A 42749-nucleotide genomic window follows, 5' to 3' on the forward strand; every position below is an offset into this window, starting at 1 on the left:
GCGGCGGCGGCCTCGCGCTCGGCCTTGGCGGCGGCGATCGCGGCGGCGCGCGCCGCCTTTTCCGCCGCCAGCCGGGCCGCCGCCGCCGCTTCGCGCGCCGCCTTTTCCGCCTCGCGCGCCGCCTTCTCGGCCGCCGCCTTCTCCGCCGCCTCGGTCACCCGGCGCTGGCGTTCCTGTTCAAGCCGGGCCATCAGGTCGCGCAGATCGTCGGCCTGGGCGGCGAGGTCGCGCATCCGCGCCTCGGCGGCGCTGCGCTGGGCCTCGGTGTCGCGCTGGATCTGGCTCTTGCGCTCGACCAGATCCTCCAGCCGGTGGCGTTCCTGTTCGAGCTGGCCGGTGGTGGCGGCGATCCGCGCCTTCTTCTCGCCGATCGCCTCGCGCAGTTTGGTGACGGCGGCGATCTCGCCGCGCAGGTCGGCGGCGGAATGTTCGATCTGCGGCACCGCCGCCCGCAGCAGGATCGCCGAGCGCACCGTGTCGGCCGGGCTCTGCGGCTGGGCGATCAGCGCCTCGGTCGGCCGCCATGCCAGCCGCATCAGCGCGGTCAGCACCCCGACCTGCTGGCGGGCGCGGCGTTGCAGCGCCTCGGCGTCGGCCGCCTCGCGCCGGCCCAGTTCGTCGAGCTGGGCCTCCAACTCGGACAGGCGGTCCTCGCTTTCCTGGGCGGCGCGGGCGGCCTTGACCATCTCGCCCCGCACCCGCGCCGTCTCGGCGGCGAGGTCGGCGGCCCGGCTGCGGATCTCGTCATGCAGCGCGCGCGAGCGGACCAGCTCGCCCTCGACCTCGCGCAGCCGCCGGCCGGGATCGTCCGCCGGCGCGGGCGCGGCCGCCGCCGCCCCGGACAGGAGCAGCAGCGCCGTCAGCGTCCAGAGCGGCTCAGGCCGCCACAAGCAGCGAATGCCCGGTCATCTCGGGCGGCTGGGGCAGACCGAGCAGGGCCAGCAGGGTGGGGGCGACGTCGGCGAGGCGGCCATCGGCCAGCCCGCCGATCCCGCCCGGCGGCGCCACCAGCACCGCCGGCACCGGCCCGGTGGTGTGGGCGGTGTGCGGCTGGCCGGTGACCGGATCGGTCATCATCTCGGCATTGCCATGGTCGGCGGTGACCAGCAGGGTGCCGCCGGCGGCGAGGATCGCCGTCTCCAGCCGGCCGAGGCAGGCATCGACGGTTTCCACCGCCGCCACCGCCGCCGGCAGGATGCCGGTATGGCCGACCATGTCGCCATTGGCGAAATTGATCACGATCAGGTCGAAGCCGCCGCCCTCGATCGCCGCCACCGCGCGATCGGCCACCTCGACCGCCGACATCGCCGGCTGGAGGTCGTAGGTGGCGACCTTGGGGCTGGGGACCAGGATCCGCTCCTCGCCCGGGAACACCTGCTCGCGCCCGCCGTTGAAGAAGAAGGTGACGTGGGCGTATTTCTCGGTCTCGGCCAGCCGCAGCTGGCGCAGCCCGGCCGCCGACACCACCTCGCCCAGGATGCCCGACAGCGATTCCGGCGGGAACAGCGGGGTGAGGAAGGCGTTCAGCTCGGTCGAATATTCGACCATGCCGAGCCGGGCCGACCACGCCACCTGACGGGCGCGGGCAAAGCCGTCGAAGGCCGGATCGACCAGGGTGGCGAGGATCTCGCGGGCGCGGTCGGAGCGGAAATTGCCCATCAGCAGGGCGTCGCCGTCCTGCATCCCCGCATAATCGCCGATCACCGTCGGCAGCACGAATTCGTCGGTCTTGCCGGCGGCGTAGGAGGCCTCGACCGCCGCCAGGGCATCGGGCGCGCTCTGGCCCTCGGCCTCGACCAGCGCCGCCCAGGCCAGCGACACCCGCTCCCAGCGCTTGTCGCGGTCCATCGCGTAATAGCGGCCGGAGACGGTGGCGACCCGCACCGGCAGCCCGGCCACCGCGTCGAGGAAACGGGCGAGATAGCCGGGCGCGCTCGAGGGCGGGGTGTCGCGGCCGTCGAGGAAGGCATGCACCGCCACCGGCACCCCTGCCGCCGCCACGGCGCGGGCCAGCGCGGCGAGATGGTCCTGGTGGGAATGGACCCCGCCCGGGCTCAGCAGGCCGAGCAGGTGGCAGGTGCCGCCGTTGGCCTTGAGCCCGGCGATCATCGCCGCCAGCGCCGGATTGGCGGCGAGCGAGCCGTCGGCCACCGCCGCGTCGATCCGGGGCAGATCCTGCATCACCACCCGGCCGGCGCCCAGATTCATGTGGCCGACCTCGGAATTGCCCATCTGCCCGTCCGGCAGCCCGACCTCCAGCCCCGAGCTGTTGAGCAGGGCATGGGGATAGGCGTCCAGCAGGCGGTGCCAGTGCGGCGCGCGGGCCTGGGCGATGGCGTTGGCGGTGGGATCCTCGCGCCAGCCCCAGCCGTCGAGGATGCAGAGGACGACCGGGCGGGGACGGGACGAAGCAGCGGAAGACATGGACGGAGCCTATGAATCGTGACGGGCAGCGGACGATGCGCACACTATACGTAATCCACCGCCGCCGCCAGATCCAGGGCGGGTCCGCCGCCGCGCCCCGCCCGGCGGACGGCTTGGGCGACGGCGGCGGCTGTGCTACAACCCGGCCGCATTACGTCACCCCTGTGCAGAGGAACCGCGATGCCGTCCTTCGACGTCGTTTCCAAGACCGATCTGGCCGAGATCGACAACGCCCTGGCCGGAGTCACCCGCGAAATCGCCCAGCGGTTCGACTTCAAGGGCGCCCGCTGCTCGGTCGAGCGCGCCGACAAGACCATCACCGTGCTGGCCGATGACGACGCCAAGCTGAAGCAGATGCATGAACTGCTGAAGGTCCATTTCACCCGCCGCAAGGTCGATCCGCTGGTGATGGAATTCAAGACGGTCGAGAAGGCCGCCGGCAATTCGGTCCGCCAGCAGATCGACATCAAGGAAGGGATCGACAAGGATCTGGCCAAGCTGCTGGTCAAGACCATCAAGGACAGCAAGATCAAGGTCCAGGCCGCGATCCAGGGCGAGGAACTGCGCGTCACCGGCAAGAAGCGCGACGAGTTGCAGGAGACCATCGCCCTGCTGCGCAAGCTGGAGGCCGACCGCCCGCTTCAGTTCGTCAATTTCCGCGACTGACACGGCGGCCCCCCGCCCCTCCCGCTGAAAACAGGAGAGGTCTGGAGGCGCCCGCCTCCAGGCGGGGTCCGGGGCGGCAACCCCGGGCGCGCCGTCGGGATCACCCGGCCGGCAGGTCGAGGGCGCGGTCGATCGCCGAGCGCAGCCGGTCGGAGTCCGGCGCGGTGATGCTGGAAAACCAGTCGAGCAGCCGGCCGTCGCGGGTGATCAGCAGCTTGTGGAAGTTCCAGCGCGGCACCCCGAGCGGGCCGGTGCGCTCGGCCGCCCACAGATAGAACGGATGGGCCTTGGGCCCCGACACCGCCTGCTTGGCCAGCAGCGGGAAATCGACCCCGTAATTGACCGCGCAGAACGAGGCGATCTCGGCCTCGGCGCCCGGCTCCTGGCCGCCGAAATCGTTCGACGGCACCCCCAGCACCACCAGCCCGCGCTCGCGGAATTCCCGCCACAGCGCCTCCAGCCCGGCATATTGCGGGGTGAAGCCGCATTTCGAGGCGGTGTTGACCACCAGCACCACCTTGCCCCGCAGGCTGTCGGGATCGATCGCGCCGCCGTTCAGCGCCGGCAGCGGCAGCGCGCCCCAGTCGATCCGGAGCGGGGCGGGATGGTCGGGGGCCGCGCCGGGGCGGCCGACCACGGCGGACAGCAGGCTTTTCAGCGAATCGAACAGCGGCATCGGGGGACTCTCCAGGCCAGCACCTCACGTCTGACAGGTTGGCGCGGCACGGTCGGCTGGCAAGGGGGGCGGACGGCGGCCGATGGCGCGCAAAAGGATAAGAGGGGACGAAGGCGGCGCGCGAGGGTTTCCTCGGCGCGACAGCGGCGGCGATCCGGGCTACACTCCCCGTCCCTGGCCGGAGCGCCGCGCCCGGCCGCGCGCCCCCGCCGGAGAGCCCGATGCCCGCCGATCCCTTTTCCCCGGCCCTGCCCCGCACCGCCCTGGTCACCGGCGCGGCGCGGCGGATCGGCCGCGCCCTCGCCCTCGACCTCGCCCGGGCCGGCTTCGCCGTCGCGGTCCACCATGCCCGCTCGGCCGAGGCGGCCGAGGCGGTGGTGGCCGAGATCAAAGCCGGCGGCGGCCGGGCGGTGGCGCTGGCCGCCGACCTCGCCCGCGAGGACCAGCTCGCCGCGCTGCTCGATCGGGCCGCCGCCCGGCTCGGCCCGGTCGGGGTGCTGGTCAACAACGCCTCGACCTTCGAACGCGACGGCGCGCTCGATGCCAGCCGCGCCTCGTGGGACCTGCACATGGAGGTCAACCTGCGCGCCCCGTTCGTGCTGACCCAGGCGCTGGCCCGCGCCCTGCCCGACGGCGCCGAGGGGGTGGTGGTCAACCTGATCGACCAGCGAGTGTGGAACCTCACCCCGCATTTCGTCACCTATACCCTCAGCAAGGCCGGGCTGTGGACCCTGACCCGCACCCTGGCCCTGGCGCTGGCGCCGCGGATCCGGGTGGTGGCGGTCGGCCCCGGCCCCACCCTGCCGAGCGAACGCCAGAGCGCCGAGGCCTTTGCCGCCCAGACCGCGGCGATGCCGCTCGGCCACGGCACCAGCCCGGACGAAATCTGCGCGGCGGTGCGCTTCCTGCTCGCCAGTCCGGCCCTGACCGGGCAGATGATCGCCCTCGATGGGGGCCAGCATCTCGGCTGGGGGGTCGCCGGCGACGCCTTCGCGGAATGAGGGCGGCGGACTTTTGCACAGGCGGCGGCAAGGGGCGGATTCGCCATGTTTTTGTCGCATTGTCGTGGGAAATGACGCGAAATCCGGCGCGCCGCGCCGTCGCGCCAGGATAAGTCCCTGAAATAAAACGAGATCGCCGCAATGCCCAGATATCGGGCAAACCGGTGAATCCCAGGGAGTCCCTGGCTTGCGCCCGGCCATCCCGGGGTTGCCAACAGACTTGTCCACAGCTTTCGTGGATATGTCGGCCGGCCCCGGCAAAAAGCCCACGCCGATCAACCCTCTATCCCCCACCCCGCCGGCCGCCCGTCCCCCCGCCCCCACCGCCGCCGGTTGTACACAGCCCGCCGCGCCGGCCCGCGCCCGCCGCCGCCGCGCCCGCCGCGGGGACCGCCACGCCGCCCGCGCCGGGTCAAAGGCGGGAAACGCCTGGAAAAATCCGTCGCCACCCCCGCTGCCCAGCAAACGGGCATTTCCCACGCCGGCCAGCGAGTCCGCGCCTGCCCCCAGCCTTTGCCGTCCTTGCCAACAGACTTATCCACCACGATGGTGGATATCCCCGCGCCCGGGCGGTGGCCCCGCTCGGCGCCGCTCCGGGCACGCTCGCCCCGCCGGGCCGGCGCGCCCGCCAGTTGTGCACAGGGCGTGATCAGCACCGCCGCCGCCCTCCCCCCCGGCGAAAGGCGCGAAAAACCTGGAATTCAGCCCCCGCTTCCGTGCTAAGATGTTGAAAAACAACAGCTAGACGATTCTGCTCAGCCTTTGGGCAAAACGCTGAATCGCAGGAAGATCCTTGGTGGCGCCGCACGATCCCCATCTTCTCAACAGCCTTATCCACAGGAATCGTGGATATCCCGCTCCGCAAGAGGAAATCGCCCTCCCCAACCAAAGCGATAACATGGACCCCGATTCCGACGCCTCACGGGCGGAGGGGCCGCTCGCCGCCGGGGTGGCGGCGATCCGCCGCTTCCTCGACACCCTGGGCAGCGGCCCCGGGGTCTACCGCATGCTCGACCGCCGGGGCGCGGTTCTGTATGTCGGCAAGGCCAAGAACCTCAGGAAGCGGGTGGTGGCCTACACCCACCCCGACCGCCAGACCCTGCGCATCCAGCGGATGATCTCGGAAACGGTGGCGATGGAGGTGGTGACCACCCGCAGCGAGGTCGAGGCGCTGCTGCTCGAAAGCACCCTGATCAAGTCGCTCGGGCCGCGCTACAACATCCTGCTGAAGGACGACAAGAGCTTCCCCCACATCCTGATCACCGCCGACCATGACTGGCCGCAGGTGATCAAGCATCGCGGCGCCCGCACCCGCCCCGGCCAGTATTTCGGCCCGTTCGCCTCGGCCGCCGCGGTCAATCACAGCCTCGCCGCGCTGCAACGGGCCTTCCTGCTGCGGTCCTGCACCGACGCGGTGTTCGCCAGCCGCACCCGCCCCTGCCTGCTGTACCAGATCAAGCGATGCAGCGCCCCCTGCGCCGGCCGGATCAGCCCCGAGGCCTATGCGGCGCTGGTCGAGGGCGCCCGCGCCTTCCTGTCCGGCCACAGCCAGCGCATCCGCCACGAGCTCGCGGCGCGGATGGAGGCGGCGAGCGAAGCGCTGGACTTCGAGGAGGCGGCGGTGCTGCGCGACCGGCTGCGGGCGCTGGCGCGGGTCCAGGCCAATCCCGACAGCGCCGCCGAGGGGCTGGAGGAGGCCGACGTGATCGCGCTCCACCAGGAGGGCGGCGCCAGTTCGGTCCAGGTGGTGTTCTACCGGGCCGGCTGCCATTGCGGCAACCGCGCCTATTTCCCCCAGCATGGCCGCGACGAGGAGGCCCCGGCGGTGCTGGCCGCCTTCCTCGGCCAGTTCTACGCCGACCGGCCGCCGCCGCCCGAGATCCTGCTCAACCTCGCCCCGGCTGAACCGGCGATCGTCGCCGAGGCGTTGAGCGAGAAGGCCGGGCGCAAGGTCCGGCTCCAGGTGCCGCAGCGCGGCGACCGTACCCGGCTGGTCGGGCATGCCGCCGACAATGCCCGCGACGCCCTGGCCCGCCGCCTCGCCGAGAGCGGGGCGTGGCAGAAGCTGCTGGCCGGGGTCGGCGACCTGTTCGGCCTCGATGCCCCGCCCCGGCGGATCGAGGTCTACGACAACAGCCACATCCAGGGCAGCGACGCGGTGGGGGCGATGATCGTCGCCGGCCCCGAGGGATTGCTGAAATCGGCCTGGCGCAAATACACCATCCGCTCGGCCGGCCTGACCCCGGGCGACGATTTCGCGATGATGCGCGAGGTGCTGACCCGCCGGCTGTCGCGGGCCCAGCGCGAGGATCCCGACCGCGCGCTCGGCCACTGGCCCGATCTGATCCTGATCGACGGCGGCGCCGGCCAGCTCGCCAGCGTCCAGGCGGTGCTCGACGAGCTCGGCATCGACGACCTCGCCATCGTCGGCATCGCCAAGGGGCCCGACCGCGACGCCGGGCGGGAGCGTTTCTTCCTGCCCGGGCGCGAACCGTTCGGCCTGCCGCCGCGCGATCCGGTGCTGTATTTCCTCCAGCGGCTGCGCGACGAGGCCCACCGCTTCGCGATCGGCACCCACCGCGCCCGCCGCAGCCAGGGGCTGACCCGCTCGACGCTCGACGACGTCCCCGGGATCGGCGCCAAGCGCAAGAAGGCGCTGCTGACCCATTTCGGTTCGCCCCGCGCGGTGGCCGAGGCCGGCCTGGAGGAACTGGCGGCGGTCGAGGGGATCAGCCACGCCCTGGCCCGCTCCCTGCACGCCTTCTTCCATCCCGAGGACGGGGGGTGACCCCGGCCGGGCGGAGGGGGTCGGGAATTTTCCGCCCTGGTGGTCGTGACAGGGGGAAACAACCGGGCTAGTATCCCCGCGCTGTGTGGCAGGCCGGTTCCGGCGGGGCTGCGGGCGAGACGGACATGGACCGATGGTGACCACCCTTCCCAATCTACTGACCCTGTCGCGCATCCTGGTGATCCCGGTGATCGTCGCGCTGTTCTACGTCGATGGCTCGGGCGCCCGCTGGGTCGCCTGCGCGCTGTTCGTCGCCGCCGCGATCACCGACTGGTTCGACGGCTACGTCGCCCGGTCGCGCAATCAGGTGTCGGCCTTCGGCCGCTTCCTCGACCCGATCGCCGACAAGCTGCTGGTGGTGTCGGTGCTGTTCCTGCTGGTGGCGTTCCACCGCGTCGATGATCTGTCGATCCTGTCGGGGCTGGTGATCGTGCTGCGCGAGATCATGGTGTCGGGCCTGCGCGAGTTCCTGGCCGAGGTCCGGGTCGGCCTGCCGGTCAGCCGGCTGGCCAAATGGAAGACCGGGATCCAGATGGTGGCGATCCCGGTGCTGCTGGTCGGCGACGCCCTGCCGGTGCTGCCGACCCAGGCGATCGGCGAGATCGGCCTGTCGGTCGCGGCGGTGCTGACCCTGGTCACCGGCTGGGACTATCTCCAGTCCGGGCTGCGCCATCTCGCCGGCGACCGCCCCTGACCGCCCGGCTTCGGCCCTTTTGACCCTTGCCGCGCGGGCGGGTCTCGGTGCATCCTGCGGGCGCTCCGGGCGCGGCCCCGACCAGACGGGGCCCTGGCCGCGACGATTCCGGTTTGCCCAAATGGCCGCGCGGCCGGTCGCGCGGCGGTGATGTAAGGCCCGACATGATCAGATCCAGACACGCGGTTCGCCTCGCCGTTCCTGCCGCCTTGCTGACCAGCCTGCTGCTGTCGGCCTGCGACAGCGCCCAGGCGGTCTATCCGACCCGGGAAAAGGGCGACAGCGCGCCCCGCATGTCCAACGAGAAACAGGAATCGATCTTCGGTCCCGAGGGCCTGTTCGGCAAGACCAAGGACAACAACGGCGGCGGCGCCGGCATCGGCGTCAACGCCTTCCTGTGGCGGGCCTCGCTCGACACCATCGCCTTCATGCCGATCACCTCGGCCGACGCCTTCGGCGGCACCATCATCACCGACTGGTACCAGCTGCCCGAGACCCCCAACGAGCGCTACAAGGTCAACGTGTTCATCCTCGACCGCACGCTGCGCGCCGACGGGGTCAAGGTGGCGCTGTTCAAGCAGGGGCGCGACGCCTCCGGCGCCTGGGTCGATGTCCGCATCGATCCGCGCATGGCCGCCGACCTTGAAAACGCGATCCTGACCCGGGCCCGCCAGCTCCGCCTGGCCTCCCAGGAATAGTTCCCCCTCGAACCCGAAGAAAGACAGACGACGAAATGTCGCGCCCCGACCGCACGAGTACCGACCGCTACAACGTCAAGGAAACCGAGGCCCACTGGCAAAAGGTGTGGGAGGAGCGCGACTGCTTCGCCGCCCCGCCCCCTTCTGATCGGCCGAAATACTACGTCCTTGAGATGTTCCCCTATCCGTCGGGGCGGATTCACATGGGGCACGTCCGCAATTACACCCTGGGCGACGTGGTGGCCCGGGTCAAGCGGGCGCGCGGCTACGACGTGCTGCATCCGATGGGCTGGGACGCCTTCGGCCTGCCGGCGGAGAACGCGGCGATCCAGCACGGCGTCCACCCCGCCCAATGGACCCGCGACAACATCGCGGCGATGCGCACCCAGCTGAAATCGATGGGCCTGTCCTACGACTGGACCCGCGAGGTCGCCACCTGCGAGCCGGAATACTACCGCCACGAACAGAAGATGTTCCTGGATTTCCTCAAGGCCGGGCTGGTCTACCGCAAGGAATCCTGGGTCAACTGGGATCCGGTCGAGCATACCGTGCTGGCCAACGAGCAGGTGATCGACGGCCGCGGCTGGCGCTCGGGCGCGCTGGTGGAAAAGCGCCTGCTGTCGCAATGGTTCCTCAAGATCACCGCCTTTGCCCAGGACCTGCTCGATTCGCTCGGCACGCTGGAACGCTGGCCCGAGCGGGTGCGGCTGATGCAGGAGAACTGGATCGGCCGCTCCGAGGGCGCCCGGCTGACCTTCCAGGTCGAGGGCCGCACCGACGGGATCGAGATCTTCACCACCCGGCCCGACACCCTGTTCGGCGCCCGCTTCGTCGCCATCGCCGCCAACCATCCGCTGGCGGCCGAGCTGGCGCGCGACAATCCGGCCCTGGCCGCGTTCATCGCCGAGTGCAACCGGATGGGCACCTCGGAAGCGGCGATCGAGACCGCCGAGAAGAAGGGCTTCGACACCGGCCTCAAGGCGCGGCATCCGTTCGAGCCCGGCCGCACCCTGCCGATCCACGTCGCCAATTTCGTGCTGATGGAATACGGCACCGGGGCGATCTTCGGCTGTCCCGCCCATGACCAGCGCGACCTCGACTTCGCCACCAAATACGGCCTCGGCTACGCCCAGGTGGTCGAGCCGGCCACCGAGCGCGAAGCGGCGGCGGCCCAGATCGCCGCCGGCACCGCTTTTACCGGCGACGGCGTGCTGATCAATTCCGGCTTCCTCGACGGCCTGGCGGTCGAAGAGGCCAAGAAAGCGGCGATCGCCCGGATCGAACAGCTCGGCATCGGTGCCGGCACCGTCAGCTACCGCCTGCGCGACTGGGGCGTGTCGCGCCAGCGTTACTGGGGCTGCCCGATTCCGATCGTCCATTGCGACACCTGCGGCGCGGTGCCGGTGCCGGAAGCCGACCTGCCGGTGCGGCTGCCCGAGGATGTCAGCTTCGACAATCCCGGCAACCCGCTCGCCCATCATCCGACCTGGAAGGACGTCGCCTGCCCGTGCTGCGGCCGCCCGGCCCGGCGCGAGACCGACACCTTCGACACCTTCTTCGAATCCTCCTGGTACTTCGCCCGCTACACCTCGCCCGACCGCGCCGACATCGCCTTCGACCGCGCCGCCGCCGAGCACTGGCTGCCGGTCGATCAGTATATCGGCGGCATCGAGCACGCGGTGCTGCACCTGCTCTATTCCCGCTTCTTCACCCGGGCGCTGCGGGCGTGCGGCTATCTCGACATCAAGGAGCCGTTCGCCGGGCTGCTGACCCAGGGGATGATCTGCCACGAGACCTACAAGGCCGCCGACGGCTCCTGGCTGTTCCCGAGCGAGGTGACCAGCGGCGCCGACGGCCAGCCGGTCCGGGTCGGCAGCGGCGAGCCGGTCACCGTCGGCCGCTCCGAGAAGATGAGCAAGTCGAAGAAGAACGTGGTCGATCCGGCCGGCATCATCGACAATTACGGCGCCGACACCGCCCGGCTGTTCATGCTGTCGGACAGCCCGCCCGACCGCGACCTCGACTGGACCGAGGCCGGCATCGACGGGGCGTGGCGCTACGTCAACCGGCTGTGGCGCCTCGCCGCCACCGCCGACCTGCCGGCGCCCGGCACGCCGATGCCCGAGCTGGGCGCGGCGGCGGCCAAGCTGCGCCGGCTGGTGCACAAGACCATCGCCCAGGTCGGCGACGACCTCGACCGCTTCGCCTTCAACAAGGCGGTGGCCCGGGTGCGCGAACTGACCAACGCGCTGGGCGAGCTGGGCAGCCCGGCCCCGGACAGCGATTCCGCCTGGGTGCTGCGCGAGGGGCTGGAGGTCACCGCCCGCCTGATCGGGCCGATGCTGCCGCATCTGGCCGAGGAGATGTGGTCGCTGCTCGGCCATGACAGCCTGATCGCCGAAACCCCTTGGCCCGAGGCCGACCCCGCCTTGCTGGTCGAGGACAGCGTCACCGTCGCGGTCCAGGTCAACGGCAAGCTGCGCGCCACCATCACCCTGCCCAAGAACGCCGAGCCCGCCCTGGCCGAACGCACCGCGCTGGAACAGCCCGGGGTGGTCGCCGCGCTGGCCGGCAAGCCGCCGCGCAAGGTGGTGGTCGTGCCCAATCGGATCGTCAATGTCGTGGCCTAGGCTGCTGCTGCTGGGCGTCGCGCTGGCCGGGCTGGGCCCGGCCGGCTGCGGCTTTCGCGCGATCCACGCCGTCCCCGGCCCGGAGGAACTGTCCGCCGACGGACGGGGCAAGCCGGGAGGCGCGGCCGAACTGGCCCGGATCCGCATCGACCCGATCGCCGACCGCACCGGCCAGCTGGTGCGCAACGCCCTGCTGCAACGGCTGAGCCCGCGCGGCGAGCCGGCCGACCCGCTCTACACCCTGACCGTCCGCCTGACCGAGAATTACAGCGACCTCGGCTACCGGCGCGACAGCTATTCGACCCTCAGCAACCTGACCCTCACCGCCAGCTTCACCCTCAATGCGGAGGGACTGACGCTGCTGTCCGACAGCGCCTCGACCATCGTCAGCTTCGATTCGGTCGGCGCCCGCTATGCCAGCGTGGTGATGGAGCGCGACGCCCGCGACCGGGCGGCGGTGCAGATCGCCGACGACATCCGCAGCCGGATCGCCGCCGCGCTGGAACGCTACCACGACCATCCCGACGATCCGTCCTACCGGCGCAAGCAGGATGGCGTCCTGCCGCTGGCCCCGTCCGCCGCGCGGCCATGAAGATCGCCCCCGCCCGGATCGAGGCGCTGCTGCGCCAGCCTGATCCGGCCTTCCGCGCCGTCCTGGTGTTCGGCCCCGACCAGGGACTGGTGCGGGAGCGGGTCGAGCGGCTGATGCGGGGGGTGGTGCCCGACCTGTCCGACCCGTTCCGGGTGGCGGAACTGACCGGCACCCATCTGCGCGAAAGCCCGGCGGCGCTGGCCGACGAGGCGGCGGCGATCGCGCTCGGCGGTGGCCGGCGGGTGGTGGTGCTGCGCGAGGCCGGCGATGCCCACACCGCCGCCGTCACCGCCTTCCTCGCCTCCGCGCGCGGGGATTCGCTGGTGGTGATCGAAGCCGGCGAACTCGGCCCGCGCTCGTCGCTGCGCAAGCTGTGCGAGGGGGCCGACAATGCCGCCGCCCTGGCCTGCTATGCCGATGACGGCGCCGCGCTCGAAGGGGTGATCCAGGCCGAGTTGAAGGCGGCCGGGCTGGTGGCCGAGCCCGAGGCGATGGCCTGGCTGACCGACCATCTCGGCGGCGACCGCCGGCTGACCCGCTCTGAACTGGCCAAGCTGATCCTCTACATGGGCGGCCCCGGCCGGGTGCGGCTGGAGGACGCCGCCGCCTGCATCGGCGACAGCGCCGCGCGCGGCCTCGACGACCTCACCCTCGCCACCGCCGACGGCAACCACGCGGTGGCGCAGCGGGTGCTCGACAAGCTGCTGCACGAAGGCGCCCAGCCGGTGATGGTGCTGCGCGCGCTGGCCCGCCATTTCCTCCGCCTCCATTTCGCCGCCGGCCTGATCGCCCAGGGCAAGTCGGTCGATCAGGCGATGGCCGCGCTGAAGCCGCCGGTGATCTTCAAGGCGGCCGACCGCTTCCGCCGCCAGCTCGCCCGCTGGCCGGCCGACCGGCTCGGCCGCGCCCTCGATCTGCTGTGCGAGGCCGAACTCGACTGCAAATCGACCGGCCTGCCCGCCGCCGCGATCACCTCGCGCGCGGTGATGATGATCGCCCGCGCCGCCGCCCGGCGCTGACGCGGGCTCCGCCCGCGCCCAAGCGGACAGGCCGTTCCGCTCCCGACCATCGACCGGATCCAAGGGCCCTCGGCCCTTGGCGGGTGTGGGCGGAGCCCACCGCTCGGCGCTCGGCAAGAGCGGGCGGCGGATGTATGATGGCCGGGATGATCCTGTTCACGCTGCGCTGCGCCGAGCAGCACGAATTCGAGGCCTGGTTTCGCGACAACGCCACCTACGAGTCCCAGGCGGCGGCGGGCGACATCGCCTGTCCGGTCTGCGGGGACCACGGGGTGCGCAAGGCGCCGATGGCGCCCCGGGTGGCGCGCGGCCACGCCGAACCGACCCCCGCCGCCCCCGAGGCCGCCGCCCTGCGGCAGGCGCTGCGCGAAATCCGCCGCGCGGTCGAGGCCCACTGTGACTATGTCGGCGGACGCTTCGCCGAGGAGGCGCGGCGGATTCATTACGGCGAGTGCGATGCCCGGCCGATCTATGGCGAGGCGACCCGGGCCGAGGCCCAGGACCTGCGCGAGGAAGGGGTGGCGGTGGTGACGCTGCCCTGGGTCGGCGACGGCAACTGACCTCAGCCGGGCCGCCGCGCCGGTGCCGCCGCCGCCCGGGCCGGATCGGGATCGCGCAGCACATAGCCCCGGCCCCACACCGTCTCGATGCAGGGGCTGCCACCGGTGGCGGCGGTCAGCTTCTTGCGCAGCTTGCAGATGAACACGTCGATGATCTTGAGTTCGGGCTCGTCGATGCCGCCATAGAGATGGTTGAGGAACTGCTCCTTGGTCAGGGTCTGGCCCTTGCGCAGGCTGAGCAGTTCGAGGATGCCGTATTCCTTGGCGGTGAGGTGCAGCGGCTCGCCCCGGACCTGGACGGTGCGGGCGTCGAGATTGACCTCGAGCGGGCCGGTGACGATCACCGACTGGGCGTGGCCGTTGGAACGCCGCACGATCGCCTGGATCCGCGCCACCAGTTCGCCGCGGTCGAACGGCTTGGTCAGATAATCGTCGGCGCCGGAGCCGAGCCCCTTGATCTTCTTGTCGGGCTCGGTCAGGCCGGACAGAATCAGCACCGGGGTTTCGATCCGCGCCGCCCGCAGCCGGCGCAGCACCTCGTAGCCGTCCATGTCGGGCAGCACCAGATCGAGCAGGATGATGTCGTATTCATACAATTTGCCGATTTCCAGGCCATCCTCGCCCAGCGAGGTGACATCGACCACCATCCCCTCGGACCGCAGCATCGCGTCCAGGGTACGGGCAATCAGCGGGTCGTCTTCGACAATCAGCACACGCATTCTCGTGACCCTCGGGACCATGGGTCGATTCTGACCCACGCACTATTTTAACCTGAATACGCTATCCTCGCCAGCCGAAGGCGAGGGCAAGTCAAATCATCCGATAAGGGAGAAGCCGCGTGCGTTTCCTGGTGCGCAACCTGATCAACGACATCGACCGGGTGCCGGCGATTCAGGTCTATGGCCGGGTATCCGGGGTCCAGGGCCTGCTGCTCGAGGCCGGGGGCATCCAGCGCAGCCTGTCGATCGGCGACCGCTGCTCGGTGGTGGCGCGCGACGGACGGCGGGTGGTGTGCGAGGTGATCGGCTTTCGCGGCGGCCGCGCCCTGCTGATGCCGTTCTCCGCCGTCGATGGCATCGGGCTCGGCTGCCGCACCGAGGTGCAGGAGGCCGACCCGGTGGTCTATCCCGATCCCGGCTGGCTCGGCCGGGTGATCAACGGCTTCGGCGAGCCGGTCGACGGGCTGGGACCGCTGCCGAGCGGCGATGCCGGCCGGCCGATCCGGGCGGCGCCGCCCCCCGCCCACGCCCGCTCGCGCGTCGCCGGCAAGATCGACCTGGGGGTACGCTCGGTCAACGCCTTCCTGACCTGCTGCCGAGGGCAGCGGATGGGGATCTTCGCCGGCTCGGGCGTCGGCAAATCCTCGCTGCTGTCGATGATGGCCCGCAACACCTCGGCCGACGTCTCGGTGATCGGGCTGATCGGCGAGCGCGGCCGCGAGGCGCGCGAATTCATCGAGGACGATCTCGGCGAGGAGGGGCTGAAGCGATCGGTGGTGGTGGTCTCGACCTCGGACGAAAGCCCGCTGATGCGCCGCCAGGCCGCCTACGTCACCCTGGCGGCGGCAGAATTCTTCCGCGACCAGGGGCTCGACGTGCTGTGCATGATGGATTCGGTCACCCGCTTCGCGATGGCCCAGCGCGAGATCTCGCTGTCGGCGGGCGAGCCGCCGGCCTCGAAGGGCTACACCCCGACGGTGTTCGCCGAACTGCCCCGCCTGCTCGAACGCGCCGGCCCGGGCGTCGGCAAGGGCTCGATCACCGGCCTGTTCACCGTGCTGGTCGATGCCGACGACCATAACGAGCCGATCGCCGACGCGGTGCGCGGCATCCTCGACGGCCACATCGTGCTCGACCGCGCCATCGCCGACCGGGGCCGCTACCCCGCCGTCAACATCCTGCGCAGCGTGTCGCGCACCATGCCGAGCTGCAACAACGACGAGGAAAACGCGCTGGTCCGCCGCGCCCGCTCGCTGCTCGCCACCTACGAGGACATGGCCGAGCTGATCCGGCTCGGCGCCTACCGCCGTGGCACCGACCCGGCGGTGGACGAGGCGATTCATTACTACCCGGCGATCGAACGCTTCCTCGGCCAGTTGAAGAGCGAGGCGACCGACCTCGCCGGCTGCTACGCCCAGTTGGCGGAGGTGCTGGGGATGCCGTTTTCCGGCGACGGGATGGGGCGGCGCTAGGTCATGGCCGGGGCCAAGGGTCTGGCCACCCTGATCCGGCTGGCCAAGTGGAACGTCGATGAGAAGCGGCGGGCGCTGACCGCGCTCCAGGCGCGCGAGGAACAGATCCTGGCCGAGATCCACGCCGCCGAGGTCCAGCTGGCCGAGGAACAGCGCCTCGCCGCCAGCGACGCCACCGGGATCGGCGCCTTCTACGGCGCCTACGCCCAGGCCTGGCTCGACCGTCGCGCCCAGCGGTTCGGCCAACTGGCGGCGGTGCGCGAGGAGATCCTGCGCGCCCGCGACGAACTGGCCGAGGCCTTCACCGAACTGAAGACCTACGAGATCACCGACCGGGAGCGGCGCAAGCGGGCGCAGCAGGAGCGCGACCGCAAGGAACAGGCCTTCCTCGACGAGGTCGGGCTGACCATGCATCGCCGCCGCCCGACCGAGGACACGGAGGGCTGAGCGGGATCCGTCACCGACGCGTTTCTCGCATCGGCTTCCGGGATCGGATCAGGTATTGAGATCGGGGGCATTCAGCCCCAGATGCGACGCCGCCACCACCGCCCGCGTCCGGTTATTGACGTTGAGGGCCTTGAGGATGGCGGTAACATGCAGCTTGACCGTGCCTTCGGCCAATTCGAGCACCCGGGCGATTTCCTTGTTCGACTTGCCCTGCCCGAGCAAGGTCAGCACCTCGCGCTGGCGCGGGGTCAAGGCGGCCAGGGCGGATTCGCCCGCGACCGGCAGCCCGGCGCCGTCATTGCCCGACGGCCCCTGGTCGAGCAGGGCCGGCGGCAGGTAGACACCCCCCGACAGGACCAGCTTGAGGGCCGACAGCATCACCCGGCTCGACGAAGTCTTGGGGATGAAGCCGGCGGCGCCCATGTTGACCGCCTGCAGGACATGGCGCCGGTCGTCGGAAGCCGACAACACGATCACCGGCACCTCGCTCGGCAGCACCTCGCGCAGCTTGGTCAAACCATCGGACCAGCTCATCCCCGGCATGGCGAGGTCGAGCAGAACGATCCCGATGTCGGGATCCTGTTCGGCCGCGGCGATCGCCTGGGGGAAATCACTGGCTTCGATGATTTCCGGTGGGCCTTCGAATTGGCTGAGAACATGCCGCAACCCGTCGCGAAACAGTTCGTGGTCATCGGCGATAAGGATTTTCATTTTACATTTCCGTCCGTCATTCGGTCGTCGACAGGCCCGTCCTCCCGCTCCCATCGTCGCAAACCTCTGCGTCGCGCGCCACAAAAAACACGCGCAGCATAGGGCCTTCGCATTAGGCGCGGGGCAGTCCCCCCCTGCGCTTCGTCCGTCCGGCCGGCTGGCCTTTGGCCGCGCCATCGGCTATGGTCCGTCCCCTCTCCCCCCCCGCCTTCCGCCGCCCGAGGATCCGATGCCCGATCTTTACCGCTTGGCCGGCCCGCTGCTGCGCCGCCTCGACCCGGAAACCGCCCATGGCCTGACGCTGCGCCTGCTCGCCGCCGGCCTGGTGCCGGCCCAGCCCGCGTTCAATCCGCCCGAACTGGCGATGCGGCTGTGGGGCCGCGACTTTCCCAATCCGATCGGGCTCGCCGCCGGCTTCGACAAGAACGCCGAGGTGGCCGACGCGATGCTGGCCCAGGGCTTCGGCTTCGTCGAGATCGGCGCGGTCACCCCGCGTCCCCAGCCCGGCAATCCCCGTCCCCGCCTGTTCCGCCTGACCGAGGACGGGGCGGTGATCAACCGGATGGGCTTCAACAATCTCGGCCTCGATGCCGTCGCCGCCCGTCTCGCCGCCCGCCGCCGCCGCGTTCCCGGTCTGGTCGGCGCCAATCTCGGCAAGAACAAGGACACCGCCGACGCCGCCGCCGATTACGAACTGGGCGCCGCCCGGCTCGGGCCGCTGGTGGATTATCTGGTGATCAATGTCTCGTCTCCCAATACCCCCGGCCTGCGTGCCTTGCAGGGCAGGGATCAGCTGGAGGATCTGGTGCGGCGCACCCGTGACGCGCTGACCCGGGCGATGCCCCGGAACGCGCCGCCGCTGCTGCTGAAGATCGCCCCCGACCTCGGCTGGGAGGATCTGGCCGACATCGCCGAGGTGGCGCTGGCCGGCGGGCTCGACGGCCTGATCGTCTCCAACACCACCATCACCCGCCCGGCCAGCCTGCGCTCGGCGCATGCCAGCGAAAGCGGCGGGCTGTCGGGGGCGCCGCTGTTCGCCGCCTCGACCGCGATGCTGCGCCGGGTGGCCGAACTGACCCAGGGCCGGCTGCCGCTGATCGGCGCCGGCGGGGTCGCCTCCGGCTCCGAGGCCTACGCCAAGATCCGCGCCGGCGCCTCGCTGATCCAGCTCTATTCCGCCCTGGTGTTCGGCGGGCCGGCCCTGGTGACCAAAATCAAACGCGACCTGCTCGACCTGCTGCGCCGCGACGGCTTCGCCACCCTGGCCGAGGCGGTCGGCGCCGACCTGCGCGCCCCCTAGCGGGGCTGCCGCCCCGCCCCCCGCTCGGGGAGGCAAGCTCCCCGGACCCCCTCTTTTTTTCATCAATGAAAACAAAGGGGGTCCGGGGCATCGCCCCGGCGGGTCGCGGGCGGCGCCCGCGTAGCATCACCGGCGGCGCAGGCAGAGGGCGGCCAGGGCGGCGACCGCGCCACCGGCGGCGAGGGTGAGGAATCCGCCGCCCCAGCCGGCGCCGGCATCGAGGGCGAGGCCGAACGCCACCGGCGACAGGGTTCCGGCGCCGAAGCCGAGGATCGAGCGCAGCGCCAGGGCGGTGCCGAGATGGCGGGGCGGCACCGCCTCGCTCATCGCCGCCGACAGCACCCCGGAATCGCCGACGATGAAGAAGCTGGCGGCGAAGGCCACCGCCACCGCCGCCCAGGGGCCCCAGGCCGCGCTCCAGCCCAGGCTGGCCGAGCCGAGCGCGCCGAGTGTCGCCACCGCCACCAGCACCGGACGGCGGCCCCAGCGGTCGGAGGCCCGGCCGACGGTCAGGGTGGCGAGGGTGCCGGCGAGGTGGACCGCACCGGCCACCACCAGTCCCGACAGCAGCGGCGCCAGCCCGAGCGGGGCCAGCGCCCCGGCCAGGAAGGCCGGCATCCAGGCCCAGGCGCCCAGCAATTCCCAGCAATGGGCGGCATAGCCCAGGGTCAGCAGCAGCGACAGCGGGGTGAACAGCGCGGCGGCCAGACCGCCCCGCTCGCCCGCCGCCGGGCGCGGCCGCGCCGCCGCCGGATGACGGCGCAGCGCCAGGGTGCCGGCCACCGCGCCGAGCAGCGGTCCGACCGCGCAGCAGGCGAAGCCCCAGCGATAATCGAGCAGCGCCGCCCCGCCCAGCGCGGTCAGCACCGACAGCAGATAGCCGAACGATCCCGCCGCCAGCAGGCTGCCGAAGGCGCCGCCGCGCCGGGCCGGCGGCACCATCTCGGCCACCAGCATCAGCGCCGGGGTATAAGCGGCGCCCTGGGCCGCCGCCATCAGCGCCACCAGCCCCATCGCGCTGGCGGGCGAGCGGGCGAAGGCGGCGAACAGGACGGCGGCCCCCGCCGCCAGCCAGATCGCGCCGAGATAGACCCGCCGCGCCCCGACCCGGTCGGCCAGCGCCGACACCAGCAGCAGGGCCACCGCGTTGGCGGCGTTGTAGCTGGCCTGGACCCCGCCGGCGGTGGCCCCGTCCATGCCCCAGGCGGTGATCAGGACCGGCAGCGCCCCGGCATAGGCCATCGCCGCGAGGCAGGTGCCGGTGCGGCTCAGACACAGCAGGCGAAACGGACTCACGCCCTACCCTCCCGGCAGCTCACAACCTCAGGGGGCAATGATGCCACAAAATTGCCAAATAGCGCCACGATCCTTGGTATGAATCGCTTAAAAAGCGCCAAAGGCGATCGCCGGACACTCACAGGAAGAGGCGGCGCCGAACCTTGTTTTTCAACCGGGGCTGTCGGACCGGTTGCCCGTTCGTTTTACCCGGCGCCCCCTGGCACCGAAACGTTTCGGATGGCATATATTTGCGACCAGCGGGCCAGGGATGACCACCGGGCCTTCCCGTCCGGACGGGAAGGGTCCCACAGCGGGAGAAGGACACGGCGTCGTGTTTCGAACGTTGGGATCGTTCCGATCGCGCTCCAGGCTCATTCCTCAGAGGGGAAGTCAGTCATGAACATTCGCAAGATCCGGACCCTGTGCGCTGTCGCCGTGATCGGCGCGAGCCTGTCCGGCTGCGCCGCGCTCGATGCCAGCATCAATCACTCCAATCTCGACGTGCAGACTCACTTCAGCGAGAGCGTGTTCCTCGACCCGGTGCCGCCGAGCGCGCGGACGATCTACGTTTCCGCCCGCAACACCTCGGACCATCCCGAGATCGACCTGCGCATGCCGCTGATGCAGGCGATGGCGGCCCGGGGCTATCAGGTGGTGGATGATCCCAAGCAGGCCCATTACATGCTGCGGGTCAACGTGCTCCAGGCCGGGCAGATCGAGCCCAAGAGCGCCAACGAGCTGCTGATGGGCAAGTATGGCGAGCCGCTGCTGGCCGGGGCCGGCGCGGCGGCGCTGACCAGCGCGCTGGGCGGCGGCACCGGCGCCACCGCCGGGGTCGGGCTGGGCGTCGCCGCCGGCGCCTACCTCGCCAACCAGTTCATCAAGGACGTCACCTATTCGGTGGTGGTCGACATCCAGCTGTCGGAACGGCCACTGTCGGGCGCCAAGGTCCGGCAATCGACCAGCACCGTCAACGCCCAGGGCAATGGCAGCCGCTCTTCCGCCAAGAGCTCGCAGGCCCCGACCGGCGCCGGCTACAGCGGCGCCGCCGGCCTCAACGCCCGGGTCAAGTCGCAGGACATCGACGAAGAGGTCGATTTCAAGCAGTACCAGCTCCGCGCCCTGTCCTACGCCAATCAGGTCAACCTGAAGTTCGAGGAAGCGGCGCCGACCCTGGTGTCCCGCCTGACCTCGGCGCTCAGCAACCTGTTCGAGTAACCACGTCCGAACCCGATCCGCCAGGGAAACGCCCCTGGCGGATCGCACCGGCCGGTCAGGCGCGGTCGAAGCGGTCGGCGTTCATCACCTTGACCCAGGCGGCGATGAAATCGCGGGCGAACTTCTCGCGATTGTCGTCCTGGGCATAGAGTTCGGCATAGGCGCGCAGCACCGCATTCGAGCCGAACACCAGATCGACCCGGGTCGCGGTCCAGCGCACCGCCCCGGTCTTGCGGTCGCGCAATTGATACAGATTGGCCCCGGTCGGCTCCCAGGCATAGGCCATGTCGGTCAGGGTGACGAAGAAGTCGGGGCTGAGCACGCCGGGGCGGTCGGTGAACACGCCATGGGCGCTGCCGCCGTAATTGGCCCCCAACACCCGCAGCCCGCCCAGCAGCACCGTCATTTCCGGCGCGGTCAGCCCGAGCAGGTGGGTGCGGTCGAGCAGCAATTCCTCGGGATGGGCGCCAAGCTCCCCGCTCAGCCAGTTGCGGTAGCCGTCATGGCGCGGCTCGAGCACCGCCAATCCGGCGACGTCGGTTGCGGCCGCGCCGGCATCGCCGCGCCCGGGCAGGAAGGGAACGGTCAGATCGAACCCGGCCGCCCGCGCCGCCTGCTCGATCGCCACCCCGCCGGCCAGCACGATCACGTCGGCGAGGCTGGCGCCGGCGGCGGCGGCGATCGGCTCCAGCACCGCCAGCACCCGGGCCAGCCGCGCCGGCTCGTTGCCTTGCCAATCCTTCTGCGGGGCGAGGCGGAGACGGGCGCCGTTGGCGCCGCCGCGCTTGTCGGTGGTGCGGAAGGTGCGGGCGCTGTCCCAGGCGGTCGCCACCAGTTCAGCCACGCCCAGGCCGCTGGCGGCGATGCGGGCCTTCAGCGCGGCGACGTCGTAATCGGTGCGGCCGGCCGGCACCGGATCCTGCCAGGGCAGATCCTCGGCCGGGACGTCGGGACCGAGATAGCGACTTTTCGGACCAAGGTCGCGATGGGTCAGCTTGAACCAGGCGCGGGCGAACACCCGGGCGAAATAGGCCGGATCACGATGGAACCGCTCGGAAATCGGCCGATAGAGCGGATCGCGGATCATCGCCATGTCGGCGTCGGTCATGATCGGGGTGGTGCGGCGGGTGGGATCCTCGACATCGGCCGGGCGATCCTCGTCGCGCACGCCGATCGGCTCCCATTGCCACGCCCCGGCCGGGCTCTTCTTCAGTTCCCACTCATACGTGAACAGCATGTGGAAATAGCCGCCGTCCCACTGGGTCGGACGGGGAGTCCAGGCGCCCTCGATGCCGCTGGTGACGGTGTCGCGGCCGATGCCGCGCCCGCCATGATTGATCCAGCCGAGGCCCTGATCCTCGATCGGCGCCCCTTCCGGCGCCGGACCGAGCCGGGCCGGATCGCCGTTGCCGTGACATTTGCCGACGGTGTGGCCACCGGCGGTGAGGGCGACCGTCTCCTCGTCGTCCATCCCCATCCGGGCGAAGGTGACGCGGATGTCCTGGGCGGTGCGCAGCGGATCGGGCTGGCCGCCGACGCCTTCGGGATTGACGTAGATCAGCCCCATCTGCACCGCCGCCAGCGGGGTTTCCAGCGTGTCGCGGCCGGCGCCGTGATAACGCTCGGCCCCCAGCCAGTCCTTTTCCACCCCCCAATCGACATCCTTTTCCGGATGCCAGATGTCCTCGCGGCCGAAGGCGAAACCGTAGGTCGCAAGCCCCATCGATTCGTAGGCGATGGTGCCGGCCAGCACGATCAGGTCGGCCCAGCTCAGCCGGTTGCCGTATTTCTTCTTGATCGGCCACAGCAGCCGGCGGGCCTTGTCGAGATTGGCGTTGTCGGGCCAGGAATTGAGCGGGGCAAAGCGCTGGTTGCCGGTGCCGGCCCCACCCCGGCCGTCGGCGCTGCGGTAGGATCCGGCCGCGTGCCACGCCATGCGGATCATCAGCCCGCCGTAATGGCCCCAATCCGCCGGCCACCAATCCTGGCTGTCGGTCATCAGGGCGCGCAGGTCGCGCTTCAGCGCGGCGACGTCGAGGTCGCGGACCGCGTCGCGATAGCGGAAATCCGGCCCCATCGGGTCGGTCTTGGCGTCATGCTGATGCAGGATGTCGAGATTGAGCGCCTTTGGCCACCAATCCAGGTTCGAGCGCCCGGCCTGGGTGATCGAACCGTGTACGATCGGGCATTGTCCTCCAGCCATGGTCCTGTCTCCCTTGTGTCCGTCGATGTCGTCCTCCGCGCGTTTCCGCCCGGATCGCCCGGAGCGGCGGCCGGCGCCGCCCCGGGCGGGGGTCAGGCGGCCGCGTCCGCCGTGGCGGGAACGCGGATCAGGTAATCGAACGCCGCCAGCGAGGCCTTGGCCCCCTCGCCCATCGCGACGACGATCTGCTTGTAGGGAACATTGGTAGCGTCGCCGGCCGCGAACACCCCCGACAGTGAAGTCTGGCCGCGCGGGTCGATCTCGATCTCGCCGCGCGGCGACAGCGCCACCACCCCCTTCAGCCACTCGGTGTTGGGCACCAGCCCGATCTGGACGAACACCCCGTCGAGGGCCAGCGTCCGCGCCGCGCCGTCGCGACGGTCGCGATAGGCGAGGCCGGTGACCCGGGCACCGTCACCCAACACCTCGGAGGTCTGGGCCGAGACGATCACCGTGACGTTGGCGAGGCTGGCCAGCTTGGCCTGCAATACCGCATCGGCGCGCAGGCGGTCGTCGAACTCGATCAGGGTGACGTGGGCGACGATGCCGGCGAGGTCGATCGCCGCCTCGACCCCGGAATTGCCGCCGCCGATCACCGCCACCCGCTTGCCCTTGAACAGCGGGCCGTCGCAATGCGGGCAGAACGCCACCCCCTTGTTGCGATAGGCCTCCTCGCCCGGCACCCCCATGGTGCGCCAGCGCGCCCCGGGGGCCAGGATCACCGCGCGGGCCCGCAACGCCCCGCCCCCGGCCAGCCGCAGCCCGACCAGCCCGCCCGGTTCGGCGGCGGGGATCAGCGCCTCGACCCGCTGGGCGGTGACGACGTCGATGCCGTGTTCGCCGACCTGGGCCTCCAGCGCGGCGGCCAGCCGGGGGCCTTCGGTGTGGGGCACCGAGATCAGGTTCTCGATCGCCAGGGTGTCGAGCACCTGCCCGCCGAACCGTTCCGCCACCAATCCGGTGCGGATGCCCTTGCGGGCGGCGTAGATCGCGGCGGCCGAGCCGGCCGGGCCGCCGCCGACCACCAGCACCTCGAACGGCGCCGTGGCGGCGAGACGCGCGGCCGTGGCGGCGGCGGCACGATCGGCGGCGCCGACATCGAGCTTGGCCAGGATCTGGTCGAGCCCCATCCGCCCCTGGGCAAAGGGCGCGCCGTCGAGGAACACCGCCGGCACCGCCATCACCGCGCGGGCGGCGACCTCGTCGGGGAACAGGGCGCCGTCGATCGCGACATGGCTGATCAACGGGTTGAGCGCCGCCATCAGGTTGAGCGCCTGCACCACGTCGGGGCAGTTCTGGCAGGATTGGGAATAATAGGTCTCGAACGCCAGCTTCCGGTCGATCGCCCGGATCCGCGCGATCAGCTCGGCGGATTCCTTGGGCGCATGGCCGCCGAGATGGAGCAGGGCCAGCACCAGCGAATTGAATTCATGCCCCATCGGCGGGCCGGCGAAGCGGACCGCCGCGCCGGTATCGGGCCGGCGGATGGCGAAGGAGGGCTGGCGGGGATCGGCGCCCTCGCGGAGCGCGATCCGGTCCGACAGCGCGACGAGATCGTCGAGCAGGGCCCGGGTCTCGGCCGAGGCGGCATCGCCGCCCAGCGCCGCCACCAGCTCGATCGGGTGCTGGATCTTCTCGAAATAGGCCTTGAGCTGGCCGCGAATGCCGTCATCCAACATCGGTGCGTTCCCCCCGCGCCTCCGGATCGGCCGGAGGCGGCGTCAGTCGATGGCGGGGACCGGCGCCGCCGGCCCCCGATTGCGGGCGATCAGATCTTGCCGACCAGATCGAGCGACGGCGCCAGGGTCTTGTCGCCTTCCTTCCACTTGGCCGGGCAGACCTCGCCGGGGTGGGAGGCGACATACTGGGCGGCCTTGACCTTGCGCAGCAATTCGCGGGCGTCGCGGCCGATGCCGCCGGCGGTGATCTCGACGATCTGGATCCGGCCGGCGGGGTCGATCACGAAGGTCCCCCGATCGGCCAGCCCGGCTTCCTCGATCATCACCTCGAAATTGCGGGAAATCGCCCCGGTCGGATCGCCGATCATCGGGTAGCGGATCTTCTTGATCGCCGGCGAGCTGTCGTGCCACGCCTTGTGGCAGAAATGGGTGTCGGTCGAGACGCTGTAGATCTCGACCCCGAGCGCCTGGAACTCGCCATAGGTTTCGGCGAGGTCCTCCAGTTCGGTCGGGCAGACGAAGGTGAAGTCGGCCGGATAGAAGAACACCACCGACCAGCCGCCGCGCAGGTCGGCGTCGCTGACGTCGATGAACTGGCCGTTCTTGAACGCCTTGGCCTGGAACGGCTTGATTTCGGTATTGATCAGAGACATCGCCTACCCCTTGGCTGGTTGCATTTCCATCGGCGCCGGACCGAACGCCGCGCGTCCGGTCCGGGTGGGGAGAAGACGGAAGCCCGCCACCGCGCGCGGCCGCCCCCGTCTCCTCAACATGAAGACAGGTTAGGCCGTTGAACGGCTCTTTGCAATGATTAAAAAGAGCGACTAGCCCCGCCGCCCGCCGTCACGGGCAGGGATGGTGGCGTGGGTCGGCCTCGTCGCAGACCGAGACGGCACGCAGGAACAGCGCCCAATCCTGCAACACCTCGGTCGGCACCGGCACCGGATCGGACGGGCCGAACGGCGCCCCGCGCCACAGCCGCTCGACCACGAACAGCGCCTGCCGGCCCCGGATCGCCTTGACCGCCACCAGCCCGCCCTTGCCCGATTGGTGGCCGCGATTGCAGGTCACCGTCATCGTCGCCACCGGGTAATTGTTGAGCACCCCCTCGGAGATCGGGCTGGGGCCGGCGACGTCGCAGCCGGAACGGCTGGCCTCGGCCACCCGGTTGACCACGGTGCGGGCATCGGTGCGGGCATCGGCGATCACCTGGATCGTCACCATCTCGGTCCAGTCCTCGGTGCTCTGGCCCGCCGGCAGCAGGTGGGTCACCACCACGCTGCGGCTGCTGGTGGCGCCGCCCTTCTTCCACCCCGCCAGCGGGGTCATCAGCAGCCGTTCGGTCAGCACGTTCCCGCCGCCACCGCCACCGCCGCCGCCGCTCTCGCCCGGCGCCGGGCCGGCCGGATCCTCGGCCAGGGCCGGAGACGCGGCCAGCGCCAGCGCCAGCGCCGCCGCCCAGGCGGGACGACGGGAACGGAACGAACGGGATCGGCAGCGGTTCATCGATGGACTCCGCGTCAATAGGCCTTCGACAGGGCAAGGTGGACCACCTTGCGCATCACCGAGGGCAAGGCCTGGTCGGACAGGCGGTCGAGCGGGCACCACAGCCCGCGCGCCGGCGGCTGGCCGCGCGCCCGCGCCGTCGCCACCGTCAGTTCGAGATGGAAATGGGTGAAGGTGTGGCGCACCAGCCCGGGCAGCAGCCGCCACGGCCCGGCCAGCTTCGCCGCCGCCAGCGGCGAATCCGCCACCGCCTCGGCCAGCTCCCACGCCTCGGCCCGCCATTCGGTCGAGGGCACCTCCATCATCCCGCCCAGCAGGCCCTGGGGCGGACGGCGGCGCAGCAGCACGCTGTCATCGTCGCCGATGATCCAGAAGACCAGGCCGCGCCGGGTCGGCCGCTCGGCCTTCGGCGTCCGCGCCGGCAGCTCGGCCTCGATCCCGGCCAGCCGGCCGGCGCAGGCATCGCGCCACGGGCACAGGCCGCAGGCCGGATTGCGCGGGCTGCACAGGGTGGCGCCGAGATCCATCACCGCCTGGGCGTAATCGCCGGCCCGCTTGGCCGGGGTCAGCTTGGCCGCCAGCGCCTTCAGCCGGGGCTTGGCCCCCGGCAGCGGCTCGGTCACCGCGAACAGCCGGGCCATCACCCGCTCGACATTGCCATCGACCACCACCGCGCGGTGGCCGAAGGCGATCGCCGCGATCGCCGCCGCGGTGTAGTCGCCGATCCCCGGCAACTGGCGCAGCGCCTCCTCCTCGTCGGGAAACAATCCGCCGCGCCAGTCCGTCACCATCCGGGCGCATTGGTGCAGGTTGCGGGCGCGGGCGTAATAGCCGAGCCCGGCCCAGGCCTGCATCACCTCTTCGACCGGGGCGGCGGCGAGGTCGGCCACCGTCGGCCAGCGTTCGAGGAAGCGGTGGAAATAGGGGATCACCGCCGCGACGGTGGTCTGTTGCAGCATCACCTCGGACAGCCAGACCCGATAGGGGTCGGCGGCCTCGCCCGGCGCCGCCCGCCACGGCAGCCGGCGCCGCTCGCGGTCGTACCAGCCGAGCAGCAGCTGGGCCAGGGCGCGGGGGGTGGGGGAACGGCGGGGCGCGGACATGGCGGCAGGATAGAGCATCGCGCCCGATTGGGGTATCCTGCCGAAATCATGGCCGCCCCGCCCGATTCCCCCGCCCGGCCGCCCGCGCCGCCGCCCCGCACCACCCACGGGCTGGTGGCGGTGGCGGTGCCGTCCGCCCGGGTCACCCGCCCGGTGTTCGGCCGCCACGGCTTCGCCGAGGGCGCGCTGGTCACCGACTGGCCGGCGATCGTCGGCGCAGCGATCGCCCATCACGCCTTGCCGGTGCGGATCCGCTTCCCCGCCGGCGAACGCAGCGGCGGCACCCTGATCGTCAAGGTCGCCTCCGGCGCCTTCGCCCTCGAGATGCAGCATCTCGAGCCGCTGATCGTGCAGCGGATCAACGGCTATTTCGGCTGGAACGCGGTCGCCCGCCTGCGGCTGATCCAGGGCCCGCTGCCGGAACGCCCCCGCCCGGCCGCGCCGCCGCCGCCGCCACCGCTGCCGGACGACAGCCCGGCGGTGGAAATGCTCAGTCTGGTCGAGGATCCGGACCTGCGCGCGGCGTTGACCCGGCTCGGCGGCCACATCGCCGCGCGCAACCGGAGCAAATAGGCGCCCCCCCCATCCGACACGAGATGTGGGCTCCGCCCACGCCCGCCAAGGGCCGCAAGGCCCTTGGATCCCCTTGGGGGGTCGGGCGCGGACAGGATTTTCCGCTTGGGCGCGGGGGCTTGCCGCGCGAAGGACCGGGAAAGGGTTCCAAGGGCCTTCGGCCCTTGGCGGGGGCGGGCAGAGCCCGCGAATCGGCTACAGCCCCAGTTCGGCCTGAATGCGGGCGGCGGCGTCGGCCGGATCGGCGGCGGCGGTGATCGGGCGGCCGATCACCAGGATGTCGGCGCCGCGCGCGCGGGCCTCGGCCGGGCCCAGCACCCGCTTCTGGTCGCCGACCTCGCTCCAGCTCGGGCGGATGCCGGGCACCACCAGGGTGAAATCGGGGCCGCATTCGGCCCGCACCGCCGCGACTTCCAGCGGCGAGCAGACCACGCCGTCGGCCCCGGCCTCCTGGGTCAGGCGGGCGAGGCGGCGGACCTGATCCTCGATCGGCCCGGCGAAGCCGACCGCCTCGGCCGCCTGCTGGTCGAGGCTGGTCAGCACCGTCACCGCCACCACCTTGGGCGCGGCGAGGCCGAGGCCGGCGGCGGTGTCGCGGGCGGCGCCGACCGCGGCGCGGATCATCTCGGCGCCGCCGCTGGCATGCAGGGTGGTGACCGCGACGCCGAGCCGGGCGACGCCGCGCATCGCGGCGGCGACGGTGTTGGGGATGTCGTGCAGCTTGAGATCGAGGAACAGCGGCAACCCGACATCGCGGACGACGTCGAGACCGGCCGGCCCGACGGCGGTGAAATATTCCAGCCCGAGCTTGAGGCCGCCGACCCGGCCGGCAAGGCAATGGGACCACGCGGCGACGCGGGCGGGCTCGGTGGTGTCGAGGGAGACGAAGACGGGATTGACGGAAGTCATGCGAATCCTTGGCGGGAGGGGGGAGAGGTCAGCCGCCGTCGGGCCGGCCGCGCACCGCGCCGAGCTGACGTTCAAGGCTTTCGATCCGGCGCTGCTGTTCGAGGGCGCGGCGGCGGGCCGGCGCGGCGGCCAGCCAGGCCAGCGTCGCGCCCCCGGCCAGCCCGAGCCCGAGCGGCACCAGCACGGCGAGGAACAGCGGCAGCGACAGATCGATCGGCACCGGCCACAGATCAAGCGCGACCCACTGCCGGTTGGAGATGGCGAACACCGTCGCCAGCAGCGCCAGCGGGGCCCCGACGGCCCAGCCGAACATCCGTCTCATTCGTCGTCGCCGCCGACATTGAGCCGCTCGCGCAGCTGCTTGCCGGTCTTGAAGAACGGGACCGTCTTCGATTCGACCTCGACCGCCTCGCCGGTGCGGGGGTTGCGGCCGAGCCGGGGGTCGCGCTTCTTGACGGAAAAGGCGCCGAAACCGCGCAGCTCGACCCGGTCGCCGCGGGCGAGGGCGTCGGCGATCTCGTCGAAGATGGTGGTGACGATGCGTTCGACGTCGCGCTGGTAGAGGTGGGGATTGCGCTCGGCCAGACGGGCGATCAGCTCCGACTTGGTCATGGGTCAGGATCCTCGCAAGCAATCGGTCGTTCAGGGGGAACAGCATGCCCCACGCCACCGGGGGCGTCAAGTCAAGCCCTTGAGCCCGAAGGCTTTTTCTCAACCGTCCCCGGGGGGCGGCACCACCTCCCAGGTATCGTCGGCGATCCGGCAGGCCACCACGTCGCGCACCAGCGGCGCGGCGCCGTCGTCGCCACTCTGCTGGCGCAGGGTGCGGCAGGGCCGGCCGCCGGCATCGGTCCAGCCCTCGCCGACCATCGTCACCCGGCCGCGATGGTCGCGCAGTTCCCAGGCGACCGGCTGGCCGGGCTGGCCGGCCTCGGCGGCGGCGACGGTGGCGGCGGCCCACATCCGGCTGGGCGCGGGGTCGAGATAATCGCCGATGGTGATGCCGACCGCCGCGCCGGCGGCAAGGCCGGCCCCGGTCAGCGCCCAGGGATAATGGGTGCCGATCGCCGCCACCCGCCCGAGCCCGGCCCCGATCGCGCCGCCGATCGCCCCGTCGGCGCGGGGCGGCTCGACCGGATCGGCCTCGGCACAGCCGGCCAGGATCACGGCGAGCAGCAGGAGTGCCGGCGGTCGGATCGGGCCCATCTCATACCCCTTCGCTGCGGAACGGCCGCGCCAGCAGCCCCTCGATCTCGGAATCGAGATCGGCGCCCCGGTTGAGCACCGCATCGATCACCGCACAGATCGGCATCTCGATGCCATGTTTTTCCGCCATCCCGACCACGGCGGCGGCGGAATGAACCCCCTCGGTGACCGAATGGCGGCCGCCGAGGATCTCGGCCAGGGCGCGGCCCTCGCCCAGGGCGAAGCCGAGCGAGTAGTTGCGCGACTGGGTCGAGGAGGCGGTCAGCATCAGGTCGCCCAGCCCCGACAGCCCCATCAGGGTCTCGATCCGGCCGCCCCGGGCCAAGGCGAGGCGGCTCATCTCGGCCAGCCCCCGGGTGATCAGGGCGGCGCGGGCATTGTCGCCGAAGCCGCGCCCCTCGACGATGCCGCAGGCGATCGCCAGCACGTTCTTGACCGCGCCGCCGATCTCGGCCCCGACCAGATCGTCGGACAGATAGGGGCGGAAGCTCGGGGTGCCGAGCGCCTCGACCAGCGCCTGCCCCAGCCCGGCATCGCCGCAGGCCAGGGTGATCGCGGTCGGCAGGCCGCGCGCCACCTCGGCGGCGAAGGTCGGGCCGGACAGCACCGCCACCACCGCCTGCGGCAGCTCGGCCGCCACCACCTCGTGCATCAGGGCACAGCTCGCCAGCTCGATCCCCTTCGAGCAGATCACCACCGGGGTGCCGGGCCGGCAGGCGGCGGCCAGGGCGCGACAGCCGGCGCGCAGATGCTGGGCCGGGGTCACCAGCAGCAGGGCCTCGGCCGCCGCCACCACCGCGCCGAGGTCGCCGCTGGCGGCGAGGCCGGGATCGAGCGCGACCCCGGGCAGGAACAGCTCGTTGCAGTGGCGGGCATTGACCGCCTCGACCACCTCGGGCTCGCGCGCCCACAGCGCCACCATCCGGCCCGCCCGCCGCGCCGTCACCGCCAGCGCGGTGCCCCACGCCCCGGCCCCGATCACGCCGATCCGTTCCAACCCGCTCATTTTCCGCCCCTTTCCGCCGTCTGCGCGAGCCCCCGGTTTACCCCGGCGGCGGCGGCGGGGCAAGCGCGGCCGGGACCGAACGGCGGCGGCGCTATTCGTCGGCGGCGAAGCGGTCGGGCGGCAGCGGCAGCGGCGCCGGCTCGCCCTCGCGCTGGGGGGTCAGCCACACCTCGGGCAGACGGGTCGTCGCCCGGGCGGCGGCGGCCGACTGGTAGCGGAAGGTCACCGTCATCGGCAGCACCGAGGCGCGCATGTCGCGCAGGAACAGGCCGCAGCCGCGCGAGTAATCGCCGCCGGTGGCGTATTCGATCCGGTAGGTGCCGTCGGGAATGCCGCCGACGCCGATGTGGAAGGTGGCGGGGACATAGGCCGCCAGCACCGTCGCCCCGGTCAGGGTCTTGAGCTTGACCACCCCGTCGCGGGCGCCGTCATTGTGCAGCAGCAGGCGGTGCTCGCCGCCGACCGGGTGGGACAGCACCTCGCCCGGGGTCGGCGGCGCGCCGCGATGGTCGCGGCACCACGCGCTGCGGAAACGCTCGCCCGAGCCGGCATAGAGCAGGCGGGTCTCGACGAAGCCCTCGAGCCCGGCCGGGCTGCGCACGCCGACCCAGTCGGGATCCTCGGGGGTGGCGGTGATCTCGACCGGGGTGAAGCGGTCGAGCAGGGTCAGCACCGGGGCGCGCGGCAGCGGCGCCTCGCGCAGCTTGAGCCCGTCGACCGCGACGTGGCGAACCTCGCCGACCTCGGCCGGGGCCAGGGCGATCGCCGCGCCGGTCGAGGGCGGCGGCCGTTCCCACGGCTTAAGCGCGATCAGGGCGAACATCGCCAGGGTCAGCGGCAGCGCCAGCAGCGGCAGGGCCTGGGGCAGGAACACCGGCCCGCCCGGCCGCCAGCGATTCTTCAGCCGCCGCGCCGGGGCGGGGCCGGCGGCGGCGCGCAGCGCCGCCAGTTCGGCCCGCTCGGCCGCGCCCCGGGCGAAGCGGCCGGCCTGATCCAGCAGCGAATGGGCCAGCGCCGGATTGTCGCGGGCCAGGAACGCCGCCGCCTGATCGCGCAGCAGGCGGAAATTGTCGCGGCGCGGCCGCTGGCCGCCGAGCAGGGCGATGACCAGCGCCCACGGCGTCAGCACCAGCCCGGGCAGCGACCACCAGCCCCGGCTCCAGCAGGCGATCGCGGTGGCGATCGCGACGCGGTCGGCGCAATCGCGGCAGAACAGCCCGGCGCGGCGGTCGAGCCGGGCCCACAGCAGGTAGGAGCGGACGCGCGGGAACAGCAGGGCACGGGGCTGGGCGGTGGCCCGGCCGCAGCAGCCGCAGACCGCCAGCGGCGGCAAGGCGGCGGCGGCCTCGGCGGCGGCGCGGTCGTAGGCGGCGCGCTCCCGCCGGTCGCTCAGCACGGCATAGGCCTCCTGCAGGCGCAGAAACGCCTCGCCCGCCGCCGCCGAGGGATCGTGATCGGGATGAACCGCCTTGACCCGCTGGCGGTAGGCGGCGTGGATGGCGTCGGCCTCGGCGTCGGGGGCGACGCCCAGGCACGCGTAATAGCCCTTCGGATCCGCCCTGCCCATCCCGCGCCGCGATCCCCGCTCCGCCGTTCCGATCGTTGGCTGACATAGAAGCAGGAACCGCCCCGCTGTCACCAATGTTTTCGTTGCCGCCACCAAGCCCCGCGCGCCACGCCATGCCGGCCGGCAAGATTTGCCGGGTACCGTTAACGTTCTTTTCAGCGCCCCTGGCCTAGCGTGCGCAAGGCGATCCGTGTGGCTGGATGGTGGAATCGACGTGAACGCATTTCTGCAAATGCTGCGAGGCCTCGGGCCGATGCGCCTTGCCGCCATCGCCGGGGTCGGCATCTGTGTCCTCGGCTTTTTCATCTACCTGATGAGCCGGGTGGCCGCGCCCCAGATGGAGCTGCTGTACGGCGACCTCGAACTCGCCGATTCGAAGCAGATCGTCGATCGCCTCACCGCCGACAAGATCCCCTACGAGCTGCGGCGCGAGGGCGCCGAGATCTGGGTGCCGAAGGACCGCAAGCTCGACCTGCGGGTCAAGCTGGCCGAGGACGCCCTGCCGAGCGGCGGGCGGATGGCCGGCTACGAGCTGTTCGACAAGCAGGACAATTTCGGCTCGACCAGCTTCCAGCAGAACATGACGATGGTGCGCGCGCTCGAAGGCGAGCTGGCCCGCACCATCCGCTCGATCGACAAGGTCAAGGCGGCCCGGGTCCATCTGGTCCTGCCCAAGCGCGAGGCGTTCTCGCGCGACACCCAGGAGCCGTCGGCCTCGGTGGTGCTGAAGATGCGCGGCAATTACCGGCTCGACAAGGGGCAGGTCCGCTCGATCCAGCACCTGATCGCCACCGCGGTGCCGAAGATGAAGGTGTCGCGCATCTCGATCATCGACGACAAGGGCACCCTGCTGGCCAAGGGCTTCGACGACAGCCAGGAATACATGGCGCAGACCGCCGAGGAAATGCGGCTCAATTACGAGGCCCGCATGGTCCGCACCATCGAGGACCTGCTCGAACGCTCGCTCGGGCCGGGCCGGGTCCGCGCCGAGGTCAATGTCGACATGGACATGAGCCGGGCGGTCACCACCGAGGAGACCTACGACCCCGAAAGCAAGGTGGTCCGCTCCGAGGTCAGCATCAACGAGGGCGAGCAGAGCCAGGACAGCGACCCCACCCCGGTGTCGGTGCAGCAGAACCTGCCCGATCCCAACGCCAGCGCCAACGGCAACACCCGCACCTCGAGCAAGTCGAACAAGACCCAGGACACCGTCAATTACGAGATCTCGAAGAAGACCAAGAACGTCGTCCGCGAGCTGGGCGAGGTGCGCAAGGTCTCGGCGGCGGTGCTGGTCGATGGCGTGCGCGACAAGTCGGCCGACGGCAAGCAGACCACCTACCGCGAGCGCACCCCGGAGGAAATGGCCCAGATCGAGGCGCTGGTGAAATCGGCGATCGGCTTCAGCAAGGACCGCGAGGATCAGGTCAAGGTCGCCTCGATGCCGTTCTACAAGGGCGACGAGCTTGATCAGGCCGAGGAGCCGGGCGAGTTCATCTTCGGCATGCGGCGCGATTTCGTCGAAAAGATCGCCTCGAACCTCGGCCTGTCGATCGTCGCCATCCTGTTCCTGCTGCTGGTGCTGCGTCCGCTGATCAGCCGCGCGATCGAATCGATGCAGGGTCAGGTCGGCCCCGACGGCCGCCGCCTGCTGACCGCCGATGGCGGCGCGATGCCCCAGCTGACCGGCCCGGGCGCCGTCGCCCTCGCCCCGCCCGGCCTGGGCGAGGAGGAGGAGGTGATCGCCGACGAGCTGATCGACATCGACAAGGTCGAGGGCCGGGTCAAGGCCTCGTCGATCCGCAAGATCGGCGAAATCGTCGACAAACACCCCGAAGAGGCCTTGTCGATCATCCGCAGCTGGCTTTACCAGGAAAGCTGATTCCCGGCCCCCCGCCGGCGACCTCAACACGGAGCGCCCCGCCCCATGGCCCGCATGAAGGAAGATTATCGCAGCCTGACCGGCCCGCAGAAGGCGGCGATGTTCATGCTGTCGCTCAACGAGGAGCACTCGGCCAGACTGTTCAGCATGATGGGCGACGACGAGATCAAGGAACTGTCGCAGATCATGGCCAGCCTCGGCACCGTGTCGTCGAACATGGTCGAGCGGGTGTTCGTCGAGTTCGCCGACGCGCTGTCCTCGACCGGCTCGCTGACCGGCTCGTTCGACACCACCGAGCGGCTGCTGATGAAGGCGCTGCCCAAGGACCGCGTCAGCGCGATCATGGAAGAGATCCGCGGCCCGGCCGGGCGGACGATGTGGGACAAGCTCGGCAATGTCAGCGAGCAGGTGCTGGCCAACTACCTCAAGAACGAATACCCGCAGACGGTGGCGGTGGTGCTGTCGAAGATCAAGCCCGACCACGCCTCGCGGGTGCTGGCGGTGCTGCCCGAGAATTTCGCGATGGAAGTCATCATGCGCATGCTGCGGATGGAGGCGGTGCAGAAGGACGTGCTCGACGGCGTCGAAAAGACCCTGCGCACCGAATTCATGACCAACCTCGCCCGCACCCAGCGGCGCGATTCGCATGAACTGATGGCCGACATCTTCAACAACCTCGACCGCAACACCGAAAACCGCTTCATGAGCGCCCTTGAGGAGCGCAACCGCGAGAGCGCGGAAAAGATCAAGGCGCTGATGTTCACCTTCGACGATCTGGTGCGGATCGATTCCGCCGGCATCCAGGTGCTGCTGCGCTCGATCGAGAAGGACAAGCTGGCGATCGCGCTGAAGGGCGGGGCCGACGCGGTCAAGGAACTGTTCTTCAAGAACATGTCCGAGCGCGCCGGCAAGATGATGCGCGAGGACATGGAGGCGCTCGGCCCGGTCCGCCTGCGCGACGTCGATCAGGCCCAGTCGGCGATCGTGGCGATGGCCAAGGAACTGGCCGCCTCCAACCAGATCGTCATCTCCGAAGGCCGCGAGGAGGACGAACTGGTCTATTAGTCTCCCCCGCCGCGCCCCCCGGGGAGCGCGGGGGCGGGCCGAGGACGAACTGGTTTCCCGAGGCTCGACTGGTGTAAGGAATAGGGTGGAGGCCCGATCAAAGCGGGGAAAGGCGGCGAGGGTATGGCGTATCGCAAGTACATGTTCGACCTCGATTTCGATCCGCCGCCGGCACGCAATCCGCCGGCGGCCGACCCGGCCGAAATGGAACTGCTGATCGACGACCCGATGGCGGTGGACGAGGAAGAGGAAGAGCCGCCGCCGCCGACCTTCACCGAGGAAGACCTCCAGCTGGTGCGGGAATCCGCCTTCGCCGAAGGCTACCGCGCCGGCCAGACCGAGGCGCTCGACACCGCCGAGGGGCGGATGACCGAGGCGATGAGCCGGCTGGCGGCGGGGATCGCCGCGCTTGATCAGGCCCAGGCCGAATCCGCCGCCGAGGCGCAGCGGGTGGCGTCGCGGGTGGCGATGGCGGTGCTGCGCAAGATCCTGCCCGCCGCCTGCGAGGAACATGCCTTCGAGGAGGTGGTCCGCACCGTGGTCGATTGTCTCGGCGCGGTGCTGGACGAGCCCCGCATCATCGTCCGCGTGGTCGAGGAACTGGTCGATCCGGTGCGCGAGCGGCTCGACCTGCTGGTGGGCGAGCACGGCTTCGAGGGCCGGGTGGTGGTCCAGGCCGACGCCCGCCTGCCGGCCGGCGACTGCCGGGTGGAATGGACCGATGGCGGCGCCGAGCGCGACCAGGCCCGGCTGATCGCCGACATCGAGGCGGCGGTGGCCCGGGCGCTGGCCCCGCCCGAACGCGACGCCCCGCCGGAATGACCGGCGGGGGTCAGGAAATGAAACGCGGCCCGGGGGCCGGTGCCCCCGGCCGGGTTCGGGCGAGGCCCGGATCGCATCTGGCCGGAGACGGAGGACGGTATGCCTGATTTCGAGTTGAACGACCTCAAGATCGACGGCGAGGACCAGCAGCGCGGCGACGTGCCGGACACCCCGCGCTCGGCGCGCGATCTCGAGGCGGTCTACGACATTCCGGTGCAGGTGTCGGCGGTGCTGGGCAAATCGACCATGCAGGTCAACCAGTTGCTGAAGCTCGGCCGGGGCGCGGTGGTCGAACTCGACCGCAAGGTCGGCGAGGCGATCGACATCTACGTCAACAACCGGCTGGTCGCCCGCGGCGAGGTGGTGGTGGTCGAGGACCGGCTGGGGGTGACGATGACCGAAATCATCAAGACCGATCGGGCCTGACCGGCAGCGGGAGGAGAAAGGGCGAAGCCATGCGACTTCTGATCATCGGCAGTCTGGACGGCCAGATCGGTGCCGCCAGCCGGATCGCGATCGAGCGCGGGGCCAAGGTGCGCCATGCCGTCACCGTCGAGGCCGGCCTCGACGAAATTCGCGGCCAGGGCGCCGATCTGGTGATGGTCGACGTCAAATGCGACATCCGCGCCCTGATCGAAGCGCTGGAAACCGAGCGGATCACCCTGCCGGTGGTGGCCTGCGGCATCGCCTCCGACGCCTCGGCGGCGGTGCGGGCGATCAAGGCCGGCGCCAAGGAATACATTCCGCTGCCGCCCGACGCCGACCTGATCGCGGCGGTGCTGGCCGCCGTCACCGAGGAACGCCACAGCATCGTCTTCAAGGATCCGCGCATGGCGCAGACCCTGAAGCTGGCCGAGCAGGTGGCGGCCTCCGACGCCTCGATCCTGATCACCGGCGAATCCGGCACCGGCAAGGAACTGGTCGCCCGCTTCATCCACCGCAAGAGCCGCCGCGCCGACCGCCGCTTCGTCGCGGTCAATTGCGCCGCGATCCCCGAGAACCTGCTCGAATCCGAGCTGTTCGGCCATGAGAAGGGCGCCTTCACCGGCGCGGTGGCCCGCCGGATCGGCAAGTTCGAGGAAGCCAACGGCGGCACCCTGCTGCTCGACGAAATCTCCGAGATGGACGTCCGGTTGCAGACCAAGCTGCTGCGGGTGTTGCAGGAACGCGAGATCGACCGGGTCGGCGGCAGCCAGCCGGTCAAGGTCGATGTCCGGATTCTCGCCACCTCCAACCGCCAGATGGAAGAGGCGGTGCGGCAGGGCAGCTTCCGCGAGGATCTTTATTATCGCCTCAACGTCGTCACCCTGGCCCTGCCGGCGCTGCGCGAGCGCCCGCTCGACATCCCGGTGCTGGCCGAGCATTTCGCCAAGCGCTACAGCGAGAGCAACGGCCTGCCGCTGCGGCCGCTGACGGTCGAGGCGCGCCAGATGCTTACCCGCCACGGCTGGCGCGGCAACGTGCGCGAACTGGAGAACTGCCTGCACCGCGCCGTGCTGCTGGCCCAGGGCAACGAGATCGGCCCCGAGGCGATCCTGCTGAGCGGCGCCCCCGCCGCCGGCCCGGCCGATCCGGTGGTGGCCCAGGCCGCCGCCGCCGCCGCCGCGGTGACCAGCGGCGCCCGTTCGCCGCTGGTCGGCAAGACCGTGGCCGAGGTCGAGCGCGACCTGATCCTCGACACGCTGAACGCCTATCTCGGCAACCGCACCCACGCCGCCAACATTCTCGGCATCTCGATCCGCACCCTGCGCAACAAGCTCAAGCAGTATGCCGACGAGGGAATCGCGGTGCCGCCGCCGGCCGGCGTCGAAGCCGACCGCGCCACGTTGTAACCGGGAGAAGCAAGGATGGCCGGCGGCGAGATGGCGAACGCGACGGTGGCGACCCGGCAGATGCTGACCCGGCTCGGCACGGCGGCGCGCCGGGGCGACGTCGCCCTGGCCGGCGGCGTGATCCTGATCCTGGCGGTGCTGATCCTGCCGCTGCCGCCCTGGATGCTCGATGTCGGGCTGTCGCTGTCGATCACCATCTCGGTGCTGATCCTGATGGTGTCGATCTTCATCGAGCGGCCGTTGCAGTTCAGCTCGTTCCCGACGGTGCTGCTGATCACCACCCTGATCCGCCTCGCCCTCAACCTCGCCTCGACCCGCCTGATCCTGTCGCACGGGCATGAGGGGGTGGAAGGCGCCGGTCAGGTGATCGCCGCCTTCTCCAGCTTCATCATGAGCGGCAATTTCGTCATCGGGATCATCGTGTTCGCGATCCTGGTGATCGTGAACTTCGTGGTGATCACCAAGGGCTCGACCCGCATCGCCGAGGTGGCGGCCCGCTTCACCCTCGACGCGATGCCGGGCAAGCAGATGGCGATCGACGCCGATCTGTCGGCCGGGCTGTGCGACGAAAACACCGCGCGCAAGCGGCGCAGCGAACTCGAACAGGAATCCGCCTTCTTCGGCGCGATGGACGGCGCCTCGAAATTCGTCCGCGGCGACGCCATCGCCGGCCTGCTGATCACCGCGATCAACATCATCGCCGGGATGGTGATCGGCATGGCCCAGAACGGGCTGAGCTTCTCCCAGGCGGCCGACATCTACACCAAGCTGACCGTCGGCGACGGTCTGGTCACCCAGGTGCCGGCGCTGATCGTCTCGGTCTCGGCCGGCATGCTGGTGACCAAGGCCGGCATCCACGATTCGGTCGACCGCGCCTTGTTCGCCCAGCTGGCCGGCTATCCCCGCGCCGTCGGCATGGCGGCCGCGCTGATGACGATGATGGCGCTGGTGCCGGGGATGCCGTTCCTGCCGTTCGCCCTGCTCGGCGGCGGGATGGGCACCGCCGCCTTCTTCCTCGACCGGATGAAGCGGACCGAGGCCGAGGAGGAGGAGCGCAACGAGGCGGCCAGGACCGCCCAGCAGACCCCGGTGTCGGAGGAGCCGATCTCCACCGCGCTCCGGATCGATCTGGTCCGGCTCGAACTGGGCTATGGCCTGCTCCAGTTGATCAACAATCCCAAGGGCCAGCGCCTGACCGAGCAGATCAAGTCGCTGCGCCGCGCCATCGCCGCCGAAGTCGGCTTCGTGATGCCGAGCGTGCGCATCCAGGACAACATGCAGCTGCCGGCCAATGCCTACGTGATCTTCATCAAGGAGGTCGAGGCCGGGCGCGGCGACCTGCGGCCGACCATGCTGCTGGTGATGGATCCGCGCGGCGAACCGATCTCGCTGCCGGGCGAGAAGACCCGCGAGCCGACCTTCGGCCTGCCGGCGATGTGGATCGACCCCGCCGCGCGCGAGGAGGCGCTGTTCCGCGGCTATACCGTGGTCGATCCGCCGACGGTGGTCACCACCCACCTGACCGAGGTGGTCAAGGACAACATGGCCGAACTGCTGAGCCATGCCGAGACCCAGAAGCTGCTCGACGACCTCGACAAGGAACAGCACAAGCTGATCGGCGAGCTGATCCCCAACCAGATGACCGTCGGCGGCCTGCAACGGATCTTGCAGAACCTGCTGGCCGAGCGGGTGTCGATCCGCGACCTGCCGACCATCCTCGAAGGGGTGGCCGAGGCCTGCGGCCACACCCGCAACGTCACCATGATCACCGAGCACATCCGCTCGCGCCTCGCCCGCCAGATCTCCGACGCCAATTGCGGCCCGCAGGGCTTCATCCCGCTGCTGACCCTGTCGCCGGAATGGGAGCAGGCCTTCGCCGAATCCCTGGTCGGCGCCGGCGAGGAAAAGCAGATCTCGATGCCGCCGTCGCAATTGCAGGATTTCATCAACCGGGTGCGCCAGACCTTCGAGCGTTTCGCGATGCAGGGCGAGACCCCGGTGCTGCTGACCAGCCCGATGGTGCGGCCCTATGTCCGCTCGATCATCGAACGCTTCCGGCCGATGACGGTGGTGATGAGCCAGTCGGAAATCCACCCCAAGGCCCGCATCAAGACCCTGGGGCAGATATGAACGCGCGGAACGGACCACGGGCTGACGGGAAGGCGGGGCGATGCGGCTGAAATCCTTCACCGCGCCGACGATGTCCGAGGCGATGGAGATGGTCCGCGCCGAACTGGGCGACGACGCGATCATCGTTTCGACCCAGCGCGCCGCCGGCAGCAAGGGAGTCCGGATCACCGCCGCGCTGGAGCACGCCGAGGCCGACCTCGCCGTCGCCGAATTGCTGGGCGAAAGCAACACCGCCAGCGCCGCCGAGCGGGTGCGCGCGGTGCTGGTCGAACACGGCACCCCGGCCCGGCTGGTCGAGCGGCTGGTCAACGCCGCCCGCACCGCCGAGATCGCCGACCCGGTGCTGGCCTGCGCCGCCGCGCTGGAGGCCGGCTTCGCCTTCGCCCATCTGCCCGAACACGCGGCGCCGCGCCCGTTCATGCTGGTCGGGCCCAACGGCTCGGGCAAGAGCGTCAGCGTCGCCAAGCTGGCGGCGCGCTCGGTGCTGAAACAGCGGCGGGTGGGGGTGATCACCTGCGACAATCTGCGCGCCGGCGCGGTCGAGCAGCTCGCCGCCTTCACCTCGATCCTCGAGATCGAGCTGGTGCGGGCGCGCGGCCCCGAAAGCCTCGCCCGCGCCGTGGCCGACAGCCAGGGCCGCTTCGACCTGACCCTGATCGATTCGCCCGGCCTCAATGCATTCCGGCCGGCCGACATGGAGTATCTCCAGGCGCTGATCGAGGCGGCCGACGTCGAGCCGATCCTGGTGCAGGCCGCCGGCGGCGACGCGACCGAGGCGGCCGAGATCGCCGAGGCCTTCGCCACCGTCGGCGCCACCCGCCTGTTCGCGACAAGGCTCGACACCACCCGCCGCCTCGGCGGCACCCTCGCCGCCGCCGAGGCCGGCCAGCTCGCCTTGTGCGACGTCTCGGCCAGCCCGCACGTCGCCTCCGGCCTGTCGTCGATTTCCGCCCTGTCCCTGGCCCGGCTGCTGATGCCGTCGGCGGCCCCGGCCGCCGCCGCGATGTCCGCCCCGGCCCCCACACCGTCCCCGACCGCGTCGTCCCCGGGCGCCTCCCTGTGGACCGAGGCCTCCGCCCCATGAGCAACACCCCCATGACCACCCCGGACGCCCCCACCCTCGCCCCCCGTCCCCTGTTGCGGACCAAGGGGCGGAACATCATCGCGGTCGCCTCGGGCAAGGGTGGAGTCGGCAAGACCTGGTTCGCCATCACCCTGTCCCACGTCCTCGCCCGTTCCGGCCAGAAGGTGCTGCTGTTCGACGGCGATCTCGGCCTCGCCAACGTCGACATCCAGTTGGGGCTGATGCCCAAGGCCGACCTCGGCAGCGTGTTCTCGGGGCGGATGACCCTCAATCAGGCGACGGTCGGGTTCGGCGCCGGCGGGTTCGACGTGATCGCCGGCCGCTCCGGCTCGGGCACCCTGGCCAACATCCCGCTGTCGCGCCTGCAAATGCTGGGCGAGGATCTGGTGATGCTGGCCGGCAGCTATGACCGGGTGGTGGTCGATCTCGGCGCCGGGGTGGAAAAGCCGGTGCGCGCCTTCGCCCAGTCGGCCGGGACGATCCTGGTCGTCACCACCGACGAGCCGACCTCGCTGACCGACGCCTATGCCTTCATCAAGGTCACCCAGCTCGAACGCCCCGGCTGCGACCTGAGGGTGATCGTCAACATGGCCAACTCGACCCGCGAGGGCGAGCGGATCTACAACACCCTGCTGAAGGCCTGCGAGGGCTTCCTCAAGATCTCGCCGCCGCTGGCCGGGGTGATCCGCCGCGACCTCAAGGTGCGCGAGGCGATCCGCAACCAGATCCCGATCATGATCCGCTCCCCCCACACCGAAGCCGCCGCCGACGTCGAGGCGATCGTCGAGCGTCTGGTGCGGACCCGGTAGGCGGATGGAACCGCTGCTGCCGTCGGGCGGCCTGACCGCGCTCCCCACCTCCGCCGGCGGCGGGGCCACCCTCCTGCTGCTGACCCCGACCGGCGGCGACGGCGCCCAGGCGCTGGTCCGCATCGCCCAGCAGGGCGTGCCCCGGATCGAGGTCACCGTCGTCACCACCCCCCCGGTGGCGACTCCGGCCCCCCTGCCCTCCGCCTCCACCACCAGCCTGATCCCCGGCGCCGTCCCCACCACGAATCCGGCCACGCCGGCGCCAACCACCGCCGCCAGCCCGCGCGGCACGGTGCAGGTGGCGCTGGGCGACGGCGGCAGGATCGACCTGCGCGGCTGGGATGGCCCGCCCCTACCGGCCGGCACCCGCCTGACCCTGCAACTCCAGCCACAGGGCGACGGCGTCGGCCTGCGGCTGCTGGCGATCAATGGCCGCCCCCTCGGCCCGGCCTTCGCCGCCGCGCCGCCCGCGCCGGCGGCGGC

The 42749-nt window shown here is 71.0% G+C and carries 40 protein-coding genes; 23 read left to right on the forward strand and 17 right to left on the reverse strand.

All coding sequences use genetic code 11. The annotated features are described in order from the left end of the window. On the reverse strand, window positions 1-890 hold an 890-nt coding region (locus tag ACFSNB_RS14150; protein WP_377317673.1), incomplete at its 3' end, for a murein hydrolase activator EnvC family protein. Then, window positions 877-2424 (reverse strand): 2,3-bisphosphoglycerate-independent phosphoglycerate mutase, encoded by a 1548-nt coding sequence (gpmI, locus tag ACFSNB_RS14155; RefSeq protein ID WP_377317675.1) that lies wholly within the window; start codon window positions 2422-2424, stop codon window positions 877-879. The genes gpmI and ACFSNB_RS14150, both read right to left, overlap by 14 nt. A 180-nt stretch (window positions 2425-2604) precedes the next feature. On the opposite strand from gpmI, the gene ACFSNB_RS14160 reads away from it, so the two are divergent. Then, on the forward strand, window positions 2605-3090 hold the full coding sequence (locus ACFSNB_RS14160; RefSeq protein WP_377317677.1) for a YajQ family cyclic di-GMP-binding protein: 486 nt from the start codon (window positions 2605-2607) through the stop codon (window positions 3088-3090). Window positions 3091-3190: 100 nt separating this feature from the next. Here ACFSNB_RS14160 and ACFSNB_RS14165 read toward each other — a convergent pair whose 3' ends face one another. After that, on the reverse strand, window positions 3191-3766 hold the full coding sequence (locus ACFSNB_RS14165; protein WP_377317679.1) for a glutathione peroxidase: 576 nt from the start codon (window positions 3764-3766) through the stop codon (window positions 3191-3193). Window positions 3767-3987: 221 nt separating this feature from the next. Here ACFSNB_RS14165 and ACFSNB_RS14170 point away from each other — a divergent pair, with 221 nt between their 5' ends. The 8 genes from ACFSNB_RS14170 (at window position 3988) to ACFSNB_RS14205 (ending at window position 13748) form a co-directional block, all read left to right on the forward strand. Continuing rightward, the gene (locus ACFSNB_RS14170) at window positions 3988-4767 is read left to right on the forward strand and encodes an SDR family oxidoreductase (protein WP_377317681.1); all 780 of its coding nucleotides are present in this window, start codon (window positions 3988-3990) and stop codon (window positions 4765-4767) included. An 898-nt stretch (window positions 4768-5665) separates the two neighbouring features. Continuing rightward, window positions 5666-7555, forward strand: coding sequence for an excinuclease ABC subunit UvrC (gene uvrC / locus ACFSNB_RS14175; protein ID WP_377317683.1), 1890 nt, complete (start codon window positions 5666-5668; stop codon window positions 7553-7555). A 133-nt stretch (window positions 7556-7688) separates the two neighbouring features. After that, window positions 7689-8249, forward strand: a complete 561-nt coding sequence (pgsA, locus tag ACFSNB_RS14180; RefSeq protein WP_377317685.1) for a CDP-diacylglycerol--glycerol-3-phosphate 3-phosphatidyltransferase — start codon at window positions 7689-7691, stop codon at window positions 8247-8249. 164 nt (window positions 8250-8413) lie between these two features. Then, the gene (locus tag ACFSNB_RS14185; RefSeq protein WP_377317687.1) at window positions 8414-8947 is read left to right on the forward strand and encodes a DUF3576 domain-containing protein; all 534 of its coding nucleotides are present in this window, start codon (window positions 8414-8416) and stop codon (window positions 8945-8947) included. A gap of 35 nt (window positions 8948-8982) precedes the next feature. After that, window positions 8983-11577: a leucine--tRNA ligase gene (leuS, locus tag ACFSNB_RS14190; protein WP_377317689.1), complete on the forward strand. Its 2595-nt coding sequence runs from the start codon at window positions 8983-8985 to the stop codon at window positions 11575-11577. Then, window positions 11564-12169 (forward strand): LPS assembly lipoprotein LptE, encoded by a 606-nt coding sequence (gene lptE / locus ACFSNB_RS14195; RefSeq protein ID WP_377317691.1) that lies wholly within the window; start codon window positions 11564-11566, stop codon window positions 12167-12169. The genes leuS and lptE overlap by 14 nt, the downstream gene beginning before the upstream one ends. Then, window positions 12166-13188: a DNA polymerase III subunit delta gene (holA, locus tag ACFSNB_RS14200; protein WP_377317693.1), complete on the forward strand. Its 1023-nt coding sequence runs from the start codon at window positions 12166-12168 to the stop codon at window positions 13186-13188. Before lptE ends, holA begins: the two co-directional genes overlap by 4 nt. Window positions 13189-13334: 146 nt before the next feature. Beyond that, window positions 13335-13748, forward strand: coding sequence for a DUF1178 family protein (locus ACFSNB_RS14205; RefSeq protein ID WP_377317745.1), 414 nt, complete (start codon window positions 13335-13337; stop codon window positions 13746-13748). A 2-nt stretch (window positions 13749-13750) separates the two neighbouring features. Here ACFSNB_RS14205 and ctrA read toward each other — a convergent pair whose 3' ends face one another. Further along, on the reverse strand, window positions 13751-14467 hold the full coding sequence (ctrA, locus tag ACFSNB_RS14210) for a response regulator transcription factor CtrA (protein WP_377317695.1): 717 nt from the start codon (window positions 14465-14467) through the stop codon (window positions 13751-13753). A 119-nt stretch (window positions 14468-14586) separates the two neighbouring features. Here ctrA and fliI point away from each other — a divergent pair, with 119 nt between their 5' ends. Both fliI and ACFSNB_RS14220 read left to right on the forward strand, forming a co-directional pair. Next, on the forward strand, window positions 14587-15939 hold the full coding sequence (gene fliI / locus ACFSNB_RS14215; RefSeq protein WP_377317697.1) for a flagellar protein export ATPase FliI: 1353 nt from the start codon (window positions 14587-14589) through the stop codon (window positions 15937-15939). A gap of 3 nt (window positions 15940-15942) precedes the next feature. After that, the gene (locus tag ACFSNB_RS14220) at window positions 15943-16386 is read left to right on the forward strand and encodes a flagellar export protein FliJ (protein WP_377317699.1); all 444 of its coding nucleotides are present in this window, start codon (window positions 15943-15945) and stop codon (window positions 16384-16386) included. Window positions 16387-16434: 48 nt separating this feature from the next. On the opposite strand, the gene ACFSNB_RS14225 is transcribed toward ACFSNB_RS14220, so the two are convergent. Then, a complete protein-coding gene (locus ACFSNB_RS14225) occupies window positions 16435-17097 on the reverse strand; it encodes a response regulator (protein WP_377317701.1) in 663 nt (220 codons plus the stop codon). Window positions 17098-17326: 229 nt separating this feature from the next. Here ACFSNB_RS14225 and ACFSNB_RS14230 point away from each other — a divergent pair, with 229 nt between their 5' ends. Next, window positions 17327-18397 (forward strand): quinone-dependent dihydroorotate dehydrogenase, encoded by a 1071-nt coding sequence (locus ACFSNB_RS14230; RefSeq protein WP_377317703.1) that lies wholly within the window; start codon window positions 17327-17329, stop codon window positions 18395-18397. A 126-nt stretch (window positions 18398-18523) separates the two neighbouring features. Here the strand turns inward: ACFSNB_RS14230 and ACFSNB_RS14235 are convergent, their stop codons facing one another. Next, on the reverse strand, window positions 18524-19693 hold the full coding sequence (locus ACFSNB_RS14235) for an MFS transporter (protein WP_377317705.1): 1170 nt from the start codon (window positions 19691-19693) through the stop codon (window positions 18524-18526). 378 nt (window positions 19694-20071) lie between these two features. Between ACFSNB_RS14235 and ACFSNB_RS14240 the strand changes: the two genes are divergently transcribed. Then, window positions 20072-20893 (forward strand): complement resistance protein TraT, encoded by an 822-nt coding sequence (locus tag ACFSNB_RS14240; protein WP_377317707.1) that lies wholly within the window; start codon window positions 20072-20074, stop codon window positions 20891-20893. 55 nt (window positions 20894-20948) lie between these two features. Here the strand turns inward: ACFSNB_RS14240 and katG are convergent, their stop codons facing one another. The 5 genes from katG to mutY form a co-directional block, all read right to left on the reverse strand. After that, on the reverse strand, window positions 20949-23096 hold the full coding sequence (katG, locus tag ACFSNB_RS14245) for a catalase/peroxidase HPI (protein WP_377317709.1): 2148 nt from the start codon (window positions 23094-23096) through the stop codon (window positions 20949-20951). Between the two features lie 92 nt (window positions 23097-23188). Further along, on the reverse strand, window positions 23189-24775 hold the full coding sequence (ahpF, locus tag ACFSNB_RS14250; RefSeq protein ID WP_377317711.1) for an alkyl hydroperoxide reductase subunit F: 1587 nt from the start codon (window positions 24773-24775) through the stop codon (window positions 23189-23191). An 89-nt stretch (window positions 24776-24864) separates the two neighbouring features. Then, window positions 24865-25428 (reverse strand): alkyl hydroperoxide reductase subunit C, encoded by a 564-nt coding sequence (gene ahpC, locus ACFSNB_RS14255; RefSeq protein WP_377317713.1) that lies wholly within the window; start codon window positions 25426-25428, stop codon window positions 24865-24867. A gap of 190 nt (window positions 25429-25618) precedes the next feature. Continuing rightward, the gene (locus ACFSNB_RS14260) at window positions 25619-26281 is read right to left on the reverse strand and encodes a hypothetical protein (protein ID WP_377317715.1); all 663 of its coding nucleotides are present in this window, start codon (window positions 26279-26281) and stop codon (window positions 25619-25621) included. Window positions 26282-26295: 14 nt separating this feature from the next. After that, the gene (mutY, locus tag ACFSNB_RS14265; protein ID WP_377317717.1) at window positions 26296-27384 is read right to left on the reverse strand and encodes an A/G-specific adenine glycosylase; all 1089 of its coding nucleotides are present in this window, start codon (window positions 27382-27384) and stop codon (window positions 26296-26298) included. Between the two features lie 48 nt (window positions 27385-27432). Between mutY and ACFSNB_RS14270 the strand changes: the two genes are divergently transcribed. Next, window positions 27433-27957 carry a DUF721 domain-containing protein gene (locus tag ACFSNB_RS14270; RefSeq protein WP_377317719.1) on the forward strand — a complete coding sequence of 175 codons (525 nt, stop codon included), beginning with the start codon at window positions 27433-27435 and terminating at the stop codon, window positions 27955-27957. A 195-nt stretch (window positions 27958-28152) separates the two neighbouring features. On the opposite strand, the gene pyrF is transcribed toward ACFSNB_RS14270, so the two are convergent. The 6 genes from pyrF to ACFSNB_RS14300 form a co-directional block, all read right to left on the reverse strand. Beyond that, window positions 28153-28866 carry an orotidine-5'-phosphate decarboxylase gene (gene pyrF, locus ACFSNB_RS14275; RefSeq protein ID WP_377317721.1) on the reverse strand — a complete coding sequence of 238 codons (714 nt, stop codon included), beginning with the start codon at window positions 28864-28866 and terminating at the stop codon, window positions 28153-28155. Window positions 28867-28894: 28 nt separating this feature from the next. After that, window positions 28895-29188, reverse strand: a complete 294-nt coding sequence (locus ACFSNB_RS14280; RefSeq protein WP_377317723.1) for a lipopolysaccharide assembly protein LapA domain-containing protein — start codon at window positions 29186-29188, stop codon at window positions 28895-28897. Beyond that, window positions 29185-29478 (reverse strand): integration host factor subunit beta, encoded by a 294-nt coding sequence (gene ihfB / locus ACFSNB_RS14285; RefSeq protein WP_377317725.1) that lies wholly within the window; start codon window positions 29476-29478, stop codon window positions 29185-29187. The genes ACFSNB_RS14280 and ihfB overlap by 4 nt, the downstream gene beginning before the upstream one ends. 99 nt (window positions 29479-29577) lie before the next feature. Continuing rightward, complete coding sequence (locus ACFSNB_RS14290) at window positions 29578-30072, reverse strand: hypothetical protein (protein WP_377317727.1); 495 nt, start codon at window positions 30070-30072, stop codon at window positions 29578-29580. A 1-nt stretch (window position 30073) separates the two neighbouring features. Further along, the gene (locus tag ACFSNB_RS14295; protein WP_377317729.1) at window positions 30074-31078 is read right to left on the reverse strand and encodes an NAD(P)H-dependent glycerol-3-phosphate dehydrogenase; all 1005 of its coding nucleotides are present in this window, start codon (window positions 31076-31078) and stop codon (window positions 30074-30076) included. Between the two features lie 91 nt (window positions 31079-31169). Next, complete coding sequence (locus tag ACFSNB_RS14300) at window positions 31170-32645, reverse strand: DnaJ domain-containing protein (protein ID WP_377317731.1); 1476 nt, start codon at window positions 32643-32645, stop codon at window positions 31170-31172. A 232-nt stretch (window positions 32646-32877) separates the two neighbouring features. Between ACFSNB_RS14300 and fliF the strand changes: the two genes are divergently transcribed. From fliF to ACFSNB_RS14345, 9 genes are all read left to right on the forward strand, one after another. Then, entirely contained in the window at window positions 32878-34524 is a 1647-nt protein-coding gene (fliF, locus tag ACFSNB_RS14305; protein ID WP_377317733.1) for a flagellar basal-body MS-ring/collar protein FliF, read from the forward strand. Between the two features lie 45 nt (window positions 34525-34569). Further along, a complete protein-coding gene (gene fliG, locus ACFSNB_RS14310) occupies window positions 34570-35589 on the forward strand; it encodes a flagellar motor switch protein FliG (protein ID WP_377317735.1) in 1020 nt (339 codons plus the stop codon). Between the two features lie 123 nt (window positions 35590-35712). After that, the gene (locus ACFSNB_RS14315) at window positions 35713-36411 is read left to right on the forward strand and encodes a FliH/SctL family protein (RefSeq protein WP_377317737.1); all 699 of its coding nucleotides are present in this window, start codon (window positions 35713-35715) and stop codon (window positions 36409-36411) included. Window positions 36412-36510: 99 nt separating this feature from the next. Beyond that, complete coding sequence (fliN, locus tag ACFSNB_RS14320) at window positions 36511-36837, forward strand: flagellar motor switch protein FliN (RefSeq protein ID WP_377317739.1); 327 nt, start codon at window positions 36511-36513, stop codon at window positions 36835-36837. 29 nt (window positions 36838-36866) lie between these two features. Further along, entirely contained in the window at window positions 36867-38243 is a 1377-nt protein-coding gene (gene flbD, locus ACFSNB_RS14325) for a sigma-54-dependent transcriptional regulator FlbD (RefSeq protein WP_377317741.1), read from the forward strand. Between the two features lie 60 nt (window positions 38244-38303). Beyond that, window positions 38304-40373, forward strand: coding sequence for a flagellar biosynthesis protein FlhA (gene flhA, locus ACFSNB_RS14330; protein ID WP_377317747.1), 2070 nt, complete (start codon window positions 38304-38306; stop codon window positions 40371-40373). A 40-nt stretch (window positions 40374-40413) separates the two neighbouring features. Then, on the forward strand, window positions 40414-41457 hold the full coding sequence (locus tag ACFSNB_RS14335) for a flagellar biosynthesis protein FlhF (protein ID WP_377317743.1): 1044 nt from the start codon (window positions 40414-40416) through the stop codon (window positions 41455-41457). A gap of 11 nt (window positions 41458-41468) precedes the next feature. Continuing rightward, window positions 41469-42266 carry a MinD/ParA family protein gene (locus ACFSNB_RS14340; RefSeq protein WP_377317749.1) on the forward strand — a complete coding sequence of 266 codons (798 nt, stop codon included), beginning with the start codon at window positions 41469-41471 and terminating at the stop codon, window positions 42264-42266. A 4-nt stretch (window positions 42267-42270) separates the two neighbouring features. Beyond that, on the forward strand, window positions 42271-42749 hold a 479-nt coding region (locus ACFSNB_RS14345), incomplete at its 3' end, for a hypothetical protein (protein ID WP_417629373.1).

Origin of the sequence: Phaeospirillum tilakii (assembly GCF_042683125.1) — a bacterium.
GTDB lineage: Bacteria > Pseudomonadota > Alphaproteobacteria > Rhodospirillales > Magnetospirillaceae > Phaeospirillum > Phaeospirillum tilakii.

What these genes read in the sequence shown, in the direction of transcription:
- gpmI (WP_377317675.1), bottom strand. Translation starts at nt 2,424, where the DNA reads ATGTCTTCCGCTGCTTCGTCCCGTCCCCGCCCGGTCGTCCTCTGCATC.
- ACFSNB_RS14160 (WP_377317677.1), top strand. Translation starts at nt 2,605, where the DNA reads ATGCCGTCCTTCGACGTCGTTTCCAAGACCGATCTGGCCGAGATCGAC.
- ACFSNB_RS14165 (WP_377317679.1), bottom strand. Translation starts at nt 3,766, where the DNA reads ATGCCGCTGTTCGATTCGCTGAAAAGCCTGCTGTCCGCCGTGGTCGGC.
- ACFSNB_RS14170 (WP_377317681.1), top strand. Translation starts at nt 3,988, where the DNA reads ATGCCCGCCGATCCCTTTTCCCCGGCCCTGCCCCGCACCGCCCTGGTC.
- uvrC (WP_377317683.1), top strand. Translation starts at nt 5,666, where the DNA reads ATGGACCCCGATTCCGACGCCTCACGGGCGGAGGGGCCGCTCGCCGCC.
- pgsA (WP_377317685.1), top strand. Translation starts at nt 7,689, where the DNA reads ATGGTGACCACCCTTCCCAATCTACTGACCCTGTCGCGCATCCTGGTG.
- ACFSNB_RS14185 (WP_377317687.1), top strand. Translation starts at nt 8,414, where the DNA reads ATGATCAGATCCAGACACGCGGTTCGCCTCGCCGTTCCTGCCGCCTTG.
- leuS (WP_377317689.1), top strand. Translation starts at nt 8,983, where the DNA reads ATGTCGCGCCCCGACCGCACGAGTACCGACCGCTACAACGTCAAGGAA.
- lptE (WP_377317691.1), top strand. Translation starts at nt 11,564, where the DNA reads ATGTCGTGGCCTAGGCTGCTGCTGCTGGGCGTCGCGCTGGCCGGGCTG.
- holA (WP_377317693.1), top strand. Translation starts at nt 12,166, where the DNA reads ATGAAGATCGCCCCCGCCCGGATCGAGGCGCTGCTGCGCCAGCCTGAT.
- ACFSNB_RS14205 (WP_377317745.1), top strand. Translation starts at nt 13,335, where the DNA reads ATGATCCTGTTCACGCTGCGCTGCGCCGAGCAGCACGAATTCGAGGCC.
- ctrA (WP_377317695.1), bottom strand. Translation starts at nt 14,467, where the DNA reads ATGCGTGTGCTGATTGTCGAAGACGACCCGCTGATTGCCCGTACCCTG.
- ACFSNB_RS14220 (WP_377317699.1), top strand. Translation starts at nt 15,943, where the DNA reads ATGGCCGGGGCCAAGGGTCTGGCCACCCTGATCCGGCTGGCCAAGTGG.
- ACFSNB_RS14225 (WP_377317701.1), bottom strand. Translation starts at nt 17,097, where the DNA reads ATGAAAATCCTTATCGCCGATGACCACGAACTGTTTCGCGACGGGTTG.
- ACFSNB_RS14230 (WP_377317703.1), top strand. Translation starts at nt 17,327, where the DNA reads ATGCCCGATCTTTACCGCTTGGCCGGCCCGCTGCTGCGCCGCCTCGAC.
- ACFSNB_RS14240 (WP_377317707.1), top strand. Translation starts at nt 20,072, where the DNA reads ATGAACATTCGCAAGATCCGGACCCTGTGCGCTGTCGCCGTGATCGGC.
- katG (WP_377317709.1), bottom strand. Translation starts at nt 23,096, where the DNA reads ATGGCTGGAGGACAATGCCCGATCGTACACGGTTCGATCACCCAGGCC.
- ahpF (WP_377317711.1), bottom strand. Translation starts at nt 24,775, where the DNA reads ATGTTGGATGACGGCATTCGCGGCCAGCTCAAGGCCTATTTCGAGAAG.
- ahpC (WP_377317713.1), bottom strand. Translation starts at nt 25,428, where the DNA reads ATGTCTCTGATCAATACCGAAATCAAGCCGTTCCAGGCCAAGGCGTTC.
- ACFSNB_RS14260 (WP_377317715.1), bottom strand. Translation starts at nt 26,281, where the DNA reads ATGAACCGCTGCCGATCCCGTTCGTTCCGTTCCCGTCGTCCCGCCTGG.
- mutY (WP_377317717.1), bottom strand. Translation starts at nt 27,384, where the DNA reads ATGTCCGCGCCCCGCCGTTCCCCCACCCCCCGCGCCCTGGCCCAGCTG.
- ACFSNB_RS14270 (WP_377317719.1), top strand. Translation starts at nt 27,433, where the DNA reads ATGGCCGCCCCGCCCGATTCCCCCGCCCGGCCGCCCGCGCCGCCGCCC.
- pyrF (WP_377317721.1), bottom strand. Translation starts at nt 28,866, where the DNA reads ATGACTTCCGTCAATCCCGTCTTCGTCTCCCTCGACACCACCGAGCCC.
- ACFSNB_RS14280 (WP_377317723.1), bottom strand. Translation starts at nt 29,188, where the DNA reads ATGAGACGGATGTTCGGCTGGGCCGTCGGGGCCCCGCTGGCGCTGCTG.
- ihfB (WP_377317725.1), bottom strand. Translation starts at nt 29,478, where the DNA reads ATGACCAAGTCGGAGCTGATCGCCCGTCTGGCCGAGCGCAATCCCCAC.
- ACFSNB_RS14290 (WP_377317727.1), bottom strand. Translation starts at nt 30,072, where the DNA reads ATGGGCCCGATCCGACCGCCGGCACTCCTGCTGCTCGCCGTGATCCTG.
- ACFSNB_RS14295 (WP_377317729.1), bottom strand. Translation starts at nt 31,078, where the DNA reads ATGAGCGGGTTGGAACGGATCGGCGTGATCGGGGCCGGGGCGTGGGGC.
- ACFSNB_RS14300 (WP_377317731.1), bottom strand. Translation starts at nt 32,645, where the DNA reads ATGGGCAGGGCGGATCCGAAGGGCTATTACGCGTGCCTGGGCGTCGCC.
- fliF (WP_377317733.1), top strand. Translation starts at nt 32,878, where the DNA reads ATGCTGCGAGGCCTCGGGCCGATGCGCCTTGCCGCCATCGCCGGGGTC.
- fliG (WP_377317735.1), top strand. Translation starts at nt 34,570, where the DNA reads ATGGCCCGCATGAAGGAAGATTATCGCAGCCTGACCGGCCCGCAGAAG.
- ACFSNB_RS14315 (WP_377317737.1), top strand. Translation starts at nt 35,713, where the DNA reads ATGGCGTATCGCAAGTACATGTTCGACCTCGATTTCGATCCGCCGCCG.
- fliN (WP_377317739.1), top strand. Translation starts at nt 36,511, where the DNA reads ATGCCTGATTTCGAGTTGAACGACCTCAAGATCGACGGCGAGGACCAG.
- flbD (WP_377317741.1), top strand. Translation starts at nt 36,867, where the DNA reads ATGCGACTTCTGATCATCGGCAGTCTGGACGGCCAGATCGGTGCCGCC.
- flhA (WP_377317747.1), top strand. Translation starts at nt 38,304, where the DNA reads ATGCTGACCCGGCTCGGCACGGCGGCGCGCCGGGGCGACGTCGCCCTG.
- ACFSNB_RS14335 (WP_377317743.1), top strand. Translation starts at nt 40,414, where the DNA reads ATGCGGCTGAAATCCTTCACCGCGCCGACGATGTCCGAGGCGATGGAG.
- ACFSNB_RS14340 (WP_377317749.1), top strand. Translation starts at nt 41,469, where the DNA reads ATGACCACCCCGGACGCCCCCACCCTCGCCCCCCGTCCCCTGTTGCGG.